Genomic DNA, 57,054 nt, shown 5'->3' on the forward strand with positions numbered 1-57,054 from the left:
TCAGCGCCTCATCGCCCATCACCCGCTTGATCCTGCCGCGGAAGACGTTGTTTTCGCCCACGAAAGACGCGGCAAAGGCGGTGGCGGGGTCGTTGTAGATGGTCTTGCCGTCACCGATCTGGTCGATCACGCCCGCCTTCATCACCGCGATGTTGTCGGACATGGTCAGCGCCTCCCCCTGGTCGTGGGTGATGTAGATGAAGGTGATGCCGACCCGCTGCTGGATCTCGCGCAGCTCGGTGCGCATGTGCTGGCGCAGCTTCAGGTCCAAGGCTGACAGCGGCTCGTCCAGGAGCAGGACATCGGGTTCTGCACACAGGGCGCGCGCAATCGCCACCCGCTGGCGCTGGCCGCCCGACAGTTCCGAGGGCAGCTTGCCGCCCTGGCCGGGCAGCGCGATCATGTCCAAAAGCTCATCGGCGCGCTTGCGGCGCTCGCGGGCCGAGGCGCCCTTGATTTCCATCGAAAAGGTGATGTTCTCCCAGACCTTCATCAGCGGGAACAGCGCCAGGTTCTGGAAGATCAGCGCCGTCGGGCGCTTGTTCGGCCCGATCCCCTTCATGTTGCTGCCGCCGATCAGGACGCGGCCGTCGCTGGGCTCCAGAAACCCCGAGACCGCGCGCAGGATGGTTGTCTTGCCGCAGCCCGACGGCCCCAGGAAGGAGAAGAAATCCCCCCCGTTGATGGTCACATTGGCATCGCGCACGGCAACAAAGTCGCCGAAGCGGATCCACAGGTTCTCGAGATCAACGCCGACCCCAGCACTCATTTGGCTTCTCCCCAGGGTGCAGCTGCCAGTCCGGTGGCCTGCCACCGGCCCCGCCAGGCCTGCCTCCCCATTTCATGGTGGTATGTTACTGCGCCGCACCGGCGCGCTGCCGGCCCCCGGGACGCCGTTCGGGGGCCGGTGTGATCGCGCGCCCGGGCGTCAGGCGCTCTTGAACTTGTTGACGAACTCGGTGCGCACGTCGGCGTACCAGGGCGCCTCGGCCGGCCAGGGGTTCAGATTGGCCAGGCTGTCGCCCGGATAGGCCTCGGCGAAGTTCTTCTTGTAGACATCGCCGGAGAAGCTGTCGGCGCCCAGCACCGGCGAGTTGTAGCCGTGGCTGTCGATCGCCTTGCCTGCGGGCTCCTGCTGGTAGGCATAGTCGATGAAGGCATAGACCTGCTCCTCGTTCTGCGCCCCCACCGGCATCGACATGCCGTCGACCCAGGCCATCGCGCCCTCGACCGGCGCCTGGTAATGCACCGGCTCGCCTGCGGATTTCAGCGCCAGCGGCGGGCCGTCCCAGGTCTGCCCGACCACCACGCCCTCGTTCAGGAGGCCGTTCTTCTGGGTGTCGGCATCGTTCCAGATCAGCTTGATCCGGTCCTTGCGCGCCACGCACCAGTCGGTGACCTGGCCCCAGACCTTGCGCATGGTCTCCTCGTCGTCATAAGCCGCCCAGATCGAGCCCGGCTCCATCTCGCCCGAGGCTTCCATGAACAGGCCTGCGCCCAGCATCATCGAATGCGCCCGGCCCATGGTCTTGCCCGCGTTCTCCTCGCTCCAGACGTCGCCGTAAGACGGCGCATCGCCCGCGGGCAGCCATTTGTCGGTGCGGTAGGCGATGCCCTCGGTGCCCCAGATATGCGGCAGCCAATGCACGCCCTGGCCGCCGAAGTTCCAGGCATCGGTGCCGATCTTGGCCATCGCCGGGTTCACCGCATCAATGTTCACCTTGCTCATGTCGAAGGGCTTCAGCAGCTCCAGCGGCCCCCACTGCAGCGAGCGGTTGTTGGTCGGGCTGACGATGTCAAAGCCCTGGCCCTTGGTGGCCTTCATCTTGTTGATGATTTCCTCGTTCGACCCGATGCCGGTGTAGTTCACCTTGATGCCGGTCTTGGCCTCAAAGCCGGAAATGAATTCCGGCGGCAGGTAGTCCGACCACATCAGGATGTTCACTTCCCCCGAAGACGCCAGCGCGCTTTTCGAATAAAGCGGCGCCGCCAAAGCCGCAGCCCCCGCCCCCTGCAGCAGCCCGCGCCGCGAAACTTTCGCCTTTACAGTCATTTGATCAATTCTCCCTTTGGACTTGTGTTCATTATTTTCTTTTTTGAACGGTGAAACCTTGCGGAGGCTTGCATAGCTCCGACAGATACAGTTTGGAAAAATGATAAGGCCAGATTGCCGGTCAACCTCCTCGGCATGACGCCAGTTTCAGCACAATTTGCGGCCATCTGCGACATTTCCATAGGATATATGCTCCACCGTTGCCCGGCAGTGTGCGTTTGCCCGGGCCGAGCCGTCAACGGGCATGTATTTCCTCAGGACCGGCGCGATTTCCCCTCGCCCCGGCGGCGTCGCGCTTCTGCTGCCTGTTGCGGTCCATCCGGTGTGCCTCAGCGCCGCCTTGGAACAGCGGTCCGTTACGCCCCGCTTGGTATCGGGGGCGCAAGGCTGACGGTCCGCAAGACCAAATCTCAGCCCGTAAGAAAGTTTCAGCCCGCAATATTTCCGCGGCCGGCCGCCTGTGCCCTGGGTGCGCCTTTTTTGACTTAAGGCTCTGCCGTTTCATGGCCTTATGCGGCAAATACCCTAACCGCAGTGCCTGCCGCGGCCTTCGGTTGGCAATCGCAAGCTGGTCATTCTGAGTTCCTGCAAGCACGCTTTCGAATTTCTGCGAAAAACAGCCGGCCGCATTGCCGCCGCTTGCTTCCGGGTGCTTAGTCGGTTCAGACCTACCCGGAGGCTCATCGTTATGAAATCGCGCACCAAGGTTGTGGTGATCGGCGGCGGCATTGCCGGCTGCTCCACTCTGTACCACCTCACCGTGGAAGGCTGGAGCGACGTTGTCCTGATCGAACGTGACGAGCTGACCAGCGGCACCACCTGGCATTCGGCAGCGCAGGTGACGAACTTCGGCACGAACCAGACCATGATCGGGCTCAAATCCCACTCGATCAACCTTTATAAGGAGCTGGCCGGGGACCCGGATTATCCGATCAACTACCACCACGGCGACGGCGGCATAAGGCTCGCCAATACCGAGGCGCAGATGCAGGGGTACCGGCATTTCGCCTCGATGGCGCGCGGCATGGATGTGCATTTCGAGATCATCAGCGCCGAGGAATGCGGCCGCCGCCACCCGCTGATCTCCACCTGCAACCTGGCAGGCGGCCTTTGGGATCCGCTGGATGGTGACATCGACCCGGCGCAGTTGTGCCAGGCCCTGACCCGGCGGGCCCGTAAGGCCGGCGCCGAGATTTACCGCAACACGCCAGTGACCGCGCTTACCCAGCACAAGGACGATACCTGGACCGTGCACACGGAACACGGTGATATCGACTGCGATATCGTCGTCAATGCCTGCGGATACCGGGTGAACGAGGTCGGTGCAATGATGGGGGTGCATCACCCGGTCGCCTCGATGGAGCATCAGTATTTTCTGACCGAGGACATCCCCGCCATCAAAGAGGCAGGCCACCGGATGCCGCTGATCCGCTGCCCGATCTCGGACTATTATTGCCGGCAGGAAAAGAACGGCCTGCTGATCGGATTCTACGAGCAGGGTTGCAAGACCTGGGGCATGGACGGAATCGACCCGAACTTCGTGAATGCCCTGTGCCCCGATGATCTGGACCGGGTGATGGACGTGCTGGAGGGCGCATTTGAACGGATGCCTGCCCTTCGCGAGACGGGCATACGCACCATCGTCAACGGCCCGATCACTTACACCATCGACGGTGCGCCGCTGATTGGCCCGATCCCCGGCAAACGCAACGCCTTCTGCGCCATCGGATTGCGTGCGGGCCTAGGCGAAGGCGGCGGGCATGGCTGGCTGCTGGCGCAGATGATTGTGCATGGCGAGGCGTGTTATGACACCTGGTGTCTCGATCCTCGCCGCTTTACGGGCCATGCCAATGTGGAATTGACTGCGCTCAAGGCAATTGAGGACTATCAGAACGAATTCCGCTTCCACTTCCCGCATGAGCATCGTCCGGCGGGCCGCCCGGCTAAAACCACACCGCTGACGCCGGTGCTGGCCGCCGAGGGCGCCGAGTTCACCGTGGTGAACGGCTGGGAGCGGGTAGATTACTTCAAGCCCTCGCCTGACTTTCACGCCGCGCTCACCTTCAACTTTGACGAGGCTTTCGGCGTGGTGGCCGCCGAGGTGAAGACCGTGCAAGAGAACGCTGGCCTGGCCGAGGTCAACGGCTTTAACCGGTTCGAGATCACCGGAACCGGCCGCCATGCATTCCTGGACCGCATGTTCTGCGGCAGTGTCACCAAACGGACGGGCCGCGTCGGGCTTGGCTACTTGTTGAACCGCCATGGCATGGTCAAGGGCGAGGCCACAGTCGCTAACCTGCCTGCCTCTGACAGAGGCCCCGAACGTATCTGGTACGGTTCCGCCGCCGCCAGTGAATCTCATGACATGGACTGGCTAAGCCAGCACATCCGGCCCGGCGAGGACGTGCAGATCCGCTCCCTCACCAATGACCAGACCATCCTGGTCTTGGCCGGCACCCGGGCACGGGATGTGCTTTCAGCCTGCGCCCGGGGCGACTGGTCGCGGGAGGCCTTCCCGTGGCTGTCGGTGCGTGAATGCTTCATAGGCTTTGCCCCTGCCACCGTGTTGGGCGTCAGTTTTTCGGGCGAACTGGCCTATGAAATCCACGTCCCCAACGCCTCGCTCTACGCCGCCTATCTGGCGCTGCGGAAGGCTGGCGAAGAGCACGGCCTCAAACTCTTTGGCGCCCGAGCGGTCGAGTCCATGCGGATGGAGAAGGGCTTCCTGCATTGGAAAGCCGACCTGATCACCGAGTTCGACCCGTTCGAGACCGGGCTGCACCGGTTCGTGAAGCTGGAGAAAGACGATTTCATCGGCCGCAAAGCCCTGCTGAAACGCCAATCCGAAGGCGTCCGCAAGAAACTGGTCACGCTGCAAGTGGATGCCACCCGCGCCCCGGCACATGGCGGCGCGTCGCTGATGCAGGGGAATCAGGTTGTGGGCACCGTGACCTCCGGCGACTGGGGGCACCGGACGGGACTGAACCTGGCGTATGCTTTTGTGAAACCGGAACTTGCGGTGGAAGGCAGCACGATGCAGCTCGACCTTTGCGGTGATCTTGTGCCTGCCACCGTCATCGCGCCGTCTCCATACGACCCGGAGTTTGAGCGCATTCGCGGCTGAACCCGTCCTGAAGTGCAAAACGCCCGGGGAAATGCCCGGGCGTTTGCGTTGCGGTTTTCAGCTTGCGATCAGCTGCGGCCTTTCCACGGCACCAGCCAGCTCTCCGCCTTGCGCATCAGGATGTCGATGCCATAGCCGATGATGCCAATCAGCACGATGCCCATGATCACGATATCGGTCAGCTGGAACTTGGACGCGGCGATGATCATCATCCCTGCGCCCTTCTGCGCCGCAACCAGTTCGGCGGCCACAACCGTGCCCCAGCAGACGCCCATGGCGACCCGCGCACCGGTAAAAATCTCCGGCAGCGAGTTCGGCACGATCACATGGCGCATGATCTGCCACTTGGACGCCCCCAGCGAATAGGCCGCGTGGATTTTTGAGATGTTCACGCCGGACACCCCGGCCCGCGCCGCAATCGTCATGATCCAAAGTGCGGCGAGGAACAGCAGGACGATCTTGCCGGTTTCCCAGATGCCGAACCAGATGATCACCAGCGGGATCAGCGCCAGCGGCGGCACCGGGCGCATGAATTCCACAATCGGGTCGAACCAGCCGCGGAACCACCCGGACAGGCCCATGGCATAGCCCAGCGGAATGCCGACAATCGCGCCGGCAACGAACCCGGCAATCACCCGTGCCAGAGACCAGCCCAGGTGCTGCCACAGCGAGAAGTTCTGATATCCTTCGGATGCGATTTCAAAGAACCGCGCCACCACCGTTTCCGGTGCCGGCAGCCAGATCGGGTTCATCTGCATTCCGGCGCTGGGGGTAAAGCTGATTGCGCCCTTGCCGGTCAGCGTCACCGTGCCATCGCCGGTGTCGACAGCCGTGCCAGGCCCGATCGGCTCGCCATTGATGGCGACCACCTTGGCGCCCTCCTTGCGTTTGGCCTCATCATTGCGGTCGAAGATCAGAGTCGTGGACCGCCCGGCCTGCGCCGCCAGCGCATCGTTTTTGGCAAAGCCGTTGCCAGGGTCCACCTCGAACTTGGGGCTTGCCTCGCCGAACCCGGCCACCCGGACAGCAACTTCCGCGTCATCGGTGCTGCCCTCGGTGTTTTCCAGCGTATAGGTAAAGGTGGTTTCGCCGGTAAACGGCCCTGGCACATGAAGCGGAAACAGCTTGGAGCCGGTGAAGGCCGCCCAGATCACAAAGATCACCAGCACCGAGATGATCGACGCCGCCCGGTCCGGGCTCACAGCGCTTTCATCGCCGAAGGTCACGGTCTTGAGGCTGGTAAAATCATGCCGCGACTGCATGCCCTTGCGAATGAATTTCACCAGGAAGAAGGCGCCGGCGAACAACGCAACGTAGAACAGCAGAACCGTCATGCCACTTGCTCCGTCCGGCCCATGATCTCCTCTTCCATCTCCCAGATCATCGAAAGGATCTCATCGCGGGTCTCGGCAAAGCCTTCGGATTTCTTGACGTCGCGCAGATCGGCATTCACCCCGCGCTCGGCAAAAGGCAGCTGGTACTCGCGGTGGATACGGCCCGGGCGCGGCGCCATCACGATCAGCCGTTCGCCCAGCAGCAGCGCCTCCTCAACCGAGTGGGTGATCAGGATGATGGTCTTGCCGGTCTCCTTCCACAGCTTCAGCACCAAACCTTGCATCTTTTCCCGCGTCAGCGCGTCCAGCGCGCCCAGCGGCTCATCCATCAGGATCACGTCCGGCTCATTCGCCAGGCAGCGGGCCAGCGCCACCCGCTGCTGCATGCCGCCGGACAGCTCGTAAACCGCCTTTTCCTTGAAGTCCTGCAAGCCGACGATTTCCAGCAGGTGGTCGGAGATCTTTTCCCGCTCCGCCCTGCCCATGCCCTTCATCCGGGGGCCGAATTCCACATTGTCGCGCACATTCATCCATTCAAACAGCGCGCCCCTCTGGAACACCATGCCGCGTTCCGCGTCCGGCCCGGTCACCACGTGGCCGTTCAGCTCCACCACCCCCTCCGTTGGGGCCAGAAAGCCCGCCAGGATATTCAGCAGCGTGGTCTTGCCGCATCCCGACGGACCCAGCACCGACAGCAGCTCTCCTGCCTGCAAATTCAATGAAACGTCTTTCAGCGCCTGGACCGAACTGCCGTTGGGCAGGTCAAAACGCATGGAGACATTTTTGATGTCCAGTCCCGACATCTTCTCCCCTTCCTGTTAGGGCCTTGCGGCATCCGCCCTGCAACCCCGGATGCAAACGGCCCGAAAACCGGGCCGTTCGACATCTTCAGACCGCTGCGGGTCAGTTCTGCGCGGCTTCCAGCGGAGCGCTGTTGACGGCGCCCTCATAGGAATCCAGCGCCGCCTCGATGCTGCCCGCATTCACAAAAATGTCTGCCACGCCTTTCATGAATGTCTGCGCGCCGCCGCCCAGCCACTTCTCCGACAGCTGCTCTTCTGCTGACGGGAAGGTGAAGGTGGCGATGGTGGCCTCGGCATCCGCAAGATCCATACCGGCGTCTTTGGCAATCACCGGCAGCATCTCGTCTTTCTTGTCACCGGAGTTCCACATGGCGTTGGCATCTGCGGTCACCTTCAGGAACTTGCTCAGCAGCTCGCCTTCCGACTCGGCGAACTCCGCGGGTGCGCTGGTCACGTCGAACACCAGGATGCCCAGCTCTTCCTTCTCCGCACCGGTCAGAAGCACGTTGCCATGCTCCACCATCCGCCGCAGCGCGCCGCCCCAGCCGCACACCATGTCCAGGTTGCCCTGGGCAAAGGCCGCCGCGCCGTCAGCAGGTGCCATATCGACGATCTCCATTGAGCCGACGTCGACCCCGAAATGCGCCATCTGCGACAGGAAGCCGTAATGCGCCGCGGTGCCGATCGGGACACCGACTTTCTTGCCGTTCAGCTCGCCGGCGCTGTCCTTGTCAATCTCCAGCGCCTCGGCCACCACGCAATTATCGTTGTCCGAATAGCTCACCGCCACATCCACCGCCTGGAGATCCTGCCCGGCAGAAGTTGCCACCACAAACGGCGGCACGCCCTGGCTCACGGCAATCTGCACGTCGCCAGAGGCCATCGCAGCCGACATCGCGGTGCCGGTATCGAAGGACACCCAATTGATCTTGACGCCCATCTCCTCCTCATAGGTGCCATTGGCCTTGGCAAACTGGAAGGGCATCGGCCATTCAAGGAAATAGGCGACGGTGATCTCATCCAAGGCAGAGGCTTGCGAGGCAGACAGGGCCGCGATACCGGCATAAGCAGTCGTCAGCAGATACTTTTTAATCATGTTGGATCTCCTCCCAGTGGAATTCCGGGTCCGTTCAATGCGGGCCTCGGACATATATTTTTGCACGGCAAACCATATCCGGGAAGAAAATACACAGTAGAATAAAGTTGCTTTTCCGCCCAAAGTAAAACTTAGTTTCGTTTTTAACGGAAACACATTGGTGAACAGGAGGTGCAGCCTGTGCAGAAATCCCTGAGCCTGAGGTGGCTGGAAGTGTTCCAGCTTATTTCAAAGTCCGGATCAATACAAAAAGTCGCTGCGGAAACCGGCCTGTCGATCAGCACCGTTTCAAACCATCTGCGCAGCCTGGAAAGCGCGCTGGGTGTTGATCTGGTGGATCACACCCGCCGCCCGATGGGGCTGACCCCGGCCGGGGTGGTCTTTGCCCGCTATGTCTATGAAGGGCTGATGACACTGAAGCGCGGCGAGGCGGAAATCCGTTCCGGCAGCTGGCAGCACGCCACCGATCTGCGGATGGCGCTGCTGGATGATTTCGACAATGAAGTCGGCCCGGAGCTGTTCCAGTTCCTGTCCACCGCCCTGCCCCGCTGCAATTTCCGCCACTACACCCGGCCCAGCCATGAGATCATCGCAAAACTGCAGGAGCAGAAACTGGATGCCGGTGTTGCCACCCGCCCGGCCGGGCTGCTGCCGGATCTGATCGAGTACCCCTTGATGCGCGATCCGTTCATTCTGGTGGTGCCGGCCGGGTACACCGGCAGCATTGAGGAACTGACCAAGCCGGAAGCGCCGCTGCCCTTCCTGCGCTATTCCCGCGACCACACCATCGGCAAACAGATCGAAACCCAGCTGACCCGGCTTAAAATCTCGCTGCCAAACCGGTTTGAGCTGGAATGCAACCAGTCGATCATCGGCCTCGTTGCCGAAAGCAGCGGCTGGACCGTGACCACCGCAGCCAGCTACCACCGCGCCCAGCGCTTCCACGACAAGGTGAAGGTGGTTCGGTTTCCGGGCAAGAGCTTTGCCCGCACGGTGTCGCTGTTCACAACAAACGTCTATCCGGCAGCCACCTCGCAATTGATCCACGAGGCGCTGCAAAAGTCCCTGTGCCACCATTTCACTGACCCGATCAGTGCACGCTTCCCCTGGCTGGCCGAGGAGTTCCGGACGCTGCCCGCGAAAGACCCGTAAAGGCAGAGCGCAATTCGAAACAAACATTCGTGTTTCTCGAAACCAGTTGGCCCCGGCTTGACCGTTCGGGGCCTTGGGCGCTGTTTAAAGCGCAAACCGCGCCGTGCGCTTACCCGCACACCCGGCGGCCCTTCAAGGAACATGGATCATGGCAATCACCTATCTGAAACAGGCCCAGCCGCGCCCGGCCGCCGAGAACAGCGATATCCGCGACACCGTCGCCGTGATGCTCGCCAATATCCAGCGCGAAGGCGAAGACGCCGTGCGCCGGTATGCGCAAAAGCTGGATGGCTGGACCGGCCCGATCGTGGTGACAGAGGCCCAGCGCCGCGCGGCCTGCAACCGCGTTTCGCAGCAGACCAAGGAAGATATTCAGTTCGCCCATGCCAACATCCGGCGCTTTGCCGAGGCGCAGAAGGCCACCATGGGTGAGTGCGAGGTGGAGGTGATCCCCGGCCTGATCGCGGGCCAGAAGCAAATCCCGGTTTCCAGCGCAGGCTGCTATGTGCCGGGCGGGCGCTACAGCCATATCGCCAGTGCGCTGATGACGATCACCACCGCCAAGGTTGCCGGTGTGCCGCATATCACCGCGGTCTCGCCTCCGCGCCCCGGCAGCGGCATTCCTGACGCCATCATCTATGCCATGGACCTGTGCGGTGCCGACCTGATCCTGAACCTGGGCGGAGTGCAGGGCATTGCCGCCATGGCCCAGGGCCTGTTCGGAGCTGAACCCGCGGACATCCTGGTCGGCCCCGGCAACTCTTATGTGGCGGAAGCCAAACGGATGCTGTTCGGCGAAGTCGGCATCGACATGTTTGCAGGCCCTACCGATTCCCTGGTGATCGCCGACCGCACCGCCGATGTGGAAACCGTTGCCTGGGACCTGGTCAGCCAGGCCGAACACGGTGCGGACAGCCCGGTCTGGCTGGTCGCCACCGATGAGGCGCTGGCCAAAGGCGTCATGGCCCGCGCTCAGGCGCTGATAGACCAACTGCCGGAGCCCAACCTCTCCGCCGCCCACCGCGCCTGGCACGAGCGCGCCGAGGTGGTTCTGTGCGGCAGCCGCGAGGAGGCCGCGCAAGTGGCCGACCGCTACGCACCGGAGCACCTGCAGGTGCAAGCGGAAGACCTCGACTGGTGGCTGAACCGGCTCACCGCCTACGGCTCGCTGTTTCTAGGCAAGGAGACGACTGTGTCCTTCGGTGACAAGACTTCCGGCCCCAACCACGTGCTGCCCACCAGCGGCGCTGCGCGCTATACTGGCGGGCTTTCGGTGCATAAGTTCACCAAGACAGTCACCTGGCAGCGCTGCAATTCAGAAGCGTCGCACGAACTGGCGCAGCGCACCGCCCGTATCAGCCGGATGGAGGGCATGGAAGGCCACGCGATTGCCGCGGAGATGAGACTGCACCCGGTAGCGGTCTGAAGCTGCCCGGCGCGGGGCTGCTTGGCTCTCAGGAAGGTGTTTCCAGCTGCTGATCCAGGTCGACCGGTCCCAGGACCGCGTCGTCGGGTATGGCCTCAAACCCGGCGACGGATCCGCCGTAGCGGTCAGCAAACCGCGCCGCCTCGTCGGCGGAGGCAAACGGCACAACCTCCGGCGCGCCCATACCGCCCGCCACGTTAGAGCCGACCACAAAATGCGCCTCTCTGGCATCAATCCAGTTACGGGTGCCGGGCTGGGCCCAGCTAGCCGCGGCGCCCATGTCGCTGACATATACAGCGGTGATCTCTGCATCCCGCTCCGGGCTTTTCATATAGGCGGCCAGATCACGCACCTGGGCAAAGAACAGCGGTGCCGGGAAGCCGTCCAGATGAATTTGCCCCTTGGGTCCGCCATGTTCGGCAACATTCATCTGGCAGAAATAGCTCAGCGCCGTCGCGGTCAGTTCCACCGGCGCGGGCGGCGCCTTGGCCTCTTCCTCCTGACAGGCAGCAAGGACCAGGGCAGCGGCAAGGATCAGGCGTTTCATGGCTCCACCCTCCGGAACGCGGCCCAGGCCATCAGGAAGCCCAGCGCGGGCCACAGCAGCAGCGACAGCGGTGCGGCCCAGCCGGGCAAGGCGCCGGCAGCGCCCGCCATGCCGCTGGACAAGGCGACGCTTTCCGAGGCCGCCACATTCCACAGCCGGAACGCATCTGCCGGGTTGGCGACCATCACCCAAGGGAAGATCTTCTGGGTGAAGACCCCGCCGCTGTCCATCACCACCGCGCCCAGCAGACCCAGGTCGTAAAGCACCACAAACATCAGCCACACGCCCGCAGACAGGCCGGCTGCAGCCGTGGCCCCGCTGCTGAGCGCCGACAGCGCATAGCCCAGCACCAGGAACACCGCACCCAGCAGGATCGAGGTCAGCACCAGCCGCCCCAATGCCATCAGGCTCTCCGCCCCCGCACCGCCGAACCATGCGGCAACCGCCCCGGCAGCGCCAAATCCAATGCACATGGCGACAGCTAAGGCCGCCAGATGCGCCATCAGCTTGCCCAAGAGGATCTCAGCCCGCCCCGCGGGATAGGCCAGCAGCAGGGCGAGGCTGCCGCGGTCGCGGTCGCCTGCCACCGCATCAAACCCCATCATCAGCGCCAAAAGCGGCGCGAGGTAAACCGACAGCGTGGTCATCGAAGCCACGGAGACCGTCAGCATATCCACCCCCAGCGTTCCCGTCGGCGCCGATCCGGCAAAGGACAGCGCCAGCGCAAAGGCCAGCATGATCAGCGTGGCCATGAACAGCCAGCGGTTGCGCCGCAGGATCAGCATCTCGGAACGGGCAATGGCAAAGGCACGTCTCATTTGCGGTCCTCCCCGGAGTAATGGCGATAGAGGTCTTCCAGCCGAGGCGGCACCATGTCGATATCGGCCACGGCGTCCCCCATGGCGGCGATCTTGCGCAGTTCGGCCATCTTGTCCTGAGGCGAGCACAGGATTTCGACCGAGGCGCCATTGATCCGCCGCCCGCCGGTCTCTGTTGCGATCCGGTCGGCGTGCGCGCCGCTGGCCTGCACCCGCAGTTTGACAGGCAATCCGGCCTGGGCTGACAGGCCCGCCAGCGTGTCGTCTGCAACCTTCACCCCCTTGCGCAGGATGGCGATACGGTCGGTGCGGGCCTCCACTTCAGTCAGCGCGTGGGAGGCGATCAGCACTGCCGCGCCCTGCTCAGCCAGCTCATTGATGATGGCATAGAGGTCCTGGCGCGAGATCGGGTCCAGGCCGCTGGTGGGTTCATCCAGCAGTGCCAGCTTCGGGCGGCCCAGCAGCACCTGTGCCAGGCCCAGCCGCTGCCGCATCCCCTTGGAATAGGCACCGATACGGCGGTGCATCGCCTCGCCCAGGCCAACCCGTTCCAACAGGCCGTCAATGTCCGCGCGTTCGCCGGCCAGGCGGGCAAACAGCGACAGCTGCTCATGTCCGGTCAGCGCCGGGTGGAAGCTGACTGCTTCGGGAAGAAAGGCGGTCGCGGCCCGCGCCGCAGCACTGCCGGGGGCCGCACCGCAAATACGGATGCTGCCGCCCTCATGCCGGATCAGGCCCAGTACCGCCTTGATCAGTGTCGACTTGCCCGCGCCGTTGTGGCCCAAGAGCGCCAGCCGCTCGCCCGGCGCGATGTCCAGGTCGATGCCATGCAGCACCTGGGTCTTGCCGCGGAACTTGTCCAGCGCGCGGATTTGCAGCGGAGAGTTATCCATCCTGTTCAACCTTTCTGGCGGCCTCAGGCCGCTCCGGCCGCATCAGCGGGTGGCTGTCGATCACCCCGCCGGGCAAGAGCGCCGGAAACGCCGATTGCGACCAGCGCACCAGCTGCACCGCGGGCGATCCCATCAGCAGTTTTGCCGCGGGCTGGGTCCACAGCACATGGTCCATGCTATCGTTCGGACGGTAGGGCGCATCGGCGATGCCGTCCCCGTCCACATCAAAACCTGCGAAATCGGACCAGTAGTTGCCCTGGCCCTCCTCGCTCCATTCCACCCATTTAGTGGAGACGAATTTCACCTGATGCCGGTTGCCGACAAAGGCGTTCCCGACCATCCGGTTGCCGTCGCTGCCCGCGGTGAAGTGGATGCCGATACCGCAGCCCTCGAACCAGTTGCCGGAGAAATCGTTTTTGTGCGCGTTATAGAGGAAGGTGCATTTGTCCTTGGCGCCCTTCACATAGTTGCCGCGGATCACGCTTTGGTTGGCGTAGTTCAGCATCACCCCGTGGTCGCGGTCGTTCAAAGAGACATTTCCGGTCACCTTGACCCGTTTCGAAAACATCACCGCATAGCCCAGGTGGTTGCCGATCGAGACATTGCCCGAGACCTCGGAATTGTTGGCGTACATGTAATGCACGGCAAACCGCAGGTCGCGGAAGGTGTTGTTGGTAAAGGCGTTCTTCTTGGAGCTGTTCACAAAGATCCCGTCGCGGCCAAAGCGGATATCATTGCCGTCCACCACCGCGCCCGGCGCGTTCCAGACGTATACGCCGTTGCCGCGGGCGTTCATGTGCCGGTCCAGGCGCCCCTCGATCCGGTTGCCCTGCACCAGGCTGTCCTTCGCCCCATGAATATCCACGCCATAGAGATTGCCCAGCAGCACATTGTTGAGGATCTGCGGCGCCTTTGCGGTCTTGGTCAGCTTGATGCCGCTGTCGATCTCCTGATGCGAGGAACCAGAGCCGACGACAGTCAGGTTCTGAACGGTTACGCCAGAGCCGGTCACGGTAATCACCGATCCCTTGCCCTGCCCGTCCAAGGTGGCGTGGCCCTGCCCGTCCAGAGTGACAGGCCGGTCCAGCACCAAAGTTGCGGCGTATTCACCGGGAGCGAGGCGGAGGGTGTCGCCATCCGCCGCCTGCGCCAGTGTTTCAGCGATGGCCCCTGCCCGGTTGGGCACCTCCCATTCCGCCGCCCAGGCGGGTGTCAGACCGGCGGGCGCCAGGCCGCAAAGGGCCGCAACCAGCGATATGGGCGGGAGCCATTTCATTGTTACGCGCTCCGCGGCTCGACCAGCATCCGGCCGCGCATTTCCATGTGCAGCGCGTGGCAGAACCACTGGCAGTAGTACCAGTGCACGCCCGGACGCTCCGCCTTGAAGGTGACAGAGGCGGTGGCCTGCGGCCCGACTTCCATCGCGATGCCGAAATTCGACAGGCAGAAGCCGTGGGTCAGGTCGTCGATATCATCCAGGTTGGTGACATAGACAGTGACCTCGTCGCCCTGCTTCACCGTGAACTTCTCAAGGCTGAAGTTCGGCGCCTGGCTCGACATGTAGACCCGCACCTTGTCGCCGTCACGGATAATGGTGTCCTGATAGTCGTCCAGATCGACACCATCCGCCTCAGCCTGCTTGCGCGCATCCTCCCACATCGGGTCGTTGCGGTCCCAGATGCTGGCCGGGTTCACCTTGGAGCGGTGGACGATGATCGAGTCATGCGGCTCAGCAAAGGTCGGGCCGTCGTGCACCACCTTCATCTTGTCGCCGGAAATGTCGATCAGTTGCTCGTTCTCGGGCTTCAGGGGACCCACATTCAGGAACCGGTCCTTGGAGAACTTGTTCATCGAGATCAGCCACTTGCCGTCCGCCTCAGCGGTTTCGCCCATGGAGGTGGAGTTGTGGCCCGGCTGGTACTGCACATCGACCTTGTCCATGATCGGGTCCACATCGGCACCCGCGTAGGCTTCGATGGCCTTGGCGATGTCCCATTTCACCACTTGGCTGTCCAGGAACAGGGTGGTGTAGGCATAGCCGCGGTTGTCAAAGGCAGTGTGAAGCGGGCCAAGGCCCAGCTGCGGTTCCGCCACGATGGCTGAGCGCGGATCAGCATCCGCATCGAACAGCGCGTCCAGCTTCTCGACGTCGATGACCGAAACGGTCGGCGACAGCTTGCCGTTGACGCAGACGTGCTTCTTGTCCGGCGCGGTGTTGATGCCGTGCGGCGAGTTCGGGATCGGGATGTAACGGGTCAGCTTGCCCGGCGCGCCCTTGCGGCCGTCCACCACCTTGGCACCGTTCAGCTCCTGATATTCACCGGCCTCGATCGCTGCCTCAATGGCTGCAATGTTGAAAACGACCACGTGGTCCAGCTCGTTCTCGGTCATTTCGGCCAGGGTCATGCCCATTTCCGAGTTGTAGGAGGTCGAGTAGGCGTATTTGCCCTGATAGTCGCAGTCGGTGTTGTCCAGGTTGCCCGAGACGATCACCTGCCAGGCAACTTCCATGGTGTCGCCGTCGATGGCGGAGAAGATGTTCACGTATTGCGACGGATCATCCAGGATCTGGCCGTCGTTCACCAGCGGTGCCTCGTGCTCGCCGTTGGCAAAGACATAGCCGGTGCGCGGGAATTTCTGCGGCCGCAGCCCGTGGATGTCCTTGGCGTTGGGGATCTCGATGATCTTGTCGCATTTCATCACATCGCAGCGCACCCGGGCGACGCGGGTGTTGGCCTTGTCATTCATAAACAGGTAGCGGCCGTCGTAGGTGCCGTCGGTGAAGGACATATGCGGGTGGTGCAGGTCGCCGTTGTCATAGGTTTCCTTGCCGTTGGCGGCCAGGAATTCCTTGGTCTCCGGCAGCAGTCCTTCGGTCAGGATCTTTTTGGATTCGTTGGTCTGGCCCCAGCCGGTGGCGGAACAGCGGTTGAACACCGGGATCCGCATCAGCTCACGCATGGACGGCACGCCCAGAATGCGCAGCTCGCCGGTCTGACCCGAGGACCAGAAGCCGTAGTATTCGTCCAGCTCGCCCGGCTCCAGGTTGACGCCCGCCGCCTGTGCAGGCTTGGCGCCCAGCAGGGCTGAGCCGGCACCGGTGGCCGCCAGAACGGCACCGGAGGCGGTGGCCCCCAAGAGGCCGCGGCGGGTGACGGGCAGTTTATTTTTCAGGTCTTCAGACATGGTGTCCTCCTTCAGGAAACTTTGATCCTGTTCGCGTTGGGGTGATTGGCCGGCGGCCGGCCCAGAGCAACGTCTGGAACCGGGCTGCCGGTCTTGGCCCGGCGTTTCAGCTGTTTGATCACAACCGGGCATTTGGCTTCGGATTGGTACAGAACCTGGCAATGCAGGCAGTTCACACATTCGTTCGGGTTGATCTCACCTGTCGGGTGGATGGCCTGCACGGGGCACTCGTTGGCACAGGTCTGGCAGGGGCTGCCGCATTCCTTGTAACGGCGCAGCCAGTCGAACATCCGCACCCGTGCCGGGATCGCAAGCGCCGCGCCCAGCGGGCACAGGTAGCGGCAGTAGAAGCGTTCGATGAACAGCCCGGCCAGCAGCAGCGTCAAGGCAAAGACCACAAACGGCCAGTCTCGCACGAACTTCAGGATGATCGCGGTCTTGAACGGCTCCACCTCGGCATAGGTTTCGGCCAGCGGGATCGACACCATCGAGACGCCGAACAGGCCAAGGAAGATCATGTATTTCGCAGGCCACAGGCGTTCATGCAGGCCCCACGGCAGGGTGATCTGCGGCACCCTCAGGGCGCGGGCGATCTTGTTGGTCAGCTCCTGCAGCGCGCCGAACGGGCACAGCCAGCCGCAATAGGCGCCCCGGCCCCAGAACAAGAGCGCAGCAGCAACGGCAAACCATTGAATGAACACCAGCGGGTCCAGCAGGAAGGCGTCCCAGGAGAAACCGCTGCGCAAGCTGCCAGCCAGCGCCATCAGGTTCACCACGCTGAGCTGCGCGTTGGCGTACCAGCCCAAGAACACCAGGGTGACGGTCAGGTATCCGATCCGGAACCAGTAAAAGGTGCGCGCATTCACGGTTGCCTGGAACTGGAAGAAGAACACCCCCGTCAGCACCAGCAGCATCACACCCAGCACGCCGATCTCCAGCGTCCGGTCCTTCCAGATCCGCTGCCACAGGGCGGCCTTGGCGGCGGCCTCGCCGGTGTCGTCCTCCACCACCTTCGGCGCAGGCGCAGCGGGCACCAGGTACTGCTCGGGCAGCTTGTAACCCAGATCAAAGGTCAGGAACGCCCGCTCCAGCGCACCGACCGAGCGCTGCACCAGAAGCTGCAGGCGGAAAGGTTCTGCCGGGTCAAACTCCGCGTCTGCCGGGATTTTGAACAGGTCCAGCTCTGCAAAGCTGGGGCTGTCTGCTGTCGCCAGCCCGCCCAGCCGCTTGTGCTGGCGGTCGAAAAACCGCACTGAGGCATCGCCCTGGATCATCTGGATCCGGTCGAAAATGCCGCCGCGCACATAGCCCGAGCCTTTGAAGCTGTAGCTGCCGCGCCCCAGCACCAGGATGGCGTGCTCGCCCTCCTTCAGCCAGGACTTGAGGTTCCGGTACTCTGCCTCGCCCAGCAGCGACTTGCCGATGGAGGGAACGGATACCAGCGCCATATGCATGTCGATGAAGGTTTCTTCCGCCGCGCCGCGCTCACGCCGCCGGATCGCCCGCTGGTCGCCAGTGGCCTCAAAGGCCGCATTGATCTGGCCCACGTCCAGCGTCATCCGCCGCACCGAACCGTCGCCCGCCAGCGTGGTCCAGTCCGCGACCTCCTCACGGTTCATGTCGACCTCTCGCTTCGGCCCGTCCGGCTGCACAGGTGATAGCCCGCCCAGGCCCAGCGCACGCGCCACCTTGATGCCGGCGCGCACCAGGCTGTCGTCGATCACCATAATGGTCACCGTCGCGCCCGAGATGATGTCGAGGTCATGGGCATCGCCGCCCGCCGCCGCCTCAGCCTTGAGGTCGAGCCCGGCATAGCTTTCGGTCAGCTTGACCATTTTGGAGTTCGGAATGCCGATCAGCACGATCGGCTCGGAGTGCTTGACCAGCTTCACGCCAGTCAGCACCGCATCGGTGTCAATGGCTGCCACCACATGGATCGGCTTGCCGCTGTAGCCGGTGGTGCCGACGAAATCGGAGGTCAGAAAGGCATAGGCAACGGTCTCGCCCGCCTTCAGCACCGGCGCCACCGGCACATCGCTGCGGACCGGGCCGAACGCCTCGGCGCCGGGCACCAGGTCGGCAGGTGTCAGTTCTTTCAGGAAGCTGTCGAGGCTGTCTGCCTCAGCCGCCGCGGCAAAAAGGGCGGCGAATGTCATCACTAGGGCTGTCAGGCAGCCCCGGAAGGCGCGTGTTAGGACCATGGCGCCTCTCCTTTATTCTGAGTGGCTGCCACGGACGCGCGCAGGGCGCGTTCGGATTCTATTTTATCTGCCAGCGGAGGCCCGCGGCCGTCATGCCAGTATTGCGCCGGGTTCGGCTGCACCGCGGTTCCTGCGGGCAGCAGCACAGCACATTTTGCCGCCCGGCCGATGCCGGATGCCTGAACGCTTGCCGACCCGTACCCGGTCTCAGCCGCGCACAAGGCGCAGGTGCTGCATTTGGGGCAATCCTGCTTGTCTCCGCTGCCTTCGCCTGAAACCTGGATCTCCACCACGCCGAACTCGCCGCAAATTTCGATCCACTCTCCGCCGCTCGCGGCCTGCCCCGCACCGGGAAAGGCCACCTGCAGCACGAGCATGAAAGCCGCGCACATCCCCGCCAGCCGCCGGAAAAACCCGGCGCGAAAGGCGGACGATATGAAAGGGGTGCGCGGCATCTGTTACAAGATTCCCTTGCTGCATTTGCCGCTGACACTAGAGGGAACTTCCGTGCCGTTATTTGATGTATGTCAGATAAACCTGATTTTTTGAAGCATCCGCCACTCGGGCCAAGGGCGGCCTAACTCACGGGTAAATCAGCCTTTCTCAAACCGCCGGAAGGCAAATGCGATCACACCGGCGATCGCCATGTAGACCAGCGCCAGCAGTAAAAGCGGTTCATAGACAATGAACGTATCAGATCGCACCCGCGAGGAGACCGCATAGATTTCCATCACCGTGATGGTCGCCACCAGCGGCGTTGCCTTCAGTTGCAGGATGGTTTCGCCGCCCAATGTCGGCAGCACGTTGCGGATCGCCTGCGGCAGCCAGATCCGGCGGAACATGGTGAAGCGCGGCATGCCGAAGGACTTGGCGGCTTCCAGCTGCCCCTTGGCCACGCCGGAAAACGCCCCCCGCATGACCTCTCCCTCATAGCCCGCATAGGACAGGGTCAGCGCCAGCACCGCATAGGGCCAGGCCTGGCGCAGATACGGCCACAGCTCTGACGACCGGATCCAGGGAAACTGCGGAAACAGCGACCCCAGCCCGTAATACAGCAGCCATATCTGCAAGAGCAGCGGTGTGCCGCGGATGATGGTGCAGAAGGTGCGCGCCGGAATAGACAGATACCAGGGGCCAACCGCCTGCGCCAATCCCAGCGGCACCGCCAGCAGGAAGCCGAGAAACGTGGAGACAACGAGGATCCAGATCGTGGTCCACAGCCCCTCCAGCGCCAGAGGCGCGTATTTCGGGATCCAGTCCCAGCGCAGCGCGAAGGCGCACCAGATCACGATCCCCGCGAACACCAGCATCATCACGATACGGTGCGGCTGCATCAGGTCCTTCAGGCCGGTCATCGCGCGCCCCCTCTCAGAGAGGGCTGGCCGCGCCGCGCCCATTTCTCAACCCGGGCAAAGACCGCGCCGGAGCACAGCGTCACCATCAGGTACAGAAAGCCGGCCGCCAGGAAGAATGTGAAATAGGCCCGGGTGCTGCTTGCCGCCTGGCGGGTTTCCAGCGTCAGTTCATTGAAGCCGACCACCGCCAGCAGCGCTGTGTCCTTGGTGGCGATCAGCCACAGGTTCGCCAGCCCCGGTACCGCGAAACTCATCATCGCCGGAATCGTCACCCGCCGCATGATCATGAAGGCGGGCATCCCATAGGACTTCGCCGCCTCGATCTGACCCACAGGCACCGCCTTGATGGCGCCGCGCAGCACTTCGGTGGCATAGGCCCCCTGCACCACGCCTAAGACCCAGATGCCGGCCGCTACGCCGTTGATCTCAACCCGGCCGCCGTCCAAGCCTTCGGAGATTTTGTTGATGATATCGCTGCCCACGTAATAGAGGATCAGGATCAGCACCAGTTCCGGCACCGCCCGGATCACCGTGGTGTAAATGGCGAGAAGGTCACGCGTGACCTTCCCGCCGTAGAGTTTGCCATAGGCCCCGAACAGCCCGATCACCAGCCCCAGCCCAAAGGCGCCGAAAGCGATCTGCAGGGAGTTGGCAAGCCCGCGCAGCAGGTTGCCCCCCCAGCCTGACAGCGACAGCAACTCCGCGCTGGCGCCAAGGCCCAGTAATTCAAGCAGTCCGGTCACGTCAGCGCCTTAGTAGATGCTGGTGGTGAAGTATTTGGCAGTGATCTTCTCGTGAGTGCCGTCGGCCAGGATCGCCGCGATGCCCTTGTTCAGCGCTTCGCGCAGCTCGTCGTCGCCCTTGCGCACGCCGGCACCGACGCCGCGGCCCAGAATCGCCGGGTCATCCGCCACCGCGCCCTTGATCTCACAGCAGCTGCCGGTGTCGGAGCCCACGAAATCCGCCATTGCGATGCTGTCCGCCTGGGTCGCGTCAATGCGGCCCGCAAACAGGTCCTGATTGGCCTCATCCTGGGTCTGATAGACCTTCAGCTCCGCCTCCTTGAAGTATTCCTGCGCGTAGGCCTGGTGGATGGTCGAGGCCTGGATGCCCACGATCTTGCCCGCCAGCGATTCCGGCGTAGGTTCGATATCCATCGACTTGTCCGCCACGATCACGGCAGGCGTGTTGTAATAAGGATCCGAGAAATCAATGGTCTTCTGCCGTTCCTCGGTGATCGACATGGAGGCCATGATGGCGTCGATCTGCTGGCCGGTCAGCGACGGGATGATGCCGTCCCAGGCAACCGGGGTGATCACACAGTCCAGTTCGGCAGCGGCACACACGGCACCGATCACCTCGACCTCCCAGCCGACCCAGTTGCCGGAGCTGTCGAGCGAGGCAAACGGCGGATACGGCTCAGCCGCGATGCCGATCTTGACCTGTTCCGCGGCGGCGGCACCGGCAGTCAGCGCGGCAGCTGCAACACCGGCGGCAAGCAATGCTTTCAGTTTCATCTTCTTCTCCCAGTTGGTTTTTTGTTTTGGTGATAGTGGATCAGGCGACTGAGCTCAGGAATTGCTTCAGCCGGTCTGATTGCGGATTGCCAAAGACCTCGGCAGGCGGCCCCTGCTCTTCGATGCGTCCTTGGTAAAGGTAAACAACGTGGTTCGCGACTTCGCGCGCGAATTTCATCTCGTGGGTGACCAGCAGCATGGTGCGCCCTTCAGCGGCCAGATCGCGGATCACCGTCAGCACTTCGCCCACCAGTTCCGGGTCCAGCGCTGAGGTCGGCTCGTCAAACAGCATCGCCGACGGATCCACCGCCAGCGCCCGGGCAATCGCCGCCCGCTGCTGCTGGCCGCCAGACAGATACGCGGGGAAAGTGTCCTCCTTGCCGCCAAGCCCGACCCGCTCCAGCAATTCGCGCGCGCGCTCAATTGCTTGCGCCTTGGGCACCTTCAGAACATGCACCGGCACCTCGATCACGTTTTCCAGCAGGGTGCGGTGTGTCCACAGGTTGAACTGCTGGAACACCATCGCCAGCTTGGTCCGGATCTTTTCGATCTGTCTCTGATTGGCCGGGCTGCCATCAGCCCGCATCGCCACTTCCTCGCCGCCGATCACGATCTTGCCGGAGCTTGGCGTCTCCAGAAAGTTGATGCACCGCAGCATGGTCGACTTGCCGGATCCCGAGCCGCCGATGATCGCCACCACATCCCCCTGCCGCGCGGTCAGATCCACACCCTTGAGCACCTCCAGATGGCCAAAGGACTTGTGCAGGTCCTCCACACGGATTGCCTCGCGGCGTGTGTTGGTCTCCGGAACGGATGCGGCGGCAGTGGCTGTGTCCATTGTTGTGTCACCTTGAAATTTCCGATTGCAGTAAGCCGCGAGTCCAGTAATTATGCAAGTGTATAATTTCTCCGCCAGGCAAAAACAGGAGCTGAGGTGAGCGACGATCGCCGCAAATTCAAACGCGAATCCGCCGAGGCCCGGAAGGAGGCGCTGATTCTCGCCACGCTGGAACTGGTGGCGGAAAACGGCGTGCGCGGGGCCACGGTGCGGGGCATTGCCGAGCGGGCCGACGTGACCCAAGGGCTGATCCGGCATTATTTCAGCTCCAAGGAAGAGCTGATCATCGCCGCCTATGAGCATCATATGACCGCCATGACCGACCAGACCTTTGCCCCCGCGGCGGGGGCAGACGGCACGGCGTCGGAACGGCTCACTGCCTTTGTGAACGCCTCGCTGACGCCGCCGGTGGTGGACCCGCGGTCCATCGCGCTTTGGGCAAGCTTTCTCAACAAGGTGCAGCAGGATGAGCAGATGAAGGCCACCCACGAACGCACTTATGGCTATTTCCGCGACTTCCTGGAGGGGCTGATCGCAGCCGCACTGCAGGAAGCCGGCCGCCCCGCCGGCGACACCCGTCTGCGGCAGCTGGCGATTGCCTGCAACGCGGTGATCGACGGGCTGTGGCTGGAGGGCGGCGCCCTTCCGGACGCCTTTGCGCCGGGGGAGCTGGCAGAGATCGGACTGCACTCCGTTGCCGCGATTACAGGTTTGAATTTGGAGCAGGAGGCGGAAACCGCATGAGGCTGACAGCAATCACCGAACGGCTGGCCGGACTTGGCGGCGGAAAATGGGAAGTGCACCTGAAAGCACGGCAGATGGCCGCGGCCGGTGCCGATCTTGTGGAGATGACCATCGGCGAGCCGGATGTGCCCACGCCGCCGGAACTGCTTGAGGCGGCGGCGCAGGCGATGCACGCGGGCCGTACCGGTTATTCCGACGGACGCGGCGAGGCGCATCTGCGGGCGGCCCTGGCGGACGCCTACAGCACCAGCCGCGGACGGAAGTTCGGGCCGGAAAACATCCTGTGCTTCCCTGGCACCCAGACCGCGCTTTACGCAGTGCTGCAGGGCGTTGCCGAACCCGGCACCGAAGTGCTGGCAGGCGACCCGATGTATGCCACCTACGAGGGCGTGATCCGTGCCTCCGGCGCGGAGATGGTGCCGGTGCCATTGCGGCCCGAAGCCGGCTTCCGGATGCAGGCCAGCGACCTGGCTGCCCGCATCACCCCGCGCAGCCGCGCCATCCTTCTGACCACTCCGCACAACCCGACCGGCGCCATCCTGACCGCTCAGGATCTGCGCGAAATCGGTGAGCTGGCGGTGCAGCATGACCTTTGGATCATCTCCGATGAAGTCTATGAGCATCTGGTGTTCGAGAGGGCGGAGTTCGTCTCCCCCCTCTCCGATCCGGCACTGGCGGATCGGGTGATCGCGGTCTCCTCGATTTCCAAATCCCACGCCGCGCCAGGGTTCCGCAGCGGCTGGGCCGTTGGGCCTGCGGACTTCTGCACCGCCTTGCTGCCAGTGTCCGAAACGATGCTGTTCGGCAACCAGCCTTTCATTGCCGACATGACCGAAAAGGCCGTGCGGAAAGGTTCCTCCGTTGCCCCTGGCATGACGTCCCGCTTTGCTTCCCGCGCAGCCCTTCTGGTCCAGAGGCTGCATGGCGAAACCGGCCTGCGTGTGCACCGCCCCGAAGCCGGCATGTTCGCCCTGGTCGACGTTTCCGCCACCGGCATGGACGGCGACGCCTACGCCTGGGACCTGCTCGACAGCGGCGTTGCCGTGATGCCCGGTTCCGCCTTCGGCGAAAGTCTCAAGCACTGGGTGCGTGTTGCCCTGACGATTGATGACGAAAGCTTTGCCACCGCTCTCGATCGGATAGTGGCCCATGCAAACCGCAAGTCCAGGAGCGTCGCATGACCAAGGCAACAGTTGGCGAAGCTCTGGTCGCGGGGCTGCAGGCGCGCGGTGTCACCTGCGTGTTCGGCATCCCGGGCGTTCATACGGTTGAGCTTTACCGCGGCCTGGCTGGGTCCGGCATCCGACATGTCACCCCGCGCCATGAACAAGGCGCGGGCTTTATGGCCGACGGCTATGCCCGGGTGTCCGGCCAGCCTGGCGTCGCCTTTGTCATCACTGGCCCCGGCCTCACCAACACGCTCACCCCTATGGCCCAGGCCCGCGCGGACTCGGTGCCGATGCTGGTGGTTTCCGGAGTCAACGCCAGCGGCACCTTAGGACAGGGGCACGGCCACCTGCATGAGCTGCCGGATCAGCATGCGCTGGCGAAAACGGTCGCGCTGGCCTCCGAACACGTCGCCCGGCCCGAGGACCTGGAATCCGCATTGGACCGCGCCTTTGCCCCGTTCTCCGCAGGCCGCCCCGGCCCCGCCCATATCCAGATCCCGCTGGACGTGGCCGGCACAGCGGCGCAGGCTGGCCCGCGGGATCCAGCCGCTGCCCAGCCGCAGCTGGACCCCGGCGAGATTTCCGAGGCCGCAACCCGGCTCTCTGCAGCAGCCAAGGTAGTGATCCTGGCCGGCGGCGGCGCCAAGCGTTCCGGCGCAAACCTCCAGGCCCTGGCTGAGCATCTGGACGCACCCGTCGTGCAGACAGTCAACGCCCGCGGCCTGATGCACGGCCACCCGCTAACTGTCCCGGCCAGCCCCAGCCTGCAGACCGTCCGCGCGCTGATTGAAGACGCCGATTGCGTCTTGGCATTGGGAACTGAACTGGGGCCAACCGATTACGACATGTATGCCACCGGCGGTATGGCCCGGATGGCCGGGCTGATCCGGATTGACATATGCGCGGACCAGCTGGCCCGCCACGCAACGGAGATCGCAATTAACGCTTGCGCCGATGAGGCCGCAACCGCCCTGCTCGGCGCTCTGCCTGCACTGCCGAAGCGAAGCCAGGGCGCCGTGCGCGCAGCACACACCCGCACCGCAGCCCTGGAAGAGATCGGCCCGGAGTACCGGGCCCAGGTCGAGATGCTGAACGCCATGCGCAACGCAGTGCCCGGCGCGCTGATGATCGGCGATTCCACCCAACCGGTCTATGCCGGCAACCTCTACTACGACCACGACCGCCCCGGCGGCTGGTTCAACGCCGCCACTGGATACGGCGCGCTTGGCTACGGCATCCCCGCGGCCATTGGCGCCTCGATTGCCGATCCCTCTGCGCAAGTCATCTGCATTGCCGGCGACGGTGGCGCGCAGTTCTCCCTGCCAGAGATCATGGCCGCCGTGGACGAAAAGCTGCCGGTCACCTTCGTCCTTTGGAATAACCGCGGCTATGGCGAAATCGCCACTTCGATGGATGCCGTGAACGTGCCCGTGATTGGCTGCGACCCCACGCCGCCGGAGTTCGGCCCCGCTGCCGCCTCCTTCGGCATCCCTTACACCCGTGTCCCGAGGGAGCCGCAGGCAGTTGCCGGCGCCGTCCGCGAAGCCAGCAGCCGCGGCACCCCTTCAATTGTTGAAATCGAAATCACCGGATCCGGTCCGCGCCAGGAGTAACCCCATGCGAAACCCCGCCTTTGAGTTCACCCGTGCCATCACCCGCCGCCCTGCCTCCACAATCGCGCAGGGCCTGCGCGCCGAGGATATTGGCAACCCGGACTTGGAATCGATGCTGAAGGCCCACGCAGCATATGTTGCCGCCCTGCGGAGCACCGGTGCCGAAGTGATCGAACTGGATCCCCTGGAAGCCTACCCGGACGCCCAGTTTGTCGAGGACACAGCCCTTTGCCTGCCCCAGGGCGCAATCCTGATGCGCCCCGGCGCGCCTTCCCGCCTGGGCGAAGTGGCAGAAATGGCCCCCACCCTCCGTGTCTGTTACGACGATGTCCGCGCGATCACCGGTCCCGGCCACATCGAAGGCGGCGACATCCTGGTGACCGGCAGGGAGATCCTGGTCGGCCGCTCCGACCGCACCGACGCCGCAGGCGTTGCCGAACTGGCCGAGATCGCCTCCGAATGGGGCTATGCCCTGCGCGAGGTTTTCACCCCGGAAGGCGTGCTGCACTTCAAGACCGACTGCTCGCTGATGGATGCGGAGACGATCCTGTCCACCAAGCGCCTGGACGCCTCCGGCTGTTTTGAAGGCTACCGGGTTCTGCATGTGGCTGAGGGTGAGGAAGCTGCCGCCAACGCCATCCGCTTCAACAATCTGGTTCTGATGGCCGCGGGCTTTCCCCGAACCGCAGAGATGCTGGATAACGCGGGTTTTGAGATCGTCGAGATCGACAATACCGACTGCGCTAAGCTGGACGGCGGCATGTCCTGCCTGTCCCTGCGCTTCTGAGCCCCGCCGCGGCAGGCCGGGTATTTCTTCCGTCAGAGGGGTGACCGTCTGACGGGGGCTGGACCAAGGCCTTCCGCCGCGCGCGGCTACCGCTGTGCAAGGGGCTTTCAGCTGCATCCCCGGACGCAACCGGCCGCTGACGCCTGGTCGCGTTACTCTTCAGCCACTTGAAAATTCAGGAAAATGGCGGAGACGATGGGATTCGAACCCACGAGACGGTTTCCCGCCTACTCCCTTAGCAGGGGAGCGCCTTCGACCACTCGGCCACGTCTCCGCTGACCCGTATATGTGCCGCAACCCAGAGAAACAAGGCGTTTTTTCAATTTTTTTCCGCGCCAGCAAAACAGGGAGTTTCCCCGGTTTTCAGGGAACCTTTGCGGAACTGCACGTGATTCACGTGCAAAATCCGTGCAGCCGTGTTCGCGCAATGTTCACGGCAATCGATCTAAATTTGATTCCCTCCCCTGCTCCGGTCGCAATGAGAGTCGCCAAATCACCAAACCGCATTCCAAAGGCCGCACATGGAGACGAAAGACTATCCCCTGGCGATAGTGGAAACCGCAGGCCATCGCTGCAAGCGCTTCGGCAGATAGGTACTTGCGCCTGGACCATGTAATGCACGCCTATTGCGCTTCGCTGACGCCATTGCAGCCGACAGCATCAAAGTATGCTGTACCGCCTCACCGGGCCTCCGCTTCCGGGAAGGCGACCCGGGAATGCCGCGTCTGCAGCAGTGTGCGCTTGGTACGGATGACAGAAGAACTGCCTTCCGTCGTCTTGGGAAACATCCGCAATCCCCTCTGTGCATGAAGGGCGGTGATTTGGTCGCCACGGTACAGCGGGAAGCTACCCCCGCGTTACATATCAGGGGTTACGTTCATGTTTATCGAGCTGGAGCGTTACGGACCGCCTCAATAATTTCAATGGCTTAGACAAAGCGTAACGCCGTAACGCCTGTAACGGCGGGGGAGAGTGTATACCTCTTACTCTCTCCGGCAGGATATCTCTTTCTCTCTTTATATATATAACTATTTATTTGTTACATACATAGACATACATACAAACTTCCAGTATTTTCAATAACTTAACCCCGTAACAGGCGTGTAACGCTCAGCGTAACACCGTTACATCGTTGATTTTAAATGACTTTTTTCAGAGCCACTGCCCCCGCCTGCGGTAGGAACATCGCATTTTCAAGCTCCTCGGTGTATGGCGGCCAATGAAATAAAGACAATCACCAAATGTTTTCAAAGATGTAACGGAACCTGCATGCTAATCGAGCCCTGATGCCTGTGTTGAACAGAAGGGAAAGCGCCATCTGGGGGCAATGGCCGGCTTGAAAGGCAGCCTGCCCTGGTCTTGCCGCAACAGCAGCAGGTCTCGGCGCGGGATCCTCGAAGGTTAACGGGGGCTGCGGTTCATGTCTCCCGTGACTTGTGGAGAACTGACAAATGCCTCTTTGGATTTTCGACCTCATCGCCCACATTACTCCCAAGTCTAAATTCAGGATGAAAGGTGAACCACCAGATGAACGAAAACCTTGTCCGCATCATGCGCGCGGAAAATCTTCTCCACCTGGTCTGCGAGGAAGCACTCTCTGAATACGTATGGGAGTGCGGTAGCCGTGAATCTGCCATCGCCAGGCTGTCCACCCAGTTCCTGTTTGTCGATAAAATCGTACAAGCAGACAGCGATGGTGATATGGAGGTGAACTGGGGTGTCTCGATTTCTTCAGACATTGCCGAAAATGACCAGCATTATTTGACCCGTTACAATGCCGCCGAGAGCCCTGAAGCTTTTGAGATACTCTTGGACGCAGTGCAGGATCCCGACAACCTGAGCTCGTTGGTGCAATTTGTTGCAGACGATTGGGACGATGAAGAGCACTTTCGGGTTTTCTGCGAAACCCAGACCGAAGCGGAACTCTGAAAAGCGGAATGGGAAGTAGACAGTGCCACGTTGTGAACGGTGGCTGAACCAGCGCAATACTTGGAGCCGCATCAACGCGCAACAGGTCATGGGGGAGAAAGCAGCGGTGCGAAAGCCTGCCAGGGCAGCGAATCCATGGCCTTGCTGCGGGCGGCGTACAAACTGGCGAGTTTTGGCCCGATCTGGTTCGAAGGAGAGCGGAAACATGGTCGTCGCAGCCGCGAGGTGTTTGCGCAGCTCCAGCATGCACCGAGAGTGTCCACAGAGCGAAATCAAACCCGAAACACCTGTACCACGAGCGGATAGATCCATACGAGGAGATTACACCCCGTTCCACCCACACATCGTTAAGGCCACGTAGTCTCAGCACGAAACGACGGCAAACCCAAAAGGCATAGAAAATCACGGATCGCGCAAACCGAAATCCTAAAAGCGGGCACCCGATGCTTTGTTCGTAACAATGAAAGGACTCTTGCCTCGACGCCCAGCTTCCAAAATCTGACCGAGCTTCCCGGTACGTTCCTTGCGCGGCCTCTTCTCACTCTAACTCACGCCAGGTTCCCCAGCAGCTCCAACTCACGAAACACATCCCATTGGAAGAGCGCGAAGTGAACTGCCGCTCGGTTTGTGACAGCGGTCGGCACTCTGGGAGACAGGATCCTTAGCGGGACAGCTTGGCAACCAGACAAAGCGCAGCTATATGCAGACAGTGGGCAGAAGATTCTTGATATGTCTGGCACGGCGCGTGACCATCATTCTCGTCGCACTGGCTTTCTCCTTTGCGGCGAATTTTACGTCAGCGATGGCCATGCACATGCCGCACCAGGAAAGCCTCGCGGAAGAAGCCAGTCCCTCATCACATTCCGGGTCCGGTCATTCCCTGCACCTGGCGGCTCCATCGCAAAGTCTTGACCTTGCATGCTGTGCAAACGATCAGGTTTCTTCCCGTTGCATCGGCAGCTCATGCTTCAGCTCCGACTTGCCGTCCGCGGCCATCCCGTCTGCAGCCCAGACAGCCTCCTCGCTCCACCTGAAAGCTGGTGCGGGTAATTTCGGTGTTCACCTGGAAACACCGCCGCCGGTCCGGCCTCCAAAGCACGTTTGACAAATTTCGCTTCCGGCGGAGCTCATGAGACGCGCCGGTAATTTGTCAACTATGTAGGCTGCTTCGGGAAGATCAGCCTGGAGGATATCATGCGCGGACGTTACACAGCGCTCAGCATCCTTGCCCTTGCCGCAGGAACGGTGGGCGGGGTTCTTCTGGAACGGACATATCTCAACCTCACTGAAAGCCCGACCTCGGGCGACCCGGAGATCCTGTACTGGGTTGCTCCGATGGATCCGAACTACCGGCGCGACGAGCCCGGGAAATCGCCGATGGGCATGGACCTGATCCCTGTCTATGCCGGCCATGAGCCCGCAGGTGATCCCGCTGAAGTGTCGCTCTCACCGGCCGAGGTCAACGCAATCGGTGTACGCACCGCTGTTTCACGGATGTCGGACATATCGTCGAGGATAGAGACCGTCGGCTTCGTGCGGTACGACGAGCATCGCACGAGCCATGTCCATACCCGTGCAGACGGGTGGATTGAGAAACTAAAAACCCGAGCCATCGGCGATCGCGTGCTCAAAGGCGATGTCCTGTTCGAGATGTTCTCGCCAGTGATCAGCGCGGCGACCGGAGATTTGGTCCGCGCGGTCAAGGCCGGAGACGCCAGGATCCTCGACGCCGCCCGGAACAAGCTTCTTAGCCACGGCATGTCGGAGGCTCAGATTGCGGAGATCGAAGCTAGCGGCGAGCTTGCACGGACTATCAGGATCGAAGCTCCGCAAGACGGCGTCGTGATCTCGCTTTCGGCTGCCGATGGCATGTACCTTCAGCCGGGAACGCTTGCAGTTTCACTTAGCGACTTGAAAACTGTCTGGCTGATCGTTGACGTATTCGAGCGGGACATCGCGCGGCTCAGCGAAGACATGCGCGCGGTCGCCCGCTTCGAGCATCTGGCCGGGCGCACGTTCGAAGGCGAAATCGATTATATCTATCCCGAACTCGACCCCAAAACCCGCACGCTGCCGGTTCGGCTAAAGTTCGACAACTCTGCGGGGCTTTTGCGGCCCAACATGTTTGGAACCGTCAGTCTTGTTCCGTCCCGGACACGAACAGCGCTGACCGTGCCGTCCGAGGCGGTCATCCGGACCGGTTCGGCCGAGCGCGTGATTCTGAAGACCGGTGAAGGAACCTTCAAACCGCGGCTGGTTACATCCGGCCTGCGCGACAGTTTCGGTGAGGGCGGCCGGACTGAAATCGTACAAGGGCTCGCGCCGGGTGAGGAAGTCGTCGCGTCGGCGCAGTTCCTGATTGACAGCGAAAGCGCGCTCAGCGCCGGTCTAATGCGCATGGCGCCAACAGACGAAGAGCCCGCGCACGGCGCTGGCAGGCTTGTCACGCTGGACCACGAAACCCGGCTGGCGACGATCAAGCACGGCCCCCTCGACAGCCTCGACTGGCCGGCAATGACCTCCGTTTTCCCAGTGCGGGCAGATGTGCCGCTTGATCATCTGGCCGAAGATTCCGGGATCGCTTTCACGGTTGCCCGGGGCGCGGATAACCTTCTTGCACTGATAGAGATCGGTGCCGATGACGGGATTGCCGCCACGGGGACTGGCACGATCCACGAGGTGAACCCGGACGGCACACTGACCGTGTCGCACGATCCGATTCCGGCGCTTGGCTGGCCCGAAATGGAAATGGAGTTCGAGGTGGCCGGGCTGGATCCCGAGGCGGTCGTTCTGGACAGACCAGTCGAGTTCGATCTGGCCAAGAACGACGCGGGCATGTTCAGCATTATCGCGGTCCGGGAAAAAGCTGCCACTGCGGCGCCGGCGTCCGGGAAAACCGAGATGGCGGCAGCGGCACCAATCGTCGTCAGCGGCACCATCGACGCCGTCGACCCCGCTGAACGCACGGCGACGATAAGCCATGCCCCGATGACCGAACTCGGGATGCCCGGCATGACGATGGACTTTCCCATCTCCGAGGAGCTGGAACCGGCGGCATTGGCCACTGGGACCGAGATGACCCTAACCTTTGCCCGACCCGACGGGATGACGCTGGTGCTGGCGAATGCCGAACCTGTCATCGCCCCGATGAAAGTCGCAGGCACCATCAACTCGGCGGATCCGGAGCGGGGCATGGTGAACATCACCCATGACGCCATGACCGAGATCGGGATGCCGGGAATGACCATGGATTTCGCGGTGGATGAGACCCTGGATCAGGCAACCCTGCCGATCGGCGAGAGAGTAGGCCTTCTGTTCCGCCGTAACCCCGATTTCTCGCTGACGCTGGTCGGCATCACAGCTGTGCCGGAGGTGAGCTAATGATACCCGCTATCATCCGTCTTTCCCTGGTCAACCGGTTCATGATCCTTGCGCTTGCTGTGATGATCGGAATTGCCGGGGTATGGGCGATCCGCGAAACCCCGGTGGATGCCATCCCCGACCTTTCGGACGTCCAAGTGATCATCCGCACCCCATACCCTGGGCAAGCGCCGCAGGTTGTCGAGGACCAGATCACCTACCCGCTTGCCACCGCGATGCTTGCCGTCCCTGGCGCTAGCGATGTGCGCGGCTTCTCGTTCTTCGGCGACAGCTATGTCTACATTGTCTTCGAGGACGGCACCGACCTTTACTGGGCGCGGACCCGCGTCCTGGAATACCTCGGGCAAATCGCATCCCGCCTGCCTGAAGAAGTGTCTCCGCAGCTGGGCCCCGACGCGACCGGCGTTGGCTGGATCTACCAGTACGCACTGATCGACCGGAGCGGAAACCACGATCTGGCACAGCTCCGGACCTTGCAAGATTGGTTTTTGAAGTACGAACTGCAGACCGTCGATGGCGTGTCAGAAGTCGCCACCATCGGCGGTATGGTCCGTCAGTACCAAGTCGTGGTCGACCCGGACAAGCTGCGTGCCTACGACATCACACTTCCGCAACTGCGGGGCGCCATTCAGGCAGCGAACCGGGAAACCGGCGGCAGTGTCATTGAAATGGGCGAAGCCGAGTTCATGGTGCGCTCGACCGGTTATGTCGATGAACTGGCGGATCTCGCTCGCGCACCTCTAATGGTGAACGAGCGAGGCGCGGCAGTCACACTTGGAGATGTCGCCGATATCCGCTTTGGCCCAGAGCTTCGCCGCGGCGTTGGCGAATTCGGCGGAGAAGGCGACGCCGTGGGGGGCGTCGTGATCCTGCGCTGGGGCGGCAACGCGCTTGCCACGATCAAAAACGTCGAGGAGCGGATTGAGCAGATCCGCCCGAACCTGCCTGAAGGCGTCGAGTTGGTGACTACCTACAGCCGCGCTGGCGTCATCGAGCGCGCTATTGACAACCTGCAGGACAAGCTGACCGAGGAGTTCATCGTCGTCGTGCTCGTTTGTGCGGCGTTCCTGCTGCACTTGCGCTCGGCGCTGGTGATCCTGCTGTCTCTGCCTCTCGGGATCTTCGCGGCCTTCATTGTCATGAAACTGCAGGGCGTTAATGCCAACATCATGTCTCTGGGCGGCATAGCCATTGCCATCGGCGCCATGGTGGACGCAGCGATCGTGATGATCGAGGCAATGCACCGCAGGCTGGAACGGGAAAAGCTGACCGATCAGAACCGATGGCGAATCGTCGGCGAATGCGCGTCCGAAGTGGGGCCTGCACTGTTCTATTCTCTGGCGATCATCACTGTAAGCTTCCTCCCGGTCTTCGTGCTGGAAAGCCAGGAAGGCAGGCTTTTCAAACCGCTGGCCTTTACCAAGACCTACGCTATGGCCGCGGCGGCGATCCTGTCGATTACTCTGGTTCCGGTCCTGATGGGGTACTTCGTGCGCGGGCGGATTATGCCGGAACACAAAAACCCGCTTAACCGCATGGTGATCTGGGCCTATCGCCCGTTTCTCGACGCCGCGGTTGCCTGGCCCTGGGCAACAACGCTGCTGTCGGTGGCGCTGGTCGCCTCGATGTGGTGGCCGCTTCAGCGGATAGGCACCGAATTCATGCCGGAACTCAACGAGGGCGACTTCCTCTATATGCCGTCTCTGTATCCGGGCGTGTCCATCGGCAAGGCGCGCGAGATCCTGCAGCAGACAGACCGGCTGATCGCAACGGTGCCCGAGGTGAAGACGGTCCACGGCAAGCTGGGCCGCGCCGAGTCGGCGACCGATCCCGCGCCCCTGACAATGATCGAGACAACAATCCAGTTGAAGCCGGAGTCCGAATGGCGGCCGGGAATGACGATGGAACGGATCCGCGAGGAACTCGACCGCACGGTTCAGGTGCCGGGGGTGACAAACGTTTGGATTCAGCCGATCAAGAACCGGATCGACATGCTGGCGACCGGTATCAAGACCCCTGTGGGGGTGAAGATATCGGGTGCGGATCTCTCTGTCATCGAAGGGATCGGGGTTGAAATCGAACGTGCCGTGACCGGGATCGAGGGCACGGCATCGGCCTATGCCGAACGGCCCGTGGGCGGGCGTTTCATCGAAATCGATGTCAACCGCGAAGCCGCCGCGCGTTACCTGATGAGCGTGCGTGACGTTCAGGATGTCGTGCAGACAGCGATCGGGGGCATGCAGGTCTCGGAAACGGTCGAGGGCCTCGAACGCTTCCCGATCAACCTGCGCTATCCGCAGGAATGGCGAAACAGCCCTGAACGCCTTCAGGGTCTGCCGGTTGTGACTCCCTCGGGGGCGCACATCCCCCTTGGTGCCCTTGCCGAGGTCCGCATCGTTGACGGCCCGGGCATGATCCGGTCCGAAAACGCCCGGCGCACCGGCTTCGTCTTCATCGACATCGCTGGCCGAGACCTTGGCAGCTACGTGACTGAGGCACGCGCCCGCGTCGCGGATGAGGTAGCGCTCCCGCCAGGTTACTCTATCACCTGGTCGGGCCAGTACGAATACATTCAGCGGATGCAAGAGCGGTTGACACTGGTGGCACCTGCCACACTTCTGCTCATCACGCTGATGCTGTTCCTGGCATTCAACCGCGTGATCGAGGTGGGCATCATCCTTGCCGCGCTGCCAGTGGCTCTGGCAGGCGGGGTCTGGTTCCTGTGGTACCTCAGCTTCGACATTTCAGTCGCCGTGCTGGTGGGTTTCATTGCGCTGGCCGGTGTCGCCGTCGAAACTGCGATCGTGATGCTCCTGTATCTCAACCTGGCTTGGGAAAAGAGGAAGAAACTTGCGATCTCGGAAAACCGAAGCCTGACGCCATTCGACATCGAGGAGTCCGTGTTCGAAGGGGCACTGCTGCGCGTCCGTCCCAAGGTGATGACGGTTGCGACGATTTTCGCCGGCCTGATCCCGATCATGTACGGCCACGGCACCGGATCGGAAATCATGCAGCGCATTGCGGCGCCGATGGTCGGAGGCATGGTCACGGCGACGCTGCTGACGCTCTTCGTCATCCCCGCAATCTTCGTCATCTGGAAGCGGTTGGCCTTGCGGCGCGTCAATCGTGAGATCAGCGCCCCTCCAGCAGCAGACGAAGCGGCCGTTCCGGCCGAATGAAACGCACCAAATTCTGACCCATGAGAGGAAAACCAATGAAGAACCTCACCTTCTCCAGCATTGTCCTGGCCTTCTGCGCCAGCGGTGCTTTCGCGCAAACAACCCACGGCATGGATCACTCCGGCATGCACATGAGCGAGAGCCAGATCGAGGGTGCAGTACACGCCACCGCCGTCCTCAACGCGATCAGCGAGGGTTCCGCAAATGTCAGCCACGACCCGATTCCCGAAATCGGCTGGCCCGGCATGACGATGGACCTGCCACTGCAGGCCGGCGCGCAGATCATGGGAGACGTCGCACCCGGCGACAAAGTCACCCTTATGCTGTTCAAGGGCGCTGACGGAATGTACGCAATCGGTGCCATCATGCCGAATTGACCGGCGCGGCATTGAAGCCGCGCCAGAAGCCCCGAAATTCCGGTTTCGGGGCATGAACGCCGCGCCGCTGATCCGCTGCCACAGGCAAACTCGGGGCGGGTCACTCATCAAGCGCGGCGTTCACATTTGCGGCGGCGCTGCCAGCCGTTGCAGTATTGCCCGCCACCGCCCGGGCCCGCCCCGCCCGCCATAGCGCCACGGGTCTCATCCGCTGCAGATCCAAACCGATTGCAGATTCATGATCACCGCTGCGGCACCCGTCAAAGCAAGCGTGAATATTGCGAAGAAAACCAGCGCAAGCAGGATCGGCCCGAGCTTGCCCGGCAGCTTGCATACCAAGCCGCGCAGCCATTCCCATCGCCTGGAGCACCTTTCAAGACTGCTGTCGATCACTGTTGCGTATAGGGGCAAGGCGCTGACCAGCGTCGCGTAAAGGTAAACACCGGAAATGTTCTCAAAGAAGGCGGACCGGACAAGTGTGGGCCCAACCACCTGCAACGCCTGCCAGTGATCCCCTCCGAACGAGCCGAACCAGTCAGCCGAAATGAAATATATTACTCCATGCAACAGGACGAAAATGACGACCCTTGCAGGCAGGTCGATCAGGAGGATACGGGCCTGCATGGCTGCTTCACGCTGCTTGGCGGTACTTACGGCAAAAAGAAAGAAGCTCACGTAGTTGACGGCAAATACAACAGGTACACCATTTGTCACGACCTGCCGCAGAAACCGGCTGAACGCGGGCCCACTTTCCAAAAGCAATGCCCCGAAGCCCGGCGTGAGGGCGATATAGAGCAGCAGTAGCGGAAACAGGCCTGCACAACTGACAACCAATGTGTTGCGGACAAATTTCCAGGCAGGCATATTGATGCTGAAGTATGTATTCATTGCACAGCGCATTGCCACCCATTCCGGCACGAAGCCGATGGGCGGCGCTCATAGTCCTCAAAACGTTTTGTTCTACCAGTTAGGTTATCCGTCAACATATTCAGGAAAGGGCGGGCAGAGAACGGCATTGACGAAAGCACTCATCCGCTGCGGCAGCGAAGCTGCTTCCGTCCCTGACAGCCAGTTATCATACCATCGTCATCAACTTGTACTCTTGTCAGGAAGTGCCTCCTGAGTTCTCAGCACTCTCAATCGCCTCGAGGATCGCGCAGTCCGCAAGACTTCCCTTTCCAGGGCAAGCACCAAGGAGGCGGTCAAGCGAATCCCGGATGCGGATTAAACCTTCGATTTTGGCCTGAACTTCGCCGCGCTTGGCTTTTGCCTGCGCCTGCACGTCCTTACAGCTCGCGCCGGGCGCTTCCAGAAGCGCGAGCAGGCCGGCGGTCTCTGCCAGCGAAAAGCCGAGCCGCTTGGCCCCCGCAATGAACCTGAGCCGCTGCAGCGTTCCGCCGCCATAGTCCCGCGGACCGCCAGCGGTTGGCCGCGGCGGCTGGCGGATCAACCCCTTGCGCTCATAGAAACGGATAGTTTCCACTCCGATCCCCGCCGAACGAGCGGCTTTTCCAATCGTCAGAGTTGCCATGGCAGCCTCCTCTCAGGATCAACCATTGACTCCGTACCATGATACAGAGGGTAGCATATCCGGCAAGCGGGATTTGCATGGGACCTTTCATCAAACGCTGGCTTCTTCCTGTCTTGGGTGCAGCACTGGCGCTCTGGCTGATCTTCCGGCTGTACGGGAGCCTTGACTTCGCACGCTTCCTTGACGGGCTGCGCCAGGCCAACCCGGTTTGGCTATCTGTGCTGGCGGCCACGATCCTGCTTGAACAGGTATTAAGCGGCTGGAAGTGGCGGCAAATCCTCTTTGATGTGAAACCGGTCGGTTCGTTGCCACTGACAGGTGCGCTGCTCGCTGGGTACGGCGTGAACGTGCTTGTACCGCTGGGCGTCAGCCCGCTGGTGCGGGCCTGGCTGGTCGCGCGCCTGCACGGGTTAAAAATGGCCACGGTGCTTTCGACAGCAGTCATCGCCAGGTTTCTCGACGGAGTCGTGTTCGCGCTTTTTGCCGGAGCGGTGGCTGCCGCAGGGCGCATTCCGCAGATTGAGGGGGATCTGCGCCTCGGTCTTAGCGTTGCGGGTGCCTTGAATCTGCTGCTCTTCGGCGGGCTGCTCTGGGTGCTCTTTCGTTTCCGTGACCTCTTCAACCGCGAGGAACCGCTGATCTGCCGTCTCTTCGACTGGATCACCGAACGCATGGGCGCGAGCGGTCCGGGGCTGCGGGCATCGCTAGGCGCGGGCATCGTCTGGCCAAGGGCGCGCGCGCGGCGCATCGCGGCTATCATCGCGGCCGTCGCGGGCAAGCTGGTGGCGGCGACGCATTTCCTTTGGGCGGGACTTGCGGTGGGAGTGCTCCTGAGGCCCTGGGACTACCTCTTTCTGATGGTATTCTCAGGCTTTGCCATGGTCCTCGGGCGGTTCGTGCGGATCCCGGCGGGCTTTGTGTTCGGTGCGGGCTTTGCGCTCAAGGCGCTTGGGGTTGCTGACGAGCCTGCGCTTCTGATGATCCTTTTCAGCTATATCCTCACGATTATTCTTGTGGTCGGCATCGGGCTTGTTGTGCTTTGGCAATCGGGTCTCGACATCCGCCATGCCCGTGTAAAGGCGGAGACAGGCAATGCCGGGCCATGAAGCGCAAGAAGCCGTACGCCGGCGGGGGTTCTGGCGGATTGCCGGTGCGGGCGCGGCTTTTCAGGGCGGATCCGCGGCAGTGGACAGCGCAACAGTTGTAGCCAGCCTGACCCACATGCTGACAGGCAGCGCGCTGGCCGTCGGCTATGCCAGCGCCGTGCTGCGGCTGGGATGGCTTCTGCCGCAGCTGCCGGTGGGATACCTCGCCGAACGCGCCAAGCGCAGGATGCCGTTCTATGTTTTTGGTGCTTTTGGCCGGGCTGCAGCAGCCGGAGCCATCGCGCTTCTGCTCTGGCGTGGAGCGGATTGGCCGCAAGTTGACTGGCCGCCGGAGCCGCTCGCCGCTGGCTTTCTTGCGCTCTGGACGGCCTATGCTTTTGTCAGCGGCGTCGTTGCGGTTCCGTACAACGATATCGTAGGGCGTGCGATCCCCTCCAACCGCCGCAGCCGGATGCTGGCGTGGCGGTTTTTCGGTGGCGGGCTGCTCGCCATCGCCGCCGCGGGGGCGCTGCGTCTGGCCCTCGAAGTGATGCCCCCGTTGCAGGCCTATGCGTTCATGTTTGCGCTGGGTTCGGCGCTGATGTTCCTATCCTCAGCACTGTTTGTCTCGGCCGGAGAGCCGCCTTCATCGCCCGGCAGGCGTCCCGCCGTCCGGAGCGCGGGAGCGGCTGACTTTCTGCGCGAGGGGCTGGTCACCTTCCGGCAGAACCGCGCGTTCCGCCTGTTTCTGATCTTTCACTGGCTTGGCTCCGCCACGCTGATGGCGCTGCCCTTCTACATCGTAGCTGCACGTGAAAGCGGGATCGGGCTGGCCGGGGTTGGCACGCTCCTGGCCGCGCAGACCGCAGGAGCACTGGTCTCGAACCCGCTTTGGGGCCGCATCGGCGACGGCATGGGCAAACTGCCATTATTGTGGTGCGTGACGTTCCTCCGCCTCATGGCGCCCGCCCTCATGCTTGCCCTGCTCGCCGCCGGAGCGGGAATTTTGGGCTTTGCGGCGCTTTATCTTGTCATCGGCGCAATGATGAATGGCGTGACCATCAGCTACCTGAGCTTTCTCATGGAAATCTCGCCCGATGACCGGCGTCCCGCCTATTCAGCGTGGTTCAACACCTTCGCTGCACCTGCCGCCCTCTCACCCCTGCTGGGCGCCATCCTCGCCAGCCTGATCGCCACGCCCGCGGTTTTTGCGGCGGCCATCACCGCCGCTCTTGCGCAGTTTGCGGTGCTTAAACAACTTGACCGGCTGGCCGGGGAGGCCGCACCTTGATCCCACATCCACATTGCCTCTGACCTGGCCATCCGGCGAATTAATTTATGCCGTTGGCACGCTGCAGCTCCCGCACGTACTGGGTGATGCCTTTGACGTCGCCATCGGTCAGCCCCTGCTGAGCAGGCATGCTTCCGAAATCCCAGTGATGCGCGCGCACGCCGTTGCGGACTGCGAGCAAGAAGGCGGCGTCGCCATGGTGCGAAGGTTCATAGATCTTGTGGACCAGCGGCGGCCCCATGCCGTTGCGGCCCGCGGCATTGTCACCGTGGCAGTCGGCGCAGACCGCGTCAAAGGCGCGCTTGCCGATCTTTGCGGCCTCACTCAGGTCCGGCGGCAGCTGAACCTCGGCGAGCGGGGCGCCGGGCTCCGGAACGGCGCGCTGCGCAGTTGCATCGTTGCCGCCGGCGCTGCTGTAGACGAAATAGGCCGCCGCCGCTGCCACGGCTGCGGCCGCGAGGATGGCGAGAATCTTATTCATGAGGGTCTCTTTCTTTCATAGGTGAATGAATTGCCGTGAGCCGGGTTCGGGCCATACTGATGCTGGCTGGCCTCCGCCGGTCCGGGCTCCCCGCGGGAGCCGGATGCGAAGGCGCGGATCTCTTGGTAGCGGATCCGCACATCCTCGCTTTGCTGATAGAAACGGAAAAGATCCTTTAGCGGCGAAGAAAACTCCTTGTGTGCCGACAGCATCGCCACAAGCGCGCCCAGCGAAACCCGCTCCTGCAGCACGAAATAGCCGCCCAAGGAGTAGAACAGGAACGGGGTCAGGGCGGTCAGGAAGTTGTTGATCGCCTTGGCCAGGAACTTCAGCCGGTGGATTTGCAGCCGCAGGTCCTGCAGCTGCCGGAAACTGCGCGCAACCGGCAGCGCGCCCTGCCCCGAAGCCCGCATGTCCCGGTCCAGATTCTCACCCAGCAGGCGCATCTCGCGGATCCGTTTGCGGGACACCGCATTCACCCGCCGCTGCAGCTGCGGCACGATGATCAGCTGCAGCGGAAGCACCGTCAGGGCGGCCGCCGCAAGGATCGGGTCCTGCACAAACATGAACAGAAGGATCGTCGCCAGCGTCCCGCCCTGCAGCAGCGGGACGGTCAGCAGTTCAGAGGCAAAGCCGCCGACAGGTTCAACCTCGGGTCCAAGAACCGGCATGATGGCAGGCTGGCGCTGCGCGGGCTGATCCTGCCTCCACTGGCGGTAGACAGCAAGCCGCAGCCGGCGCACGAAGCTTTCAGCCACCCGGCCCTTGCGGATGTTCAGCCAGTATTTGTTGAGCCCGTTGAGCGAAATCGCGACCAGATAGCCGCCGCAGAGCAGAAACAGCAGCGAGACCTGCGAGACCTCGAAGCTCAGGACCGGAATCGCGGCGTCTCCGCTTTCGAAGACCCGGTTCACGATCTGCTTTGGCAATTCCAGGGTCAGGTAAAGGATCGGCATCGCGCTGAGGCTGAGCAGAACTAGGACCGTCTGCTGCTTACCGGTCGTGCGCAGGATATGGCGTGGCAGTCCCGGCTCCAGACCGCCTGCCGGTAACTGGGGTGGCGTAAACGGTGCCGCCCGCCGCAGAAAACGCTGGCGCAGCAGCCAGGCGGCCTGACCTGCCAGGGTCAGCACAAGCAGCGCGGGCGCCAGCACCAGAACCAGATGCATCACCGGGTGCAGCCATCCGGGCGCGGTATCATCATACCAGAACCCGAAAGCGCCCGCGGCGTCGTGTGTGAGAGAATGCAGATCCAGCATCGCGGGAATGATTGCCTGTTGTCTGATGTTCACCAGCGGCGCCGAAAAGTAAGTGTTTTTCTGCTCCTGGGCGCTGGCTGGGACCGCTGGGGTTTGAAAAAGGCGGAGGCCGGCGGGCGGCCTCCGCCACCGGTTATTTCAGGGCGGTCAGGGTCAGTTTGCCTTTGACCCGTTCGGCGACGAATTCGATGGCGTCGCCGGCTTTCAGCTGCTCCAGCATCGTGTCATCGGCGACCCGGAACACCATGGTCATCGCCGGCATGTCCAGATCCACAAGCTCCTCATGGATGATGGTGACCTTGCCGGACTTGGGATCGACCTTCTTGACCGTTCCCGCGGTGAAGGTGCCGCCGCTGCCTTCGAGCACGGCAACCGGGCCGTGCATGCCGGATTCGTAGTGGCCGGGGATCAGGCAGGCGAACTCGAAGGTGCCGGCGTTGGAGAAGGTCCAGACCACTTCGCCGCTGGCGCCCGGGTCCAGACGCACCGAGTTCGGGTCGTCATGCTCCATCTCCATCTTGGCCATCAGCTCCTTGTGGTGGACATTGCGCTCTGCCGTGTCCAGCACGAACTCATGCTCCAGCTCGCCGGCGTTGGTGATCACGAATTTCACCGTCTCGCCCTTGGCAAAGGAAAAGCTCGACGGCTCAAACAGCATCTCGCCGTCATCGGTTTCCTTCATGGTCACGGCGACTTCCCGGTCCGCATGGGCGGCATCGCCGGGCTTGCCCACTTCCATGCCGCCATGGCCGCCGCCGTGGGTGCCGCCAGCAAGGGCCGGCGCAGCGGATAGAGCTCCAATCAGGGCTGCGGAAAGGATCTTGTTCATGTCTGTCTCCTCGTGAGGTTTGGGTGGGTGCCTGAGGCCGTTCAGCCTTTGGCGGTTGGTTTTGGGGTAATGCGGGTCTGCGCGTCTTCGGCGCGGGCAAAGTCCGGCAGTTCGCCGGTCCACTCATAGGCCTGGGTGCCGGGCGGGTTCTCGTACCAGCCGGGGTCGCTGTAGTCGTTTGCATCGATGCCTTCGCGCACCTTCACGACCGAGAACATGCCGCCCATCTCCAGCGGCCCGTACGGGCCCCAGCCAGCCATCATCGGCACGGTATTGTCGGGCAGCGGCATCGACATCTCGCCCATGTCGGCCATGCCGGCGGTGCCCATCGGCATGTATTCGGGCTGCAGATTGCGGATCTGGCCCGTCAGCTTGCGCTTGTCGGTGCCGATGAAGGTCGGGACGTCATGGCCCATCGCGTTCATCGTGTGGTGCGACTTGTGGCAGTGGATCGCCCAGTCGCCCGGATGCACCGCGTCGAACTCATAGGCGCGCATGGCGCCGACGGGAATGTCGATCGACACCTCCGGCCAGCGTGCGCTTTCGGGCACCCAGCCGCCATCAGTGCAGGTGACTTCGAAATCATAACCATGCATGTGGATCGGGTGGTTGGTCATGGTCAGGTTGCCGGTCCTGACCCGTACCCGGTCGCCCTGGTTCACAACCAGCGGGTCGATGTCCGGGAAGATCCGGCTATTCCAGCACCACAGGTTGAAGTCCGTCATCTCCATCACCCGCGGCACATAGGAGCCTGGGTCGATGTCGAAGGCGTTGAGCATGATCAGGAAGTCCCGGTCCACCCGCATGAAATCCGGGTCCTTGGGATGCACGATGAACATGCCCATCATCCCCATCGCCATCTGCACCATCTCATCCGCGTGCGGGTGGTACATGAAGGTGCCGGATTTGATCAGGTCGAACTCGTAGACAAAGGTCTTGCCCGGCGGGATGCCTGGGTGGCTGAGGCCGCCGACCCCGTCCATGCCCGAGGGCAGGATCATCCCGTGCCAATGCACCGAGGTATGTTCGGGCAGCTTGTTGGTCACGAAGATCCGCACCCGGTCGCCCTCCACCGCCTCGATGGTGGGGCCGGTGGACTGGCCGTTATAGCCCCACAGATGCGCGATCATGCCGTCGGCCAGCTCCCGCTCGACCGGTTCGGCGACCAAGTGGAATTCCTTCACCCCGTTGTTCATCCGGAACGGCAGCGTCCAGCCGTTCAGGGTGACCACGGGGTTGTAGTCCGGCCCGGTGGAGGGCGACAGCGGCGGCTGGGTTGCCGCGCTGTCCATGCTGGCGGCTTCGGGCAGGCCCATGTTCACGGTCTTGCCCCAGGCCTGGCTGGACACCAGCGCAGCACCCGCGGCGCCGGCCCCAAGCAGTTGACGTCTGTTCATCATGTCATGTGATCCTTTCAATGGCCTGCGCCGCCGCCCGCGGCGATTTCCACGCTTCCGCCCTGCGGGGCTGAGCCGGAACCGCCGCCGTAAATCGCGGCGCTGACATTTGCCTGAGCCAGCCAGAAGTCGCGCTTGGCGTTGGCCGCTTCCAGCGAGCTTGCCAGTTTTTCACGCACATCGGTCAGCAGTTCGAAGGTATTGGTGATCATGCCATTATAGCTGAGAAGCCCTTCTTCCTCGATCGACTTGCGCAGGGGCACCAGCACGTCCCGGTAGTGGCGCGCGATCTCATAGGAGGAGTGATATGCTAGCTCAGCACTGCGGGCCTCCGAGCGGACATTCACCGCCCGTTCCGCCAACGTATTGGCCGCCTGCATGTAGGAGAGTTCAGCCTTGCGCATCCGCGCCTTGCCGGTGTCGAATACTGGAATTGCGAACTCCAGCTCCAGTTGCGGCAGGGTTTCGGTGTGGGTTTCCCCGTCCTCGCGCTCGCGCTCTGCCTCGGCACCGGCAATCAGCTCCAGGTCGGTGACAAGCCGGGTCCGGTCGGTCAGGCCAAAAGCGCGGGCCTGCGCTTCCAGCCCGAGCTTGGCGACTTTCAGGTCAACCCGGTTCCGCAATGCCGCCGTCTCGATCGACGAAACCCGCGGCAGGGACTTTGGCAGCGGCGGCAGCGCATCCGGCACATAGTAATTGGCATCGCTGCCCCACAGGCCCATCAGCCGGGTCAGCTCCTCCTTGGCGAGCTTTGCCTCCAGCCGGGCGCGGGCTACTTGCCCCGCAAGCTCTGCATTAAAGGCAAACTCCCGCGCCTGTCCCGCCTTGTTCAGCGCACCTGTCTTGCCCAGCTGGCTGGCCAGCTCCGCCCCCGCTGCCGCTGTTCCGCTGGCCTGGCGCAGATAGCTCAGCCGCTCAAAGGCGGCCACCGCATTGATCCAAGCCTGCCGGGTCTGCCCCGCCAGCGCCAGAGTATCGTTCACCGCGTTCAGCTGGGCCTGCTGAAACTGCGCCTCAGCCACGGCGATGCGCTGCTTGCGGGTCTTCACGTCCAGCAGGTTCACAGCGATGGTGGATTCCAGCGCCCGGTACAGGCCCAGCTCCGGTGCGCCGATCCCCATCAGGCCGATCGAAACCACCGGGTTTTCCGGTGTCATCTGCTGCCAGGCCTCTGCTGCTGAAAGGCCAACCGCAGCGTAAGACGCCTGCAGCCCCTTGTTGTTCAAGAGCGCAGCCTGCACCGCGGTATCGGCAGAGATCGTCTTGCCCTGCACCAGCTGCCGGACCTCTTTGGCCAGCGCCTCATTCTGGGCCTGTGTCTGGGCGAAGGCCGTGCGCTTGCCAATGGCGGCAGAGGTCTGGCGGGCGACTTCCTGAAACCCGGCCTGCGGGCTGGTGTATTTCTCCGGCACCGCAGCCGAGCAGGCGGCCAGCACCAGGGGCGGCGCCAGAAGGACGCGCCAAGTTTTTGCCGTCATCAGTGGTTCTCCTGCTGCTGCTCGTTGACACCACGCCAGGAGGCGGGGCCGCTAGGCTCGTAGTTTTCAAACCCCTTGAGGGGAGACTGGTACTTTAAGGAACGGTATGGACCGGAAGGTGCGGCGGCAGTTTGCAAGGCTGCGGTATCGGGCAGTGCCGCCGGTGTCCTGGCGCACGCCCCCAGCAGCAGGGCGCCCGCCCCGGCCAGAAAAAGAGACTTCATGTGGTTTTCCTGAGAAAAATCTGTAGAAATTCTGTGCTAGAGCACAGAACAGATTCAATGACCGCTGTGGCGGTTCAGGATCTCAGGTTCTTGGAGGACGCAAGACCTTGACCTGGTCCTGTGAGGGAAGCTGGGCGGAAGCCATTACCCAGCGGATAGGCTGCTGAACAAAGGTTGAATCCGGCTGCAGAGAAATCACCGCAACGGCCATACAGGCGCCTGCGCAGCAGTTTCCGGTATCAGCAGCGTTCCAGGGAGCGACCGGTCCATCGTGTGCGCTGGTATGGGAAGCGTCGTATGCCGCGCCTGAGATGGCCGCATCGGCGTGGCTGCCCCCACTATGAGAAACTACCGCACTACCGTGATGGCCAGCGAGGGAATGCGCGGCGGACGGAAGCGCAAATCCCAGCGAAAGGATCACTGCAAATGCAGCAGCCACCCTGATCAGCCGGAAGATATGTGCCAGAAACGCCATTCCGGTATTTCTCCTGACAGGACCGGCCCGCGTCAAGACGGCAATGATGCATGCAGCGCACAAATTTGCGTGCCCCTAAGGAAATTCTGGATTTTGCGCAACATTCCGCCAATGCATGCATTGCTTCCAGCAAACCTTCCCGCGCGGGAGGGGTGGCCGAAACCGGAAACACTTGAGAACCAAAAGTTGAGTGAAAGGCGCGAATCATACCGCAGAAATCTGTCAGCTTTCGGAGACTGTGCATGCCTCGACGACACACACATAAGATCATGCAAAATGTGGCCTAACCGGCTTGCTTTCAAGCTAGCTTCAAGGTGGTAAGCCCTGTCTGCCAGCGGCTGGAGACAAGGCCGGCTTCGATCACTACTCTACAGAAAATTTAGCTGGAGTGAGCTGCGCAGCAAATTTGACATGCATTTCGAGGACTAATGCCGGGTGTACCCTAAGTTGGCTTGATTGCTGCTGCATGACTGAAGTAATTTCCGCACTGATCACAGGCCTAAGACCGGTAGGCAGTAGTCTGGCGCATGACAGGCTTTATAACCCTTGCGGTCCTGTGGGCCCATCACTAGTGCCCGCGTTTTAGCGCGGGACGCCATTTGATTTTGTTCATAAGTTGTGAGCGGGGCCGTTGCTGAGCGTTTTCAGGATCGGGCAATCGGGCCGATGGTCGCCAGAGCATTGCTCAACAAGGTACCTGAGCGTGTCTCGCATGGCTTTCAGACCTGATATTTTTGCGTCGATCTCTTGCAGATTTTGTTCCGCAACGCGTTTTACTTCGGCGCTGGTGCGGGACTCGTCATCATAAAGCGCCAGTAGGTCACGGCAGTCCTCAATCGTGAACCCAAGTGATCGGGCCCGACCGATAAATTCAAGACGGTGCAGTTCTCTCTCTTCGAATTCGCGATATCCATTGCGACCGCGCGTGGGTTTGACTAATCCGATATCCTCATAATATCGGATGGTTTTGGCCGGCACACCTGACCGTTCTGCAACATCCCCGATATTCATGCTGTTTCTCCCTTCGGTCGGCCTTATTCAGCTGGCGCGGACTGCAATGCGGCTTTCGGTCCTCTGATTTCCACATGGTGCTTTCCTGCCGCTGGCTTAATCCAGCGCAGGCGCAACGCATTGGTCAGAACAAATACGCTGGACAGCGCCATAGCGCCTGCTGCTAGCACCGGTGACAACAACGGCCCGCCGAAAGGGTATAGCACCCCCGCCGCGACCGGGATCAGCAGCGTATTGTAGCCGAACGCCCAGAACAGGTTTTCCCGGATGTTGCGCATGGTGCCCTGGCTGACCGCAAAGGCGTTGACAACTCCATTGAGGTCACCGGACATCAACACGACATCGGCGGTCTCAATAGCCACATCGGTTCCAGTGCCGATAGCGATACCTACGTCCGCAGCAGCAAGGGCCGGTGCATCATTGATACCGTCCCCGACAAAGGCCAGCTTGCCGCCATCCGCACGCAGGTTGTTGAGCGCAGCAACTTTGCCTTCTGGCAGCACTTCGGCAACCACATGGTCAATCCCGAGATCGTCGGCGATCGCTTGGGCCGTCACGGCGTTGTCGCCGGTGATCATAGCAACCTTGAGGCCCATCCTGTGCAGCACCTCAATGGCACCAGGCGTTGTCGGCTTGACCGGATCGGCCACGGCAATCACCGCGGCAATCTGTCCGTCAACAGCAGCGTAAAGCGGTGTCTTGCCCTTGCTGGCCAGCGAACCGCTTTTCCCGGCCAGCGCACCAAGATCCACGCCTTCGCGTTCCATAAACCGGTCCGCGCCGATCAGCACCTGACGGCCTCCAACCGATGCCTGGACGCCAAAGCCGGTGATCGAGTCAAAGCTGTCGGCGTCCGGCAGCTTGATCTCCCGCGCTTCCGCTGCTGCAACGATAGCCTTGGCAATTGGATGCTCCGAACTTTGTTCCACGGCGGCGACCAGCCGCAGCACCTCATCTTCGGTCTGGCCCCCGGCCAGGATCAGGTCAGTCAATTCCGGCCGGCCAGCGGTAAGCGTGCCGGTCTTGTCGAGCGCAACCACCGTGCTTTCCTGCAGCAGCTGCAGCGCATCTCCCTTGCGGAACAGCACGCCCATTTCGGCGGCACGGCCGGTTCCAACCATGATTGAGGTCGGTGTCGCAAGGCCCATTGCACAGGGGCAGGCGATAATCAGTACCGCCACCCCTGCGACCAAAGCGAGGCTGAGCGCGGGCTCGGGGCCAAACAGAAACCAGACAGCGACGGTCAATGTCGCAACCGCTATTACGGCGGGCACGAACCAGGTGGTAATCCGGTCCACCAGCCCCTGGATCGGAAGCTTCGCGCCCTGCGCCTGCTCGACCATCCGAATAATCTGAGCCAGCATCGTATCACTGCCCACCTTCGCCGCCTGGAAGGTCAAAGCGCCGGTCCCGTTCACAGTGGCACCTACGAGCTCGGAGCCTTCGGTTTTCTGCACTGGAATGGGCTCACCTGTGATCATGCTTTCATCGACATAGGAGGAGCCGCTCAAAACCACCCCATCGACCGCGATCTTTTCGCCCGGTCGCACGTGGATGATATCGCCCACAGCAATGTCTTCGACCGCGCGCTCCTCAATTTCGCCGCCACGCTCAACCCGTGCGGTTTTCGCCTGCAGCCCGACAAGTTTACGGATCGCCTCGCCCGTGCGGCCCTTGGCCCGGGCTTCCAGCAGCCGACCCAGCAGGATCAGCACGACGATCACTGCGGCGGCCTCGTAATAGACATTGGCCGTCCCCGAAGGCAGCCATGAGGGCGCGAAAGTCGACACCAGCGAGAACCCGTAGGCCGCCGATGTGCCCAGCGCCACCAGCGAATTCATGTCAGGCGCGCCTTTGAGGAGGGCCGGAAAGCCCTTGGTGTAGAATTGCAGGCCCGGCCCGAACAGGACGATTGTGGTCAACAGGAATTGCAGGAAATAGCTGGTCTGCATTCCGATTGCGCCCGCTACGAATTCATGCATGCCTGGAATCACATGGCTGCCCATCTCGATCAGGAACACCGGCAGGGCAAGAACGGCCGCAAAGAGCGTCCGCCGGGCCAGTTGCCGGGTTTCCTCAGCTTTGCGCTTTTCTGCGTTGTTCTGCACACTTGATTTCGGCTGCGCGGGATACCCAGCTGCCGTAGCCAGCGCTGCAAGTTCGGCAGGTGTCGTGGCGCCTGCTGCAAACCGCACCGTCGCGGTTTCAGTGGCCAGGTTGACGGCGGCGTCCAAAACCCCCGCTCCCTCCTTCAGTGCCCGTTCCACGCGGCCGACACAGGAGGCGCAGGTCATGTTTTGGACTTCCAGTGTGGCTTCATCGGTCACGGCGGGATATCCGGCCTCCTTCAGCACTGCAGCCAGGCCAGCGGCAGAGAGCGACCCGTCGTGGCTGACCTGCGCAGTCTCGTTCGCGAGATTGACCGTGGCACCAGTGACTTCGGGCAAGGCCTGCAGCGCGCGTTCCACGCGTCCCACGCAGGATGCGCAGCTCATGCCTTCAACTTGGAACCGGACTGTTTCGTTCTGTGTCATTTCATCACCAAAGCTGGTTGTTTGCAGCAACATGGGACTTCCAGTTACTGGAAGGTCAAGGGTCATTCCCCTTTCCTGCTTGAAAATAGTTTCATCAGGCGATTGACAGTGCATTGCCCGCTTGACCTTCCCGTGCGGTAACCCGGTAACACCAGGCATGGAACCAAGGAGAACCAAGCATGATCACATTTAAGGTCAACGACATGAGCTGCGGCCATTGCAAATCGGCAATTGAGAAGGCAGTCACCAACCTGGACAGCAGCGCGACGCTGGAGTTTGATATGGAGGCGCGGAAAGTCCGGATCGAAAGCAAAGCTGCTCGTGAGAGCATCCAGGCAGCGCTCAAAGAGGAAGGCTACGCGTCCGAAGTTTGCTGACACTGTTCAAGGGTGCCGCTAATGGCGGCACCCTTGTTTCTGGCTCGGGACACCTTTTTCCCGCGTTCCCGCTGCCGGGCAAGCCATGGTTTCGCCAGCGGCTTCCGGGCAGCCATCAGTCCTTCGACAGTTCCGTTGCCCTTCGCGCAGCAGGCAAAGGCACCACAGCAGAATTCCGCGGCATCAGCCGATCTTCACCAGCGTGTCGGTAACAAATTCGTAGGTCGGCACATCCAGGTTGCGCGGAGCCGGGCCCTTTCGGATACGGCCGGAAGTATCATAGTGCGAGCCGTGACAGGGGCAAAACCATCCCCCGTATCCGCCAGTCGGATCGCCACCTCCCTGGCCTAACGGGATACAGCCCAAGTGGGTACACACGCCAACCACTATCAGCCACTCGGGCTTCTGAACCCGATCGGCGTCCAGTTCCGGATCTATCAGCGTTTCTGCATCATCCGCGCGGGCCTGAGCAATCCGGGCTTCGGTCCGGTGATCGATGAAAACGGGTTTGCCTTTCCATTTCAACGTGATCCGGCTGCCAGGCTCGACACCCTCAAGATCGACCTGCACAACCGAAAGCGCCGAGACATCGGCACTCGGGTTCATGCTGTCGATCAGTGGCCAAATGGCGGCTCCAGCGGCCACGGCTGCGGTACCTCCTGTAGCATAGTAGAGGATGTCGCGCCGGGTGCCAGGGCCGGAATGTTCCGGATGGTCATTGTCCTGTACCATTGTCAATCTCCCTTCCCTTTGAGTGACAGCCGGGCGATCCTCAGCGGCCGTGTCCAACTGCCATAGTGCCCCCCTCTCCAGTCCCTTTTGTGCTTCGATTGGCTTCGCCTTGGTGACGCATCGTGCTCATCCTTGGTTTGGGTATGGCAATTTTCGAAAGAACTTCCGCTTACCTACAAGATGCCGTGAGACGGCACCCATCCAGCCGCCCTTCCATCCCAGGCGGAAGCTCAAGACAGTCCGGCACACCGCCCCCGTTGGCCCGGAAGCAAAGGAGCGCTTCAAAAAATTGCCCCGATACAGCGCCCCGAGATGGCCATTAGGATGTATCGCCGGGCCCAACTGTGCCCTCTTCTTCCTTTTCGCGCCTTCCGGAGCTGTGTGTCCCAACGTGGCCACGGTGCCCCCGGTGCATCAAGAAATGCATTACCAGGCAGGCAACTAAAAGTGAGGCCGGCGACAATATAAGCGGCAATACGAATTCACGGTATTCCCATCCCATTACAATTGCGCCAAGGGCAAGTGACCCAGCCAATGGCCCCCATTTGCGCCAGATGGATGGCTTCCGGGTGTTTCGAACGATGCTATCCTGTCCGGTTTCTCTACTCATTGCAGTCTCCTTTCATCTACCTATTCAGTTGGCTGCCGGTGCTGGCTGTGTACGCCAGACGTGTTGTCCCGTTGCCCTTCCCGGGCAAGAAACAGCCGCTCAGCCAGCAGCACCGCGATGATCACGGCTAGAGCAATCAGCACAATCATTGGATCCGACTGCCACTTGATCACTGAAAATGCCGCCAGAACCGCCGCGTCGAGAGCCAATGCTGTCAGCAGGATCCAGCCGCGCACTTCGATCTTGCGCCGCAAGTTCCGCCAGACGCCCCAATGCACTGCCATATCCATGACCAGATAGAAGAACGCCCCCAGCGAGGCGATGCGCCCAAGGTCAAACAGCACGGTCAATGCACCGGCAACAAACACGGTATAAATCAGCATGTGCGACCGGATGGAGCCGGACATGCCGAAATGGCTGTGCGGGATCATCTCCATGTCGGTCAGCATGGTGAGCATGCGGGAAACGGCGAAGATGCTGGCTATCAGCCCCGACGCAGTTGCCACCATAGCCAGTGCCACGGTCAGGTAGAATCCAACCTGCCCGAGCACCGGGCCCGCGGCCTCGGCAAGGGCGTAATCCTGCGCTGCGCGGATCTCCTCTGTGCTGAGGCTGGCGCCGACAGCCAAAGCCACCAGCAGATACACTGCGGTACAAATGGCGATTGAGATCAGGATGGTCCTGCCGACATTGCGGTGCGGATCGGTGATTTCAGCACCGCTGTTGGTTATCGTGGTGAAACCCTTGAACGCCAGGATGGACAGGGCCACCGAGGCTGCGAAGCCCAGTCCGCTGGTTTCTGCACCGCCGTTCCCTGATTGCCATTCACCGCCGCTGGCCCAGAGTGCCGCAATGCCGAACAACGCGATCCCTGCGATCTTTATGGCGGACATCACGATTGACCAGCGCCCGACAGAACGGTTTCCGGAAACATTGACCATATACGCGAAGATGATCAGCGCCACGCCGATCAACGGCACCAACGGTCCGCCATCGATACCGAAAGGCCGAAGCGCGTAAGTCGCAAAGGTGCGCGCCACCAGGCTTTCGTTGATCACCATCGACAGCGCCATGAGAACCGAGGCCGCAGCCGCCACCGTACCCGGACCATATGCCTTGGTCAGGATCATCGCGATTCCGCCGGCGGAGGGCCAGGCGTTGGACATCGCAATATAGCTGTAGGCGCTGAACATCGTGACCAGCGCACCTGCGGCGAACGACAGAGGGAACCAGGACCCGGCCAACCCCGCAATCTGTCCCGTCAACGCAAAGATACCGGCCCCGATCATCACGCCGGTGCCCATGGCGACAGCCCCGGTCAGAGAAATCGAGCCGGACCTGTAGTCCGCGGCCTGGGCATGTCCTTCACTTTCCTCGCTCATCGCGGACTCCTATGAACTAATTGCCTGGTTTCTTTGCTGTTTGCTGTTGCGTCTGCGATCCGGCGCGGGCCTCCCCGACCTCCTGCACCATCACGCTCTCCGCTCACGGCCCGGCCCCGGTTGTTCACTCGCCTAGTGTCGAAACAGCGGCCTGCAGCCGTCTGGCTCTGAACGCGGCGACCACGCCTGACTGCGCTTGCAACACCGGACAGAGAGGCGAGGAAAAGGAAAGTTTGCCCGGTCATATCTTTACCCCGCGTAGGCGCAGGGAATTGAGCACCACGGAAACAGATGACGCGCTCATTGCAAAAGCGGCAAACATCGGACTGATCAGAATGCCGAAGAACGGAAACAGTACTCCCGCCGCGACCGGCACCCCGGAGGCATTGTAGATCAACGCAAAGAACAGGTTCTGCCGGATGTTGCGCATGGTCGCGCGCGCCAGGCGCCGGGCACGCACGATGCCATCCAGGTTGCCCTTGACCAGAGTGAAACCCGCACTTTCGATGGCCACGTCGGCGCCGGTGCCCATGGCGATACCGACATCCGCCTGTGCCAGCGCGGGCGCGTCATTCACGCCGTCCCCGGCCATGGCGACGCTGCGCCCCTGTTCCTGCAACTCGCGGATAATTCGGGCTTTGTCCTGCGGCAGCACATCCGCGCGGATCTCGTCGATACCCAGCTTCCCGGCAACGGCGCGGGCCGTGCGCTCATTGTCGCCGGTGGCCATGATGATGCGGAAGCCCAGATCATGTAGCGCCTTCAGCGCGGAAGGGGTCGCTTCCTTCACCGGATCGGCAACGGCCACCAGGCCGGCCACGGCGCCATTCAGTACCACGAACATTACGGTTTCACCCTGATCCCGACGGGCATCGGCCGTAGAAGCAAGACCGGCAGCCTCCAGCCCCAGGTCCGCTATCAGGCGGAGGTTGCCAAGCGCCACCGCATGGCCGTCCACACGCCCCTTCACCCCCTTCCCGGTGACTGCATCAAATTCCGTGGCCTCACCGAGTTTGATGCCCCGTTCCAGCGCTCCGGTCACGATGGCCTCGGCCAAAGGGTGCTCCGAGCCTTTCTCCAACGTCGCCGCCAGCCGGAGCACTTCTGCTTCGTCATGGCCCGGCTCGGGCACAACCGCGATCAGCCGCGGCTTGCCCTCGGTCAGGGTGCCTGTCTTGTCGACAATCAGCGTGTCCACCTTTTCGAACCGCTCAAGCGCCTCGGCGTTCTTGATGAGCACACCGGCCTGCGCACCCCGGCCGGTCGCGGTCATGATCGACATCGGCGTCGCCAAGCCAAGCGCGCAGGGACAGGCGATGATCAATACGGCGACCGCCGCGACCAGGCCATAGCTCAGCGCAGGAGCCGGACCCCAGATCGCCCATCCGGCAAAAGCCAGAACCGCAACAGCAATCACGGCCGGCACAAACCAGCCTGCCACCTTGTCGGCATACTTCTGGATTGGTGCGCGGCTTTTCTGCGCCTTAGCCACCATATCGACGATCTGGGACAACATCGTGTCGGCCCCGACTCTCGTGGCTTCAATCACCAATGACCCGGTGCCATTGATCGTCGCACCTGTAACACTGGAACCCTCGACCTTCTCGACCGGGACAGGCTCTCCGGAAATCATGCTTTCGTCGACCGAGGAGCGTCCCTCCAACACCGTGCCGTCCACCGGCACCTTGTCTCCCGGCCTTACCCTCAGCCGGTCTCCCACCTGCACCTCATCTAGGGGGATCTCTTCTTCCTGTCCACCGATGCGGATCACCCGTGCGGTCTTGGGCGCCATATCCAGCAGGGCACGGATCGCCCGCCCGGTCCCTTCCCGGGCCCGCAATTCCATCACCTGCCCCAACAGAACAAGCGTGACAATCACTGCCGCAGCCTCAAAATAGACGCCGACATGCCCTTCGGCGTCACGGAAGCCGTCAGGGAACATGCCCGGTGCAAGTACTGCCGCAACGCTGAATAGCCAGGCCGCCGCCACTCCCATGCTGATCAAGCTGAACATATTGAGGTTCATGGTGCGGAACGAGTTCCAGCCGCGAACAAGAAACGGCCAGCCGCTCCACCAGACAACCGGCGAGCCAAGAAGCAGTTCAATCCAGAGTGTGTTACGTTCCCCGAAAATATCCCGGACACCTGCCAGGCCGGCATAGGGCCCCATGGTAAGAACCAACAATGGAACTGTTAGTATCGCACCGGCCCAGAGCCGCCGGGTGAAATCGGTGAGTTCTGGGTTTGGCCCCTCCTCCGCAACAGAACCTGCTTCTCGCTCCAGCCCCATCCCGCAAAGAGGGCACGCGCCCGGTTCGGTTTGCCGAACTTCCGGGTGCATTGGGCAAGTATACACAGGGCCTTCCCAGCCAATGGGAACCTTGTCATAACCTCCACTCAGAGCAGTTTTTCCATGCCCGAAAGCTGCGTGCCCATGGTGGTGAGCATGACCGGCCGTTTCCTTGCCAGCTTCTGGGACAAGGTGCATGCCGCAAATCGGGCAGTTTTCAGCTTCAGCGCTCCGAATGTGCGGGTGCATCGGACAAACAAATTTGTCTTCGTCTGCTACACTGGAGCTTTTATTGTTGGGAAGTTCGTTCATGTTATTGCCCTTCCGGTTGGGGAATGCCGCCATCGTGAGTTTTCAAGTCACTGTAAGGTCAACGCAGCCAGCGTATGATTTGCCGCCTCGGCTAGAAGCGGGGCGATGCCGATAGCATTGCTTTCATGAGGAATCGTATCGGTGGTCACGACTTGGCTTGCCCCGGCGGCCAGAATCTCGGCGTGAGCTTGCCCGGCAAAGACTGCATGGATTACCGCACACAGAGGCGGCTTGGCTCCGGCTTCCGCCAGCCGTTCGATTGCCCCCACCAATGTTCTCCCCGAGGACGCAATATCATCGACTAGAACTGGTGTGCCGGAACATCTCCACTGGCGGCCGGATTTGCTAACCTCAACTCTGCGGTCGCCGGAACGCACCTTGCGCAAAACCTCGTATGGACAGCCAACGAGCGAAGCGACCTCCGCAACCCATTGCCGGCTTTCGCTATCGGGGCCAACCAGCACCGGATTTTCAACACTCTCCGCGATCCACTGTGCCAGCAGTGGCGCAGCAGAAACCCGGCCAGCGGGAATGGCAAACAACTCATCAAGGGCCTGGATCCGATGCAGATGCGGATCCACCGTCACAAGCCAGTCAAAGCTTTCCTCGAGGAAACGGGCGAACAATCTGGCGCTAACCGCCTCTCCAGAGTGGAACCTCCGGTCCTGGCGCATGTACCCCAGATAGGGCGCAATTAGACCGGCGTGTACAGCGCCCATCTCGCGCGCCGTATCAGCGGCAAAGCGCAGCGGCATCGCATGCCGGTCCGGGTCACACAAAGAACACAGGATCACCGACTCGCGGCCTTCGAGATCACCATGCAGGGTTATCCGGCTCTCGCCATCCGGAAACCGGTGCCAGTCCACTGGCGCCACTTCTGCCCCGATCAGCGCCGCCAGTTGATCTGCCAGTGGACGCATATTGTGAAATGGGATCAGAACGGGTCTCATTTTGGCACCTCAATGCGGAAAATCTCTTTCTGCGCGCTGGAAAAATCGCTGGCATAGGCCAATTCGCCCGGCGTCTCAGCCCAGATTTCGAACAGGGGTTGTCCGAGCTGGACCAGTGTCCCGGGCCGCGCCATAAGCAACACCCCTGCGCGGGCCTGCTGCGGGGCCCCGGCCAGTTTTGCCACCCGGGCAATAAGGCGGTTGTCGATAGCTGTGATCACTCCATCGCAAGGGGCTACAAAAGGTATCCGGTAGGGGGCTTTAGCCGGCTCGGCAAACCCGCCCTGAGCCGCGCATATCGCCATGAACCGATGCTCCGCCGCGCCGCTGTCGAGCAAAACCCTCGCCCGCTCAACGCCTGCGGTTTCTCCGCTCATTTCCAGCAGGAGCCCAGCCAGTACCAGCGCCCGTTCTCTCAGATCGCCCGGCGCATCTGGTGTACGGCGCAGCACCTTCAGCACATCCATTGCCTCGAGTGCCGGACCGATCCCGCACCCTACTGGCTGGCTGCCGTCGCTGACATGAATCGCCAGGTCCAATCCAATCGCCCGGGCTGTGGCGCGCAGCCGCGCCGACAGGGCTTCGGCCGCATTTTCCGAACGCACTTTCGCGGTGGGCCCCACAGGGATGTCGATCACGACACGGTCCGATCCGGCCGCCGCCTTTTTGGAGAGAATGCTGGCAACCAATTGCCCGTCGCTGTCAAAGTCGAGAGGCCGCTCAATGCGGATCAGAATGTCGTCGGCCGGGCTAAGCCCCAAGGCTCCGCCCCAAACGATGCAGCCACCCTGCGCTTCGACAACCTTGCTCATGGCAGCAGTATCGAGCGCCACCGGAGCCATTACCTCCATTGTGTCAGCGGTCCCTGAAGGCGAAGTAATGGCACGGCTGGATGTCTTGGGGATCACAAGCCCTGCTGCCGCGACGATGGCCACTACGATCGGTGTGGTGCGGTTCCCGGGCAATCCGCCAACGCAATGCTTGTCCAGCACAGGCCCTTCGCCCCATTCCAGTGATCTGCCAGCCTCCTGCATGGCACGGGTCAAAGCGATGGTTTCACAGGTACTCAGATGCTCTCCTGCACAAGCCGTTACGAAGGCAGCCAGATCCAAATCCGACAGCCGGTGTGCCATCGCATCTTTTATGATCGTGGCGAATTGCGCTTGGTGCAGCCGCTCACCATAGACCTTGGCGCGGATTAGCGAAGCCGCCTCTGGCAGTTCGGGGTGGGAGAACTGACCCATATCACCCAGCCTCGGCCGCAATGCAGCCCAAGCTGCGTCG

The 57,054-nt window shown here is 62.1% G+C and carries 48 protein-coding genes and 1 tRNA gene (1 of these 49 only partly in view); 15 read left to right on the forward strand and 34 right to left on the reverse strand.

Annotated features, from left to right (window positions below):
- Together ACTRWG_RS11155 and ACTRWG_RS11160 are read right to left on the reverse strand one after the other, a co-directional pair.
- Positions 1-769 (reverse strand): ABC transporter ATP-binding protein (locus ACTRWG_RS11155; protein WP_462829324.1); only part of this gene is annotated, 769 nt, incomplete at its 3' end.
- 159 nt (positions 770-928) lie between these two features.
- On the reverse strand, positions 929-2,053 hold the full coding sequence (locus tag ACTRWG_RS11160) for an extracellular solute-binding protein (RefSeq protein WP_259970788.1): 1,125 nt from the start codon (positions 2,051-2,053) through the stop codon (positions 929-931).
- A 688-nt stretch (positions 2,054-2,741) separates the two neighbouring features.
- Here ACTRWG_RS11160 and ACTRWG_RS11165 point away from each other — a divergent pair.
- Positions 2,742-5,177, forward strand: a complete 2,436-nt coding sequence (locus ACTRWG_RS11165; RefSeq protein WP_027236603.1) for a GcvT family protein — start codon at positions 2,742-2,744, stop codon at positions 5,175-5,177.
- Between the two features lie 68 nt (positions 5,178-5,245).
- Here the strand turns inward: ACTRWG_RS11165 and ACTRWG_RS11170 are convergent, their stop codons facing one another.
- The 3 genes from ACTRWG_RS11170 to ACTRWG_RS11180 all read right to left on the reverse strand — a co-directional run bounded on the left by ACTRWG_RS11170 (position 5,246) and on the right by ACTRWG_RS11180 (position 8,410).
- Entirely contained in the window at positions 5,246-6,511 is a 1,266-nt protein-coding gene (locus ACTRWG_RS11170; protein ID WP_027236602.1) for an ABC transporter permease, read from the reverse strand.
- Positions 6,508-7,314 (reverse strand): taurine ABC transporter ATP-binding protein, encoded by an 807-nt coding sequence (locus ACTRWG_RS11175; RefSeq protein WP_027236601.1) that lies wholly within the window; start codon positions 7,312-7,314, stop codon positions 6,508-6,510. The genes ACTRWG_RS11170 and ACTRWG_RS11175 overlap by 4 nt, the downstream gene beginning before the upstream one ends.
- Before the next feature lie 100 nt (positions 7,315-7,414).
- On the reverse strand, positions 7,415-8,410 hold the full coding sequence (locus tag ACTRWG_RS11180) for a taurine ABC transporter substrate-binding protein (RefSeq protein ID WP_027236600.1): 996 nt from the start codon (positions 8,408-8,410) through the stop codon (positions 7,415-7,417).
- 180 nt (positions 8,411-8,590) lie between these two features.
- Here ACTRWG_RS11180 and ACTRWG_RS11185 point away from each other — a divergent pair, with 180 nt between their 5' ends.
- Both ACTRWG_RS11185 and hisD read left to right on the forward strand, forming a co-directional pair.
- Positions 8,591-9,562, forward strand: a complete 972-nt coding sequence (locus ACTRWG_RS11185) for a LysR family transcriptional regulator (protein WP_027236599.1) — start codon at positions 8,591-8,593, stop codon at positions 9,560-9,562.
- Between the two features lie 148 nt (positions 9,563-9,710).
- Positions 9,711-10,988: a histidinol dehydrogenase gene (gene hisD, locus ACTRWG_RS11190; RefSeq protein WP_027236598.1), complete on the forward strand. Its 1,278-nt coding sequence runs from the start codon at positions 9,711-9,713 to the stop codon at positions 10,986-10,988.
- 28 nt (positions 10,989-11,016) lie between these two features.
- On the opposite strand, the gene ACTRWG_RS11195 is transcribed toward hisD, so the two are convergent.
- The 7 genes from ACTRWG_RS11195 to ACTRWG_RS11225 are packed head-to-tail and all read right to left on the reverse strand — an operon-like array spanning position 11,017 to position 19,010.
- Positions 11,017-11,535, reverse strand: coding sequence for a nitrous oxide reductase accessory protein NosL (locus tag ACTRWG_RS11195; protein ID WP_027236597.1), 519 nt, complete (start codon positions 11,533-11,535; stop codon positions 11,017-11,019).
- Positions 11,532-12,353 carry an ABC transporter permease gene (locus ACTRWG_RS11200; RefSeq protein WP_027236596.1) on the reverse strand — a complete coding sequence of 274 codons (822 nt, stop codon included), beginning with the start codon at positions 12,351-12,353 and terminating at the stop codon, positions 11,532-11,534. Before ACTRWG_RS11200 ends, ACTRWG_RS11195 begins: the two co-directional genes overlap by 4 nt.
- A complete protein-coding gene (locus ACTRWG_RS11205) occupies positions 12,350-13,246 on the reverse strand; it encodes an ABC transporter ATP-binding protein (RefSeq protein WP_259967237.1) in 897 nt (298 codons plus the stop codon). The genes ACTRWG_RS11200 and ACTRWG_RS11205 overlap by 4 nt, the downstream gene beginning before the upstream one ends.
- Positions 13,239-14,522, reverse strand: coding sequence for a nitrous oxide reductase family maturation protein NosD (locus tag ACTRWG_RS11210; RefSeq protein WP_462829325.1), 1,284 nt, complete (start codon positions 14,520-14,522; stop codon positions 13,239-13,241). Before ACTRWG_RS11210 ends, ACTRWG_RS11205 begins: the two co-directional genes overlap by 8 nt.
- 2 nt (positions 14,523-14,524) lie before the next feature.
- Positions 14,525-16,432: a TAT-dependent nitrous-oxide reductase gene (gene nosZ, locus ACTRWG_RS11215; RefSeq protein ID WP_462829326.1), complete on the reverse strand. Its 1,908-nt coding sequence runs from the start codon at positions 16,430-16,432 to the stop codon at positions 14,525-14,527.
- Between the two features lie 11 nt (positions 16,433-16,443).
- Entirely contained in the window at positions 16,444-18,633 is a 2,190-nt protein-coding gene (locus ACTRWG_RS11220) for a 4Fe-4S binding protein (protein ID WP_462829327.1), read from the reverse strand.
- Entirely contained in the window at positions 18,624-19,010 is a 387-nt protein-coding gene (locus tag ACTRWG_RS11225) for a hypothetical protein (RefSeq protein ID WP_462829328.1), read from the reverse strand. The genes ACTRWG_RS11220 and ACTRWG_RS11225 overlap by 10 nt, the downstream gene beginning before the upstream one ends.
- Here ACTRWG_RS11225 and ACTRWG_RS11230 point away from each other — a divergent pair.
- Positions 19,009-19,182: a hypothetical protein gene (locus tag ACTRWG_RS11230; RefSeq protein ID WP_462829329.1), complete on the forward strand. Its 174-nt coding sequence runs from the start codon at positions 19,009-19,011 to the stop codon at positions 19,180-19,182. The genes ACTRWG_RS11225 and ACTRWG_RS11230 overlap by 2 nt on opposite strands.
- A gap of 44 nt (positions 19,183-19,226) precedes the next feature.
- Here ACTRWG_RS11230 and ACTRWG_RS11235 read toward each other — a convergent pair whose 3' ends face one another.
- The 4 genes from ACTRWG_RS11235 to ACTRWG_RS11250 are packed head-to-tail and all read right to left on the reverse strand — an operon-like array spanning position 19,227 to position 22,343.
- Positions 19,227-19,988: an ABC transporter permease gene (locus tag ACTRWG_RS11235; RefSeq protein ID WP_260001297.1), complete on the reverse strand. Its 762-nt coding sequence runs from the start codon at positions 19,986-19,988 to the stop codon at positions 19,227-19,229.
- A complete protein-coding gene (locus ACTRWG_RS11240) occupies positions 19,985-20,731 on the reverse strand; it encodes an ABC transporter permease (RefSeq protein ID WP_462829330.1) in 747 nt (248 codons plus the stop codon). Before ACTRWG_RS11240 ends, ACTRWG_RS11235 begins: the two co-directional genes overlap by 4 nt.
- Before the next feature lie 9 nt (positions 20,732-20,740).
- The gene (locus ACTRWG_RS11245; protein ID WP_027236588.1) at positions 20,741-21,505 is read right to left on the reverse strand and encodes a transporter substrate-binding domain-containing protein; all 765 of its coding nucleotides are present in this window, start codon (positions 21,503-21,505) and stop codon (positions 20,741-20,743) included.
- A gap of 40 nt (positions 21,506-21,545) precedes the next feature.
- A complete protein-coding gene (locus tag ACTRWG_RS11250) occupies positions 21,546-22,343 on the reverse strand; it encodes an ABC transporter ATP-binding protein (RefSeq protein WP_027236587.1) in 798 nt (265 codons plus the stop codon).
- 96 nt (positions 22,344-22,439) lie between these two features.
- Here ACTRWG_RS11250 and ACTRWG_RS11255 point away from each other — a divergent pair, with 96 nt between their 5' ends.
- Genes ACTRWG_RS11255 through ACTRWG_RS11270 form a run of 4 tightly spaced genes read left to right on the forward strand, consistent with a single transcriptional unit; the run spans position 22,440 to position 26,656 of the window.
- On the forward strand, positions 22,440-23,087 hold the full coding sequence (locus ACTRWG_RS11255) for a TetR/AcrR family transcriptional regulator (protein WP_027236586.1): 648 nt from the start codon (positions 22,440-22,442) through the stop codon (positions 23,085-23,087).
- Complete coding sequence (locus ACTRWG_RS11260) at positions 23,084-24,268, forward strand: pyridoxal phosphate-dependent aminotransferase (protein WP_027236585.1); 1,185 nt, start codon at positions 23,084-23,086, stop codon at positions 24,266-24,268. The genes ACTRWG_RS11255 and ACTRWG_RS11260 overlap by 4 nt, the downstream gene beginning before the upstream one ends.
- The gene (locus ACTRWG_RS11265; protein WP_027236584.1) at positions 24,265-25,869 is read left to right on the forward strand and encodes a 5-guanidino-2-oxopentanoate decarboxylase; all 1,605 of its coding nucleotides are present in this window, start codon (positions 24,265-24,267) and stop codon (positions 25,867-25,869) included. Before ACTRWG_RS11260 ends, ACTRWG_RS11265 begins: the two co-directional genes overlap by 4 nt.
- A 4-nt stretch (positions 25,870-25,873) precedes the next feature.
- Entirely contained in the window at positions 25,874-26,656 is a 783-nt protein-coding gene (locus ACTRWG_RS11270; RefSeq protein ID WP_027236583.1) for an arginine deiminase family protein, read from the forward strand.
- Between the two features lie 184 nt (positions 26,657-26,840).
- On the opposite strand, the gene ACTRWG_RS11275 is transcribed toward ACTRWG_RS11270, so the two are convergent.
- Positions 26,841-26,930: transfer RNA gene (locus ACTRWG_RS11275), tRNA-Ser, on the reverse strand.
- A gap of 1,253 nt (positions 26,931-28,183) precedes the next feature.
- Between ACTRWG_RS11275 and ACTRWG_RS11280 the strand changes: the two genes are divergently transcribed.
- The 4 genes from ACTRWG_RS11280 (at position 28,184) to ACTRWG_RS11295 (ending at position 35,522) form a co-directional block, all read left to right on the forward strand.
- Positions 28,184-28,585 (forward strand): hypothetical protein, encoded by a 402-nt coding sequence (locus tag ACTRWG_RS11280; protein WP_027236582.1) that lies wholly within the window; start codon positions 28,184-28,186, stop codon positions 28,583-28,585.
- 1,194 nt (positions 28,586-29,779) lie between these two features.
- The gene (locus ACTRWG_RS11285) at positions 29,780-31,966 is read left to right on the forward strand and encodes an efflux RND transporter periplasmic adaptor subunit (protein ID WP_036797408.1); all 2,187 of its coding nucleotides are present in this window, start codon (positions 29,780-29,782) and stop codon (positions 31,964-31,966) included.
- Positions 31,966-35,145, forward strand: a complete 3,180-nt coding sequence (locus ACTRWG_RS11290; protein WP_027236580.1) for an efflux RND transporter permease subunit — start codon at positions 31,966-31,968, stop codon at positions 35,143-35,145. The genes ACTRWG_RS11285 and ACTRWG_RS11290 overlap by 1 nt, the downstream gene beginning before the upstream one ends.
- Positions 35,146-35,180: 35 nt before the next feature.
- Entirely contained in the window at positions 35,181-35,522 is a 342-nt protein-coding gene (locus tag ACTRWG_RS11295; protein ID WP_027236579.1) for a copper-binding protein, read from the forward strand.
- 204 nt (positions 35,523-35,726) lie between these two features.
- Here ACTRWG_RS11295 and ACTRWG_RS11300 read toward each other — a convergent pair whose 3' ends face one another.
- Both ACTRWG_RS11300 and ACTRWG_RS11305 read right to left on the reverse strand, forming a co-directional pair.
- Positions 35,727-36,410, reverse strand: a complete 684-nt coding sequence (locus ACTRWG_RS11300; RefSeq protein WP_027236578.1) for a hypothetical protein — start codon at positions 36,408-36,410, stop codon at positions 35,727-35,729.
- 217 nt (positions 36,411-36,627) lie between these two features.
- Entirely contained in the window at positions 36,628-37,053 is a 426-nt protein-coding gene (locus ACTRWG_RS11305) for a MerR family DNA-binding protein (RefSeq protein WP_027236577.1), read from the reverse strand.
- A 77-nt stretch (positions 37,054-37,130) separates the two neighbouring features.
- Between ACTRWG_RS11305 and ACTRWG_RS11310 the strand changes: the two genes are divergently transcribed.
- Together ACTRWG_RS11310 and ACTRWG_RS11315 are read left to right on the forward strand one after the other, a co-directional pair.
- Positions 37,131-38,159, forward strand: coding sequence for a lysylphosphatidylglycerol synthase transmembrane domain-containing protein (locus tag ACTRWG_RS11310; RefSeq protein ID WP_027236576.1), 1,029 nt, complete (start codon positions 37,131-37,133; stop codon positions 38,157-38,159).
- Positions 38,146-39,429 carry an MFS transporter gene (locus ACTRWG_RS11315; protein ID WP_027236575.1) on the forward strand — a complete coding sequence of 428 codons (1,284 nt, stop codon included), beginning with the start codon at positions 38,146-38,148 and terminating at the stop codon, positions 39,427-39,429. Before ACTRWG_RS11310 ends, ACTRWG_RS11315 begins: the two co-directional genes overlap by 14 nt.
- A gap of 40 nt (positions 39,430-39,469) precedes the next feature.
- Here ACTRWG_RS11315 and ACTRWG_RS11320 read toward each other — a convergent pair whose 3' ends face one another.
- The 9 genes from ACTRWG_RS11320 to ACTRWG_RS11360 all read right to left on the reverse strand — a co-directional run bounded on the left by ACTRWG_RS11320 (position 39,470) and on the right by ACTRWG_RS11360 (position 49,117).
- Positions 39,470-39,910 carry a c-type cytochrome gene (locus ACTRWG_RS11320; protein WP_027236574.1) on the reverse strand — a complete coding sequence of 147 codons (441 nt, stop codon included), beginning with the start codon at positions 39,908-39,910 and terminating at the stop codon, positions 39,470-39,472.
- On the reverse strand, positions 39,907-41,202 hold the full coding sequence (locus tag ACTRWG_RS11325; protein WP_193747987.1) for an ABC transporter ATP-binding protein: 1,296 nt from the start codon (positions 41,200-41,202) through the stop codon (positions 39,907-39,909). The genes ACTRWG_RS11320 and ACTRWG_RS11325 overlap by 4 nt, the downstream gene beginning before the upstream one ends.
- Positions 41,203-41,302: 100 nt before the next feature.
- Positions 41,303-41,998, reverse strand: a complete 696-nt coding sequence (locus ACTRWG_RS11330) for a copper-binding protein (protein ID WP_027236573.1) — start codon at positions 41,996-41,998, stop codon at positions 41,303-41,305.
- A 41-nt stretch (positions 41,999-42,039) separates the two neighbouring features.
- Positions 42,040-43,398 carry a multicopper oxidase family protein gene (locus tag ACTRWG_RS11335; protein WP_027236572.1) on the reverse strand — a complete coding sequence of 453 codons (1,359 nt, stop codon included), beginning with the start codon at positions 43,396-43,398 and terminating at the stop codon, positions 42,040-42,042.
- 14 nt (positions 43,399-43,412) lie between these two features.
- On the reverse strand, positions 43,413-44,873 hold the full coding sequence (locus ACTRWG_RS11340) for a TolC family protein (RefSeq protein ID WP_027236571.1): 1,461 nt from the start codon (positions 44,871-44,873) through the stop codon (positions 43,413-43,415).
- Positions 44,873-45,097 carry a hypothetical protein gene (locus tag ACTRWG_RS11345; RefSeq protein WP_051357810.1) on the reverse strand — a complete coding sequence of 75 codons (225 nt, stop codon included), beginning with the start codon at positions 45,095-45,097 and terminating at the stop codon, positions 44,873-44,875. The genes ACTRWG_RS11340 and ACTRWG_RS11345 overlap by 1 nt, the downstream gene beginning before the upstream one ends.
- Before the next feature lie 82 nt (positions 45,098-45,179).
- Positions 45,180-45,572, reverse strand: a complete 393-nt coding sequence (locus ACTRWG_RS11350; protein ID WP_152612217.1) for a hypothetical protein — start codon at positions 45,570-45,572, stop codon at positions 45,180-45,182.
- 609 nt (positions 45,573-46,181) lie between these two features.
- On the reverse strand, positions 46,182-46,583 hold the full coding sequence (gene cueR, locus ACTRWG_RS11355) for a Cu(I)-responsive transcriptional regulator (RefSeq protein WP_027236569.1): 402 nt from the start codon (positions 46,581-46,583) through the stop codon (positions 46,182-46,184).
- Between the two features lie 23 nt (positions 46,584-46,606).
- Positions 46,607-49,117 carry a heavy metal translocating P-type ATPase gene (locus ACTRWG_RS11360; protein WP_027236568.1) on the reverse strand — a complete coding sequence of 837 codons (2,511 nt, stop codon included), beginning with the start codon at positions 49,115-49,117 and terminating at the stop codon, positions 46,607-46,609.
- Positions 49,118-49,296: 179 nt separating this feature from the next.
- Here ACTRWG_RS11360 and ACTRWG_RS11365 point away from each other — a divergent pair, with 179 nt between their 5' ends.
- Positions 49,297-49,494, forward strand: coding sequence for a cation transporter (locus tag ACTRWG_RS11365; protein WP_027236567.1), 198 nt, complete (start codon positions 49,297-49,299; stop codon positions 49,492-49,494).
- A gap of 183 nt (positions 49,495-49,677) precedes the next feature.
- Here ACTRWG_RS11365 and petA read toward each other — a convergent pair whose 3' ends face one another.
- The 6 genes from petA to ACTRWG_RS11395 form a co-directional block, all read right to left on the reverse strand.
- Positions 49,678-50,226, reverse strand: a complete 549-nt coding sequence (gene petA / locus ACTRWG_RS11370) for a ubiquinol-cytochrome c reductase iron-sulfur subunit (RefSeq protein ID WP_036797405.1) — start codon at positions 50,224-50,226, stop codon at positions 49,678-49,680.
- A gap of 319 nt (positions 50,227-50,545) precedes the next feature.
- Entirely contained in the window at positions 50,546-50,836 is a 291-nt protein-coding gene (locus ACTRWG_RS11375; protein ID WP_082023084.1) for a DUF2933 domain-containing protein, read from the reverse strand.
- A gap of 20 nt (positions 50,837-50,856) precedes the next feature.
- On the reverse strand, positions 50,857-52,218 hold the full coding sequence (locus ACTRWG_RS11380; protein ID WP_051357809.1) for an APC family permease: 1,362 nt from the start codon (positions 52,216-52,218) through the stop codon (positions 50,857-50,859).
- 241 nt (positions 52,219-52,459) lie between these two features.
- Positions 52,460-54,820, reverse strand: a complete 2,361-nt coding sequence (locus ACTRWG_RS11385) for a copper-transporting P-type ATPase (protein WP_027236565.1) — start codon at positions 54,818-54,820, stop codon at positions 52,460-52,462.
- A gap of 47 nt (positions 54,821-54,867) precedes the next feature.
- Positions 54,868-55,770: a ribose-phosphate diphosphokinase gene (locus ACTRWG_RS11390; RefSeq protein WP_027236564.1), complete on the reverse strand. Its 903-nt coding sequence runs from the start codon at positions 55,768-55,770 to the stop codon at positions 54,868-54,870.
- On the reverse strand, positions 55,767-57,054 hold the 3' portion of the coding sequence (locus ACTRWG_RS11395; protein WP_027236563.1) for a thymidine phosphorylase family protein. It continues 218 nt past the right edge of the window; only the last 1,288 of its 1,506 coding nucleotides appear in the window; the start codon falls outside the window, past its right edge — the gene reads right to left on this strand; it ends in the stop codon at positions 55,767-55,769. Before ACTRWG_RS11395 ends, ACTRWG_RS11390 begins: the two co-directional genes overlap by 4 nt.

Source organism: Leisingera sp. G5_S3_59_S7 (genome assembly GCF_054968485.1).

What these genes read in the sequence shown, in the direction of transcription:
- ACTRWG_RS11170 (WP_027236602.1), bottom strand. Translation starts at nt 6,511, where the DNA reads ATGACGGTTCTGCTGTTCTACGTTGCGTTGTTCGCCGGCGCCTTCTTC.
- ACTRWG_RS11285 (WP_036797408.1), top strand. Translation starts at nt 29,780, where the DNA reads ATGCGCGGACGTTACACAGCGCTCAGCATCCTTGCCCTTGCCGCAGGA.
- ACTRWG_RS11270 (WP_027236583.1), top strand. Translation starts at nt 25,874, where the DNA reads ATGCGAAACCCCGCCTTTGAGTTCACCCGTGCCATCACCCGCCGCCCT.
- ACTRWG_RS11180 (WP_027236600.1), bottom strand. Translation starts at nt 8,410, where the DNA reads ATGATTAAAAAGTATCTGCTGACGACTGCTTATGCCGGTATCGCGGCC.
- ACTRWG_RS11345 (WP_051357810.1), bottom strand. Translation starts at nt 45,097, where the DNA reads ATGAAGTCTCTTTTTCTGGCCGGGGCGGGCGCCCTGCTGCTGGGGGCG.
- ACTRWG_RS11310 (WP_027236576.1), top strand. Translation starts at nt 37,131, where the DNA reads ATGGGACCTTTCATCAAACGCTGGCTTCTTCCTGTCTTGGGTGCAGCA.
- ACTRWG_RS11200 (WP_027236596.1), bottom strand. Translation starts at nt 12,353, where the DNA reads ATGAGACGTGCCTTTGCCATTGCCCGTTCCGAGATGCTGATCCTGCGG.
- ACTRWG_RS11305 (WP_027236577.1), bottom strand. Translation starts at nt 37,053, where the DNA reads ATGGCAACTCTGACGATTGGAAAAGCCGCTCGTTCGGCGGGGATCGGA.
- ACTRWG_RS11160 (WP_259970788.1), bottom strand. Translation starts at nt 2,053, where the DNA reads ATGACTGTAAAGGCGAAAGTTTCGCGGCGCGGGCTGCTGCAGGGGGCG.
- ACTRWG_RS11385 (WP_027236565.1), bottom strand. Translation starts at nt 54,820, where the DNA reads ATGAACGAACTTCCCAACAATAAAAGCTCCAGTGTAGCAGACGAAGAC.
- ACTRWG_RS11175 (WP_027236601.1), bottom strand. Translation starts at nt 7,314, where the DNA reads ATGTCGGGACTGGACATCAAAAATGTCTCCATGCGTTTTGACCTGCCC.
- ACTRWG_RS11360 (WP_027236568.1), bottom strand. Translation starts at nt 49,117, where the DNA reads ATGACACAGAACGAAACAGTCCGGTTCCAAGTTGAAGGCATGAGCTGC.
- ACTRWG_RS11375 (WP_082023084.1), bottom strand. Translation starts at nt 50,836, where the DNA reads ATGAGTAGAGAAACCGGACAGGATAGCATCGTTCGAAACACCCGGAAG.
- nosZ (WP_462829326.1), bottom strand. Translation starts at nt 16,432, where the DNA reads ATGTCTGAAGACCTGAAAAATAAACTGCCCGTCACCCGCCGCGGCCTC.
- ACTRWG_RS11320 (WP_027236574.1), bottom strand. Translation starts at nt 39,910, where the DNA reads ATGAATAAGATTCTCGCCATCCTCGCGGCCGCAGCCGTGGCAGCGGCG.
- ACTRWG_RS11235 (WP_260001297.1), bottom strand. Translation starts at nt 19,988, where the DNA reads ATGACCGGCCTGAAGGACCTGATGCAGCCGCACCGTATCGTGATGATG.
- ACTRWG_RS11280 (WP_027236582.1), top strand. Translation starts at nt 28,184, where the DNA reads ATGAACGAAAACCTTGTCCGCATCATGCGCGCGGAAAATCTTCTCCAC.
- ACTRWG_RS11315 (WP_027236575.1), top strand. Translation starts at nt 38,146, where the DNA reads ATGCCGGGCCATGAAGCGCAAGAAGCCGTACGCCGGCGGGGGTTCTGG.
- ACTRWG_RS11335 (WP_027236572.1), bottom strand. Translation starts at nt 43,398, where the DNA reads ATGATGAACAGACGTCAACTGCTTGGGGCCGGCGCCGCGGGTGCTGCG.
- ACTRWG_RS11220 (WP_462829327.1), bottom strand. Translation starts at nt 18,633, where the DNA reads ATGGTCCTAACACGCGCCTTCCGGGGCTGCCTGACAGCCCTAGTGATG.
- ACTRWG_RS11290 (WP_027236580.1), top strand. Translation starts at nt 31,966, where the DNA reads ATGATACCCGCTATCATCCGTCTTTCCCTGGTCAACCGGTTCATGATC.
- ACTRWG_RS11225 (WP_462829328.1), bottom strand. Translation starts at nt 19,010, where the DNA reads ATGCTCGTGCTGCAGGTGGCCTTTCCCGGTGCGGGGCAGGCCGCGAGC.
- ACTRWG_RS11165 (WP_027236603.1), top strand. Translation starts at nt 2,742, where the DNA reads ATGAAATCGCGCACCAAGGTTGTGGTGATCGGCGGCGGCATTGCCGGC.
- ACTRWG_RS11350 (WP_152612217.1), bottom strand. Translation starts at nt 45,572, where the DNA reads ATGGCGTTTCTGGCACATATCTTCCGGCTGATCAGGGTGGCTGCTGCA.
- ACTRWG_RS11365 (WP_027236567.1), top strand. Translation starts at nt 49,297, where the DNA reads ATGATCACATTTAAGGTCAACGACATGAGCTGCGGCCATTGCAAATCG.
- ACTRWG_RS11230 (WP_462829329.1), top strand. Translation starts at nt 19,009, where the DNA reads ATGAAAGCCGCGCACATCCCCGCCAGCCGCCGGAAAAACCCGGCGCGA.
- ACTRWG_RS11265 (WP_027236584.1), top strand. Translation starts at nt 24,265, where the DNA reads ATGACCAAGGCAACAGTTGGCGAAGCTCTGGTCGCGGGGCTGCAGGCG.
- hisD (WP_027236598.1), top strand. Translation starts at nt 9,711, where the DNA reads ATGGCAATCACCTATCTGAAACAGGCCCAGCCGCGCCCGGCCGCCGAG.
- ACTRWG_RS11390 (WP_027236564.1), bottom strand. Translation starts at nt 55,770, where the DNA reads ATGAGACCCGTTCTGATCCCATTTCACAATATGCGTCCACTGGCAGAT.
- ACTRWG_RS11210 (WP_462829325.1), bottom strand. Translation starts at nt 14,522, where the DNA reads ATGAAATGGCTCCCGCCCATATCGCTGGTTGCGGCCCTTTGCGGCCTG.
- ACTRWG_RS11295 (WP_027236579.1), top strand. Translation starts at nt 35,181, where the DNA reads ATGAAGAACCTCACCTTCTCCAGCATTGTCCTGGCCTTCTGCGCCAGC.
- petA (WP_036797405.1), bottom strand. Translation starts at nt 50,226, where the DNA reads ATGGTACAGGACAATGACCATCCGGAACATTCCGGCCCTGGCACCCGG.
- ACTRWG_RS11205 (WP_259967237.1), bottom strand. Translation starts at nt 13,246, where the DNA reads ATGGATAACTCTCCGCTGCAAATCCGCGCGCTGGACAAGTTCCGCGGC.
- ACTRWG_RS11250 (WP_027236587.1), bottom strand. Translation starts at nt 22,343, where the DNA reads ATGGACACAGCCACTGCCGCCGCATCCGTTCCGGAGACCAACACACGC.
- ACTRWG_RS11245 (WP_027236588.1), bottom strand. Translation starts at nt 21,505, where the DNA reads ATGAAACTGAAAGCATTGCTTGCCGCCGGTGTTGCAGCTGCCGCGCTG.
- ACTRWG_RS11300 (WP_027236578.1), bottom strand. Translation starts at nt 36,410, where the DNA reads ATGAATACATACTTCAGCATCAATATGCCTGCCTGGAAATTTGTCCGC.
- ACTRWG_RS11330 (WP_027236573.1), bottom strand. Translation starts at nt 41,998, where the DNA reads ATGAACAAGATCCTTTCCGCAGCCCTGATTGGAGCTCTATCCGCTGCG.
- ACTRWG_RS11380 (WP_051357809.1), bottom strand. Translation starts at nt 52,218, where the DNA reads ATGAGCGAGGAAAGTGAAGGACATGCCCAGGCCGCGGACTACAGGTCC.
- ACTRWG_RS11340 (WP_027236571.1), bottom strand. Translation starts at nt 44,873, where the DNA reads ATGACGGCAAAAACTTGGCGCGTCCTTCTGGCGCCGCCCCTGGTGCTG.
- cueR (WP_027236569.1), bottom strand. Translation starts at nt 46,583, where the DNA reads ATGAATATCGGGGATGTTGCAGAACGGTCAGGTGTGCCGGCCAAAACC.
- ACTRWG_RS11260 (WP_027236585.1), top strand. Translation starts at nt 23,084, where the DNA reads ATGAGGCTGACAGCAATCACCGAACGGCTGGCCGGACTTGGCGGCGGA.
- ACTRWG_RS11195 (WP_027236597.1), bottom strand. Translation starts at nt 11,535, where the DNA reads ATGAAACGCCTGATCCTTGCCGCTGCCCTGGTCCTTGCTGCCTGTCAG.